This is a genomic window from Pseudomonas sp. S1(2024), assembly GCF_046557535.1.
The window spans coordinates 1-45,806 of record NZ_JBKGFP010000097.1 but is presented as its reverse complement, the minus strand read 5'-3'; the positions used below and the strand labels follow the sequence as shown (position 1 = coordinate 45,806).

42 protein-coding genes are annotated in these 45,806 nt (G+C 63.6%); 18 read left to right on the top strand and 24 right to left on the bottom strand.

Going from position 1 to position 45,806, the window contains the following annotated elements; translation table 11 throughout:
* Positions 1-262: 262 nt before the first annotated feature.
* The gene (locus tag ACLCGK_RS26975; RefSeq protein WP_410953315.1) at positions 263-706 is read left to right on the top strand and encodes an acetyltransferase; all 444 of its coding nucleotides are present in this window, start codon (positions 263-265) and stop codon (positions 704-706) included.
* Between the two features lie 59 nt (positions 707-765).
* Positions 766-1,503 carry a GntR family transcriptional regulator gene (locus ACLCGK_RS26970; RefSeq protein WP_410953314.1) on the top strand — a complete coding sequence of 246 codons (738 nt, stop codon included), beginning with the start codon at positions 766-768 and terminating at the stop codon, positions 1,501-1,503.
* Positions 1,504-1,649: 146 nt separating this feature from the next.
* On the opposite strand, the gene ACLCGK_RS26965 is transcribed toward ACLCGK_RS26970, so the two are convergent.
* A complete protein-coding gene (locus tag ACLCGK_RS26965) occupies positions 1,650-4,730 on the bottom strand; it encodes a MexW/MexI family multidrug efflux RND transporter permease subunit (protein ID WP_410953214.1) in 3,081 nt (1,026 codons plus the stop codon).
* Positions 4,727-5,824 carry an efflux RND transporter periplasmic adaptor subunit gene (locus ACLCGK_RS26960; RefSeq protein WP_410953213.1) on the bottom strand — a complete coding sequence of 366 codons (1,098 nt, stop codon included), beginning with the start codon at positions 5,822-5,824 and terminating at the stop codon, positions 4,727-4,729. The genes ACLCGK_RS26965 and ACLCGK_RS26960 overlap by 4 nt, the downstream gene beginning before the upstream one ends.
* 85 nt (positions 5,825-5,909) lie before the next feature.
* Here ACLCGK_RS26960 and soxR point away from each other — a divergent pair, with 85 nt between their 5' ends.
* Entirely contained in the window at positions 5,910-6,365 is a 456-nt protein-coding gene (gene soxR, locus ACLCGK_RS26955) for a redox-sensitive transcriptional activator SoxR (RefSeq protein WP_039614512.1), read from the top strand.
* A 143-nt stretch (positions 6,366-6,508) separates the two neighbouring features.
* Here the strand turns inward: soxR and ACLCGK_RS26950 are convergent, their stop codons facing one another.
* Positions 6,509-6,805, bottom strand: coding sequence for a DUF3144 domain-containing protein (locus tag ACLCGK_RS26950; RefSeq protein WP_015269483.1), 297 nt, complete (start codon positions 6,803-6,805; stop codon positions 6,509-6,511).
* A 143-nt stretch (positions 6,806-6,948) separates the two neighbouring features.
* Here ACLCGK_RS26950 and ACLCGK_RS26945 point away from each other — a divergent pair, with 143 nt between their 5' ends.
* Entirely contained in the window at positions 6,949-7,809 is an 861-nt protein-coding gene (locus tag ACLCGK_RS26945) for a CAP domain-containing protein (protein WP_410953212.1), read from the top strand.
* A 95-nt stretch (positions 7,810-7,904) separates the two neighbouring features.
* Here the strand turns inward: ACLCGK_RS26945 and ACLCGK_RS26940 are convergent, their stop codons facing one another.
* Genes ACLCGK_RS26940 through ACLCGK_RS26920 form a run of 5 tightly spaced genes read right to left on the bottom strand, consistent with a single transcriptional unit; the run spans position 7,905 to position 13,742 of the window.
* The gene (locus ACLCGK_RS26940; RefSeq protein WP_023663031.1) at positions 7,905-9,089 is read right to left on the bottom strand and encodes an acetyl-CoA C-acyltransferase; all 1,185 of its coding nucleotides are present in this window, start codon (positions 9,087-9,089) and stop codon (positions 7,905-7,907) included.
* Positions 9,086-9,538: an acyl-CoA thioesterase gene (locus tag ACLCGK_RS26935; protein WP_003260181.1), complete on the bottom strand. Its 453-nt coding sequence runs from the start codon at positions 9,536-9,538 to the stop codon at positions 9,086-9,088. Before ACLCGK_RS26935 ends, ACLCGK_RS26940 begins: the two co-directional genes overlap by 4 nt.
* Positions 9,538-10,701 carry an iron-containing alcohol dehydrogenase gene (locus ACLCGK_RS26930; RefSeq protein ID WP_410953211.1) on the bottom strand — a complete coding sequence of 388 codons (1,164 nt, stop codon included), beginning with the start codon at positions 10,699-10,701 and terminating at the stop codon, positions 9,538-9,540. The genes ACLCGK_RS26935 and ACLCGK_RS26930 overlap by 1 nt, the downstream gene beginning before the upstream one ends.
* A gap of 30 nt (positions 10,702-10,731) precedes the next feature.
* A complete protein-coding gene (locus tag ACLCGK_RS26925) occupies positions 10,732-12,507 on the bottom strand; it encodes an acyl-CoA dehydrogenase C-terminal domain-containing protein (protein ID WP_410953210.1) in 1,776 nt (591 codons plus the stop codon).
* Positions 12,504-13,742 carry a 3-hydroxyacyl-CoA dehydrogenase NAD-binding domain-containing protein gene (locus tag ACLCGK_RS26920; RefSeq protein ID WP_410953209.1) on the bottom strand — a complete coding sequence of 413 codons (1,239 nt, stop codon included), beginning with the start codon at positions 13,740-13,742 and terminating at the stop codon, positions 12,504-12,506. The genes ACLCGK_RS26925 and ACLCGK_RS26920 overlap by 4 nt, the downstream gene beginning before the upstream one ends.
* Before the next feature lie 83 nt (positions 13,743-13,825).
* Between ACLCGK_RS26920 and ACLCGK_RS26915 the strand changes: the two genes are divergently transcribed.
* The gene (locus ACLCGK_RS26915; protein ID WP_410953208.1) at positions 13,826-14,749 is read left to right on the top strand and encodes a LysR family transcriptional regulator; all 924 of its coding nucleotides are present in this window, start codon (positions 13,826-13,828) and stop codon (positions 14,747-14,749) included.
* Positions 14,750-14,850: 101 nt separating this feature from the next.
* Positions 14,851-16,812: an alkyl/aryl-sulfatase gene (locus ACLCGK_RS26910; protein WP_023663035.1), complete on the top strand. Its 1,962-nt coding sequence runs from the start codon at positions 14,851-14,853 to the stop codon at positions 16,810-16,812.
* A gap of 82 nt (positions 16,813-16,894) precedes the next feature.
* Here the strand turns inward: ACLCGK_RS26910 and ACLCGK_RS26905 are convergent, their stop codons facing one another.
* Genes ACLCGK_RS26905 through ACLCGK_RS26890 form a run of 4 tightly spaced genes read right to left on the bottom strand, consistent with a single transcriptional unit; the run spans position 16,895 to position 20,753 of the window.
* Complete coding sequence (locus ACLCGK_RS26905; protein WP_410953207.1) at positions 16,895-17,188, bottom strand: DUF202 domain-containing protein; 294 nt, start codon at positions 17,186-17,188, stop codon at positions 16,895-16,897.
* Complete coding sequence (locus ACLCGK_RS26900) at positions 17,181-17,567, bottom strand: YidH family protein (RefSeq protein WP_410953206.1); 387 nt, start codon at positions 17,565-17,567, stop codon at positions 17,181-17,183. The genes ACLCGK_RS26905 and ACLCGK_RS26900 overlap by 8 nt, the downstream gene beginning before the upstream one ends.
* Positions 17,567-18,877: a DUF1329 domain-containing protein gene (locus ACLCGK_RS26895; protein ID WP_410953215.1), complete on the bottom strand. Its 1,311-nt coding sequence runs from the start codon at positions 18,875-18,877 to the stop codon at positions 17,567-17,569. Before ACLCGK_RS26895 ends, ACLCGK_RS26900 begins: the two co-directional genes overlap by 1 nt.
* A 22-nt stretch (positions 18,878-18,899) precedes the next feature.
* Entirely contained in the window at positions 18,900-20,753 is a 1,854-nt protein-coding gene (locus ACLCGK_RS26890; RefSeq protein WP_410953205.1) for a DUF1302 domain-containing protein, read from the bottom strand.
* A 214-nt stretch (positions 20,754-20,967) separates the two neighbouring features.
* Between ACLCGK_RS26890 and ACLCGK_RS26885 the strand changes: the two genes are divergently transcribed.
* Positions 20,968-21,912 carry a LysR family transcriptional regulator gene (locus ACLCGK_RS26885; RefSeq protein WP_410953204.1) on the top strand — a complete coding sequence of 315 codons (945 nt, stop codon included), beginning with the start codon at positions 20,968-20,970 and terminating at the stop codon, positions 21,910-21,912.
* Between the two features lie 12 nt (positions 21,913-21,924).
* Here ACLCGK_RS26885 and ACLCGK_RS26880 read toward each other — a convergent pair whose 3' ends face one another.
* The 3 genes from ACLCGK_RS26880 to ACLCGK_RS26870 form a co-directional block, all read right to left on the bottom strand.
* The gene (locus ACLCGK_RS26880; protein ID WP_100413407.1) at positions 21,925-23,178 is read right to left on the bottom strand and encodes an MFS transporter; all 1,254 of its coding nucleotides are present in this window, start codon (positions 23,176-23,178) and stop codon (positions 21,925-21,927) included.
* Between the two features lie 102 nt (positions 23,179-23,280).
* Complete coding sequence (locus ACLCGK_RS26875) at positions 23,281-24,447, bottom strand: acyl-CoA dehydrogenase family protein (RefSeq protein WP_023663063.1); 1,167 nt, start codon at positions 24,445-24,447, stop codon at positions 23,281-23,283.
* Positions 24,448-24,461: 14 nt separating this feature from the next.
* The gene (locus tag ACLCGK_RS26870) at positions 24,462-26,009 is read right to left on the bottom strand and encodes an AMP-binding protein (protein ID WP_031325722.1); all 1,548 of its coding nucleotides are present in this window, start codon (positions 26,007-26,009) and stop codon (positions 24,462-24,464) included.
* A gap of 236 nt (positions 26,010-26,245) precedes the next feature.
* Here ACLCGK_RS26870 and ACLCGK_RS26865 point away from each other — a divergent pair, with 236 nt between their 5' ends.
* Both ACLCGK_RS26865 and ACLCGK_RS26860 read left to right on the top strand, forming a co-directional pair.
* Positions 26,246-27,028 (top strand): aldolase, encoded by a 783-nt coding sequence (locus ACLCGK_RS26865; RefSeq protein ID WP_085721096.1) that lies wholly within the window; start codon positions 26,246-26,248, stop codon positions 27,026-27,028.
* Between the two features lie 44 nt (positions 27,029-27,072).
* The gene (locus ACLCGK_RS26860) at positions 27,073-27,960 is read left to right on the top strand and encodes a dihydrodipicolinate synthase family protein (RefSeq protein WP_047932983.1); all 888 of its coding nucleotides are present in this window, start codon (positions 27,073-27,075) and stop codon (positions 27,958-27,960) included.
* Between the two features lie 37 nt (positions 27,961-27,997).
* On the opposite strand, the gene ACLCGK_RS26855 is transcribed toward ACLCGK_RS26860, so the two are convergent.
* A complete protein-coding gene (locus ACLCGK_RS26855) occupies positions 27,998-29,509 on the bottom strand; it encodes a PLP-dependent aminotransferase family protein (RefSeq protein WP_410953203.1) in 1,512 nt (503 codons plus the stop codon).
* Between the two features lie 102 nt (positions 29,510-29,611).
* Here ACLCGK_RS26855 and ACLCGK_RS26850 point away from each other — a divergent pair, with 102 nt between their 5' ends.
* Both ACLCGK_RS26850 and ACLCGK_RS26845 read left to right on the top strand, forming a co-directional pair.
* On the top strand, positions 29,612-30,826 hold the full coding sequence (locus tag ACLCGK_RS26850; RefSeq protein WP_410953202.1) for a benzoate/H(+) symporter BenE family transporter: 1,215 nt from the start codon (positions 29,612-29,614) through the stop codon (positions 30,824-30,826).
* Between the two features lie 59 nt (positions 30,827-30,885).
* A complete protein-coding gene (locus ACLCGK_RS26845) occupies positions 30,886-32,082 on the top strand; it encodes an MFS transporter (RefSeq protein ID WP_023663271.1) in 1,197 nt (398 codons plus the stop codon).
* Between the two features lie 88 nt (positions 32,083-32,170).
* On the opposite strand, the gene ACLCGK_RS26840 is transcribed toward ACLCGK_RS26845, so the two are convergent.
* Positions 32,171-33,478: a T6SS phospholipase effector Tle1-like catalytic domain-containing protein gene (locus ACLCGK_RS26840; RefSeq protein WP_023663272.1), complete on the bottom strand. Its 1,308-nt coding sequence runs from the start codon at positions 33,476-33,478 to the stop codon at positions 32,171-32,173.
* Between the two features lie 231 nt (positions 33,479-33,709).
* Between ACLCGK_RS26840 and ACLCGK_RS26835 the strand changes: the two genes are divergently transcribed.
* From ACLCGK_RS26835 to ACLCGK_RS26805, 7 genes are all read left to right on the top strand, one after another.
* The gene (locus tag ACLCGK_RS26835) at positions 33,710-34,669 is read left to right on the top strand and encodes an AAA family ATPase (protein ID WP_013971644.1); all 960 of its coding nucleotides are present in this window, start codon (positions 33,710-33,712) and stop codon (positions 34,667-34,669) included.
* Between the two features lie 4 nt (positions 34,670-34,673).
* Positions 34,674-35,618: a DUF58 domain-containing protein gene (locus ACLCGK_RS26830; protein ID WP_013971643.1), complete on the top strand. Its 945-nt coding sequence runs from the start codon at positions 34,674-34,676 to the stop codon at positions 35,616-35,618.
* A 13-nt stretch (positions 35,619-35,631) separates the two neighbouring features.
* On the top strand, positions 35,632-36,126 hold the full coding sequence (locus tag ACLCGK_RS26825; RefSeq protein WP_015269461.1) for a DUF4381 domain-containing protein: 495 nt from the start codon (positions 35,632-35,634) through the stop codon (positions 36,124-36,126).
* On the top strand, positions 36,119-37,195 hold the full coding sequence (locus ACLCGK_RS26820; RefSeq protein ID WP_015269460.1) for a vWA domain-containing protein: 1,077 nt from the start codon (positions 36,119-36,121) through the stop codon (positions 37,193-37,195). Before ACLCGK_RS26825 ends, ACLCGK_RS26820 begins: the two co-directional genes overlap by 8 nt.
* Complete coding sequence (locus ACLCGK_RS26815) at positions 37,192-38,916, top strand: tetratricopeptide repeat protein (RefSeq protein ID WP_410953201.1); 1,725 nt, start codon at positions 37,192-37,194, stop codon at positions 38,914-38,916. The genes ACLCGK_RS26820 and ACLCGK_RS26815 overlap by 4 nt, the downstream gene beginning before the upstream one ends.
* Positions 38,913-40,547, top strand: a complete 1,635-nt coding sequence (locus tag ACLCGK_RS26810) for a BatD family protein (protein WP_054573349.1) — start codon at positions 38,913-38,915, stop codon at positions 40,545-40,547. Before ACLCGK_RS26815 ends, ACLCGK_RS26810 begins: the two co-directional genes overlap by 4 nt.
* 442 nt (positions 40,548-40,989) lie before the next feature.
* The gene (locus tag ACLCGK_RS26805; RefSeq protein ID WP_253152652.1) at positions 40,990-41,256 is read left to right on the top strand and encodes a hypothetical protein; all 267 of its coding nucleotides are present in this window, start codon (positions 40,990-40,992) and stop codon (positions 41,254-41,256) included.
* Between the two features lie 201 nt (positions 41,257-41,457).
* On the opposite strand, the gene ACLCGK_RS26800 is transcribed toward ACLCGK_RS26805, so the two are convergent.
* From ACLCGK_RS26800 to ACLCGK_RS26770, 7 genes are all read right to left on the bottom strand, one after another.
* Complete coding sequence (locus ACLCGK_RS26800; protein WP_015269456.1) at positions 41,458-41,889, bottom strand: DUF2628 domain-containing protein; 432 nt, start codon at positions 41,887-41,889, stop codon at positions 41,458-41,460.
* A 266-nt stretch (positions 41,890-42,155) separates the two neighbouring features.
* Positions 42,156-42,509, bottom strand: a complete 354-nt coding sequence (locus ACLCGK_RS26795) for a hypothetical protein (RefSeq protein ID WP_023662512.1) — start codon at positions 42,507-42,509, stop codon at positions 42,156-42,158.
* An 82-nt stretch (positions 42,510-42,591) separates the two neighbouring features.
* Positions 42,592-43,266, bottom strand: a complete 675-nt coding sequence (locus ACLCGK_RS26790) for an SMI1/KNR4 family protein (protein ID WP_410953200.1) — start codon at positions 43,264-43,266, stop codon at positions 42,592-42,594.
* Positions 43,267-43,699: 433 nt separating this feature from the next.
* Entirely contained in the window at positions 43,700-44,137 is a 438-nt protein-coding gene (locus tag ACLCGK_RS26785) for a YrhA family protein (protein ID WP_410953199.1), read from the bottom strand.
* A gap of 42 nt (positions 44,138-44,179) precedes the next feature.
* Positions 44,180-44,671 carry an SMI1/KNR4 family protein gene (locus ACLCGK_RS26780; protein WP_410953198.1) on the bottom strand — a complete coding sequence of 164 codons (492 nt, stop codon included), beginning with the start codon at positions 44,669-44,671 and terminating at the stop codon, positions 44,180-44,182.
* Between the two features lie 10 nt (positions 44,672-44,681).
* Positions 44,682-44,999 (bottom strand): HNH endonuclease, encoded by a 318-nt coding sequence (locus ACLCGK_RS26775; protein ID WP_410953197.1) that lies wholly within the window; start codon positions 44,997-44,999, stop codon positions 44,682-44,684.
* A gap of 87 nt (positions 45,000-45,086) precedes the next feature.
* A partial coding sequence (locus ACLCGK_RS26770) for an RHS repeat domain-containing protein (RefSeq protein WP_410953313.1) occupies positions 45,087-45,806 on the bottom strand: 720 nt, incomplete at its 5' end.

Below are 45,806 nucleotides of genomic sequence, written 5' to 3'. Positions count from 1 at the left end.
GCGGCTTTAGCCGCGAAGAATCCAACGCGATGCATGGCACCGGCTACGCCGATGTTCGCGGCTAAAGCCGCTCCCACAGGTACGGCGCCGGGCTCGAGGGCAGTGCCTACTTGTGGGAGCGGGTTTACCCGCGAAAGGGCCGGCCCGGGCAACACATCAGCTGATGCCCTGCCCCACCGTCCATTGCCCTGTCCCACACAATCCGGGTACCCTTTTTCTTCCTCCCGGCCTCCCCGGCCATACACCGCCCAGGCATGACTCCATGATCATTCGCCAAAGCATCGCTGCAGACCACCCGCAACTGCTCGATATCTGGCTGCGCGCCGTGCGCGCCACGCATCACTTTCTGCAAGCGTCCGACATCGACGCGCTGCTGCCGCAATTGCGCGACGTCTACTTCCAGGCCGTCGAGCTCTGGGTCGCGGTTGACACCGAAGACCGCCCGCTGGGCTTCATCGGTTTCAATGGCAACCACGTGGAAATGCTCTTCGTCGCCCCCGAGCACCATGGCCAGGGCATAGGCCGCGCGCTGCTGGATTTCGGCCGCCAGAAGCACAACGTGATGAGCGTCGATGTCAACGAGCAGAACCCGCAGGCAGTGGGGTTCTACCGGCATTACGGCTTCATCCAGACCGGCCGCTCAGCGCTGGATGGCGAAGGCCGACCGTTCCCCTTGCTGCATATGAGCCTGCCTGCCCAGGCTTGATTTTCGGGGCGACTTTGCGCCCCTGCTGCTGATACAAATTCGCGAGACAGACCAAAGGCATGAACCCGACGCGTTATACCACCGTGGCAAAGGACTTGATGGAAGGCATCGCCAGCGGCCGCTACCCGGTGGGCAGCCTGCTGCCGACCGAGTTCGAGCTGTGCGACCTGTACGATGTGAGCCGACACACGGTGCGCGCGGCGATCAACCAGTTGCTCAACCAAGGGCTGGTATCGCGGCGCAAGCGCGTAGGCACCCGGGTGGAGGCCAGCAGCCCGCGCGGTGGCTACTCGCAGTCACTGGCCAGCGTGGCGGACCTGGCGCACCTGGCGGAAACGCAGCAACGGGAAATCCAGGACGTGCGGCACTTCGTCGCCGACCTGAGCGAGGCGGCGCGGCTGGGGCTGGTACCGGGCGAGCACTACTTCTGCGTGTCGAGCATCCGTGTCGACCGCGTGCACAACGCGGCGCCGCTGTGCTGGACCGATGTGTACGCGCAGCGCGACCATGCCGAGGTCATCGAGTTGGCCCGCGAGCACCCCGACCAGCTGATTGCGGGGCTGATCGAGCAGCACTATGGCCGGGCGATCGCGGTGGTCGACCAGCAGGTGCGGGCAGTGTTGCTGACCGCGGAAATGGCCCGAGTGCTGAAGGCCGAGACAGGCTCGCCGGGGCTGAAGATCATTCGCCATTACCGCGAGGAAAACGGCGACCTGATGGCGGTGTCCGAGACGGTGCACCCGGATGATCGCTTTACCCTGGTTAGCCAGATGCGCCGCGACCGGTCGCTGTCCTGATCGGGCAATCGGGGCCGCTATGCGGCCCATCGCCGGCAAGCCAGCTCCCACAGAGATAGCGCATGGCTTGAGGACAATACGATCGAGGTGGGAGCTGGCTTGCCGGCGATGGGCTGCGGAGCAGCCCCAATGGCCCTGTTTCCCCCTCACACGCCCAACACCCGCTCAGCCTCCGCCAACTGCTGCCCCCGCACCGTGGCCACCCGATGGTCTCGCGCCAGCAAGGCATAGATCGTCGGCAGCACGAACAATGTAAACAAGGTCCCCACCAGCATCCCGCACACGATCACCACCCCCAGGCCAAAGCGGCTGTTGGCCCCGGCGCCGCTGGCGAACAGCAGCGGCAGCACGCCGAAGGTCATCGCCGCCGTGGTCATCAGCACCGGCCGCAGGCGTATCTGCGCGGCGCGGACGATGGCGGTGGCACGGTCGAGGTTGTCACGCACCTGGATCTCGTTGGCGAACTCCACCATCAGGATGCCGTGCTTGCTGATCAGGCCGATCAGGGTCACCAGGCCGATCTGCGTGTAGATGTTCAGCGTGGCCCAGCCCAGCGCCAGCGGCAGCAGCGCACCGCAGATCGACAGCGGCACGGTCACCAGGATGATCAGCGGGTCCACCAGGCTTTCGTACTGCGCGGCCAGCACCAGGTAGATCACCACCAGGGCGGCGAGAAACGCCCACATCAGGGCAAAGCCCTCCTGCACGTACTGGCGCGACTCCGATTGCCAGTCATGGCTGAAGCCAGGTGGCAGTTCGGCGGCAAGCTGTTCGAGAAATGCCACGGCATTACCCATCGACACACCGGGCGCCGGGATCGCCTGCAGGGTACTGGCGTTCTGCTGGTCGAACTGCAGCAAGCGGTTGGGCGCCACTTCGATGTCCAGGTGCACCACCGTGGCCAGCGGCACCAGGGTGCCGTTTTCGGCGCGCACGTACTGGCGGTTCAGCGCTGCCGGCGTCAGGCGCTGGTCCTGGATGCTTTGCGGGATCACGTCGTAGGAGCGCCCGAACAGGGCGAAGCGGTTGAGGTACTGTTCACCCACCAGCACACCCAGCGACTCGCCGATGGCCTGCATGCTGATGCCCAGGCTGGCCGCCTTGGCGCGGTCGATGCGCACCTTGACCACCGGGTTGTTGTAGTCGAGGTCGCTGTCCACCACGCTGAACAGGCCGCTGTCGCGGGCGCGCTGCTTGATCATTTCCATGGTCTGGTACAGCTCGGGGTAGTCCTGTGCGCTGCGCAACACCATCTGCACCGGCAAGCCACCGCTGGAACCCGGCAGCGAGGCCACCTGGAAGGCGAAGATGCTGCTGCCCTCGATGTCCGCCACGGCCTGCTGCAACTGCGCCTGCACCTGCGCGGCGGAACGCTCGCGGGCCTGCCAGGCGCTGAGGTTGATGCCGCCGAAACTGGCGGCCGGGCCGTCGGTGCCGTTGATGATCCAGGTGTCGGTGGTTTCGGCGAGGGACTTCATCACCTGGTCCAGCTTCAGGGCAAAGCGCTCCACATAATCCAGGCTGGCATGCTGCGGCGACTTGATGGCCGTCAGCACCGCCGCCTGGTCCTCGGGCGGGGCCAGTTCGCGCTGCGGCAGCAGGTACAGCCAAGGCAGGCTCAGGCACACCACAAGCGCCACACCACCACTGATCCAGCGATGCGACAGGGTGTAGGCGAGTACTCGCCCATAGGCCCCGGTCAGCATGCCGAACAGGCGGTCGGCCATGTTGGCCATGGCGCCATGCTGCTGGCCGGGTTGCAACAACAGCGAACTCATCACCGGCGACAGGGTGAGCGCGACGATGCCGGACACGATCACCGCCCCAGCCAGGGTCAGGGCAAACTCACGGAACAGCGTGCCGGTCAGCCCGCCCATCAAGCCGATCGGCGCGTATACGGCGGCCAGGGTCAGGGTCATGGCGATCACCGGCCCGGCGATTTCCCGCGCCCCGGCCAGCGCCGCGGCAATCGGCGACTTGCCCTCTTCGATATGACGGTGCACGTTCTCCACCACCACGATGGCATCGTCCACCACCAGGCCGATGGCCAGCACCATCGCCAGCAAGGTCAGCAGGTTCAGGCTGAAGCCGAACAGCAGCATCAGGCCCGCCGCACCGAGCATCGACAGCGGGATGGCCACCACCGCGATCACCACGCTACGCAGCGAACCCAGGCACAGCCAGATGACCAGCACCACGATCACCATGGCCTCCACCAGCGTGCGCAGCACCTCGTCGATCGAGGCGTCGATGAAGCGTGCGGTTTCGTAGGCCAGCGCCACCTCCACCCCGGGTGGCAGGGTCTGGCGGATCTGCGGCAGCAGCTGGCGAATACCCTCGACGATCACCAGCGGGTTGCCGGTCGGGGTGGGGAACAGCCCCAGGTGCACGGCGGGCTTGCCGTCCATGGTGGCGCTGGTCTGGGTGGCCGCCGCGCTCAGCTCGACGGTGCCGACATCGCGCAGGCGCACCAGGTCGGTGCCATCGTTGCGGATGATCAGCTCGCGGAAGTCCTCGACCCGGGTCAGGTCGGTGTCCACCTGGATATCGGCCAGCACGTACTGCCCACGCACCTGCCCCGGCGTCGCCTGGTAGTTGTTGGCACGCACCGCCTGTGCCACGTCGGCAGCCGTCACCCCGCGCCCGGCCATCTGTTCGCTGTCCAGCCAAAGGCGCATGGCCAGGCGCTGCCCGCCGAACGACTGCACCTTGGCCACACCGTCGATGCCGGAGAACTGCGGTTCCACCACCCGCGACAGGTAATCGCTCAGTTCGGGTATCGACAAGGTTTCGCTGGCAAAGCCCACGTAGGCCACCGCCGTGGAGTCACCTGCCGACAGCTCCACCACCGGGTCGTAGGCCTTTTCCGGCAGGCGATAGCGCACCTGGTTGACCTTGGCCATGGTCTCGGCAAGCGCCTGGGTCGAATCGCGGTTGAGCACCATGCGCAAGGTGATCAGGCTGCGCCCCTGCTGCGACGACGAGGACAGGTAGTCGATGCCTTCGACCGACGACACCGCCTGGGTGATCGGCTGGGTCACGAAGCCTTGCATCAGCTCGGCAGAGGCGCCCGGGTACTCGGTGCTGATGGTGATGGTGGAAGTTTCCAGCAGCGGGTACTGGCGGATCGGCAGCTTGCCCATGGCAAACAGCCCCAACAGGATGATCAGGCTGCTGACCACCAGCGCCAGCACCGGGCGGCGGACAAAGAGGTCGGTGAACTTCACGATTGCCGCCCTCCCTGGCTGGCCTGCAGGCTGTCCTGAGCCACTGGCTCGACCGGCATGCCGTCGCTCAGTTTCAACTGGCCGGAAACCACCACCTGGTCACCGGGTGCCAGGCCTGAGGTGATCTCCACCCGCCCCTGCCAGCGCTCACCGGTAGTCACCCGCACCCGGCTGACCCGGGTGCCCTGTTCAGGGTCCCGGGTAGCGACGAACACCGTCTGCCCGTAGGCGGTGTAGGTGATCGCGGTTTCCGGCACGGCCAGCACGCTTGACGGCTGCGCGGCATCCAGGCGCACGCCGGCGTACATACCCGGCTGCAACTTCCCGCCCGGGTTCGGCAAGGCCGCCTGCACCTGCACCAGGCGCGCCTTGCTCACCACCGGGTCCACCGCGACCACCCGGGCCTGGAAGTCCTGCCCGCGCACCGCATCCACCGTCAGCGCCAGCAGTTGCCCCACGTGCACTTCGGGGGCGGCTTGTTCGCCCAGGGAAAAATTGACGTGCAGCTGGCTGATGTCGGCCAGGCTGGCGATGGTCTCACCGGCGCTCAGGTACTGGCCCTGATGCACCCGGCGAATGCCGAGCTTGCCGGCAAACGGCGCGCGAATTGCCTTCTGCGCGATCAGCGCCTCGACATGCTGCAGCTCACCGCTGGCCACGTCCACGGCGGTGGCCGCATTGTCGAGCAGCTCCTGTGACACGGCGTTCACCGCGCGCAGCTTGCGGCTGCGCTGCAGCACCACTTCGGCATTGCGCAGCCTGGCGCGCAACTGCACGCGCTGGGCCTGCTCCGGGGCATCGTTCAGCTGTACCAGCAATTGCCCTGCACTCACCAATTGCCCCGACTCGAAGGCGATGCGGGTGATGCGCCCCGCCGTCTCGGCCGCCACCTGTACCTGGTTGACCGCCTCCAGCTCCCCCGAAGCAAAGTTCTGCCGTGCCAGGTGCACTTGCTCGGCCGTGGCCAGCGCCACCTTGGTCGCCGGCCATGCCGCCGCAGCCGGCGGCGCCGAGCCACTTCCGACCAATGCATAGGCAGCGGCCAGCAAACCTGCAACAGCGCCAGCCCAGGCCAGTAACGTCCTTTTGTTCATGCAGTGCTCCGATCATCAGGGAAAGCGGTTGCGGGGAAGGTCGGGCAGGACTATAAGAGCTCGAGTTAACTTGAGGTCAACAGGCATGGCAGCGGACAACACACGGATGCTAACGGTAGGGGAAGTGGCCAAACGCAGCGGCGTGGCGGTTTCTGCGCTGCACTTCTACGAGACCAAGGGGCTGATCGCCAGCGTCCGTACGGCGGGTAACCAGCGCCGCTATCCTTCACTGGTTCTGCGCACGCTGGCCATCATCAAGGTGGCGCAGCGCACGGGTATTCCGCTTGACGAGATAAAGCAGGCCTTCAGCCGCTATGCGCCCAACAGCAAGCTCACGGCAGCGCAATGGGGCGAGATGTCGACCGCCTGGCGCGAGGACCTGAACGCCCGCATCCGCACCCTGGAAGCGTTGCGCGACAGCCTGGACAACTGCATTGGTTGTGGCTGCCTGTCGCTGGAAGATTGCCCACTGCGCAACCCCGAGGATGTGCTGGGCAAGGAAGGTACCGGGCCGCGGATTCTGGAGAAAAAGGCCCGATAGCCCGTCACCGGGTTTATCCACGCATCGCGTACCCTGTAGGAGCGGCCTTGTGTCGCGAAAGGGCTGCAGAGCAGCCCCAGCAATTTATGCATTTGTTCGCGACACAAGGCCGCTCCTACAAGGGACCGCCTGCCCCATAAAGTTCAGTCGCCTTTGCCCAACACATACCGGTCGAAATGCTCGATGTGCTCGTCCAGGTTGTCCTCGAGCATCATCCGGTACTGCTCGCAGAAATACTTCAACAACTCCTCCCGCGCGGCAGCCAGTTCCGCACTGGTCTTGAAACTGCGGGCGCTCATCCAGGCATTGAAGCGCGAGGCGCCGAAGGTCAGTGAGGCGCTGACCTTGCCCAGGTCTTCGATTTTCTCGATCTGCTGGTTCGCCAGTTCGATATGCGCATCCGCGCGGTCATAAAAAGCCTGATCTGTAGCTTGTGTCATTGCGGTTTACCTTGCTGCAGCATTCAAGTTGAGTACCCGCGAAAAATTGTACCCCGTACGCGTGAACCTGTATTGAGCCGCACAGTCTTAGCCGAGCCCTTAATTCGGCCTTGCCGCCGCCATTCACCAGAGCCATTCACCCCATGCGCCACGCAGTCCGTCGCTCCCCCTTTGTCTCGCTCTGCCTCATTCCTTTTTTCCACCTGTTCGCCAACCCCGCCCATGCCAGCGGGGAAAGGCAACTGGTGGCAGCCATCAACGACTATCGCACCCAGCCACAACGCTGCGAGCGGCGCATTATCCGGGGCTCGACGCCGCTGGTGCTGAAGCCGAAACTGGCGTTGCCGGTCGGCTACGGCGGGGCATTGCGGGAAGGATTGAAGGCTGCGGGGTATCAGGCGGTGAAGGTGCGGGCCATCCGTCTGGTCGGCGCACAAGATGCCGAGGAGGCCTTCGACATGCTGCGCAGCGACTACTGCACGGCCCTGCTCGATAGCCAATATGCCGATATCGGCGTCAGTCGCTCACGCAACGAGTGGCGGGTGCTGCTGGCTCGGCCCCTGCTCGATGCCCAGCTCGGCGATGGGCGATCGGCAAGCAAAGCGTTGCTGGCACAGGTGAACGCTGCACGGGCGAAACCACGCCTGTGTGGTCGCAAGCGCTTTGCCGCTGCACGCCCGCTAACCTGGAACACCGCCCTGGGAACGGCGGCGCAGCGACACAGCCGGGCGATGGCCAACGATAATTTCTTCGCGCACCGCGACCTCGACGGTGATCTTCCCGCGGATCGGGCATGGGATGCCGGCTACCGTGGGCGGCAGATCGGCGAGAACATTGCCGCAGGCCAAGGCTCGCCGAGCAAGGCGATGGCAGGCTGGCTGGCCAGCCCCGGGCATTGCGCCAACCTGATGAACCCGATGTTTACCCAGGTGGGTGCGGCCTTTGCCGAGAACTCGCGTAGCGATAACGGCGTGTACTGGACGATGCTGTTCGGCGCGCCTTGACTGACTCAGGCTGCAGACCCCGAACGAGCCGCCGTTCAGACTTGCAGGCCACCCCGCGGCCAGCCGCAGACGCCGGGGCTGGCCTGACGGATGCCCTACAGCACTTCGAACAGCCCTGCCGCGCCCATCCCGCCGCCAACACACATGGTCACCACCACGTACTTCACCCCGCGCCGCCTGCCCTCCAGAAGCGCATGCCCGACCATCCGTGCACCGCTCATGCCGTAGGGGTGGCCGATGGCAATGGCACCGCCATTGACGTTCAGCTTCGCAGGGTCTATCTGCAAACGCTGGGCACAGTACAGTACCTGGCAGGCGAACGCTTCGTTCAGCTCCCACAGACCGATGTCGTCCACGTTCAGGCCGTGCTGGTGCAGCAACCTGGGCACCGCCAGCACCGGGCCAATACCCATTTCCTCAGGAGCCAGACCGGCCACGGCGATACCACGATACAACCCCAGCGGCGCCTTGCCCGACCTTGCGGCCAGTGCGCCTTCCATCAGCACGCAGGCACTGGCGCCATCAGACAGCTGGCTGGCATTGCCGGCCGTCACGCAGCCGCCTTCGACAACTGGCTTCAGCCCTTGCAGGTCTGCCAGGGTGGTCGCCGGCCGGTTTCCTTCGTCCTGGCTGAGGCAGACTTCCTCATGGCTCACCGCACCGGACAGCTTGTCGACAACCTTCCTGCGTGCCGAGACGGGCACGATTTCATCGGCAAACAACCCCGCCGCCTGCGCCGCTGCAGTGCGTTGCTGCGACTGCAAGGCGTAGGCGTCCTGCGCTTCCCGGCTGATGCCATAGCGGCGGGCGACAAACTCGGCGGTTTGCAGCATCGGCATGTAGGCGTGTTCGCTCATTCGCAGCACGGCAGGGTCATAGGCCTCGCTGGCCAGCTGGTTGTGCACCTGCTGGACCAGGCTGATCTGCTCCTGGCCGGCGCCGATGGTCACCTGCATACCATCGACAATGATCTGCTTGGCCGCTGTAGCGATGGCCATCAGGCCCGACGCACACTGGCGGTCGAGGGTCTGCCCGCTGACCGATTGCGGCAAGCCGGCAGCCAGCGCCGACAGTCGGCCAGGGTTGATCGCGGCGGTACCACTCTGCATGGCGGTACCCAGCACCAGATCCTCCACCTGCGCCGGCTCGATACCAGCCCGCTCGACGGCTGCCCGAATGGCGACGGCAGTCATGCTGGGGGTTTTCAGGTCGTTGAAGGCGCCACGCATGGCTTTGCCGATGGGTGTGCGGGCAGTGGCTACGATCACGGCGTCTTTCATGGTCGAAATTCCTCGGGGAGTAAAGGCTGCAGTTCGCTCAACACCTGCCGCAAGCGGGCAGGCACCGGGACCGGGCGTCGGCCCTGCCGGTCGACGAATACATGGACGAAGCGTCCGGTGGCGCAAGCCAGGGATTGGCCCTGGATGAATACGGCCAACTGGTACTGCACCGAGGTGTTGCCCAGCCGGCTTACCGCCAGGCCCACCTCGATGCCCTGCGGAAACGCTACAGGCGACTGGTAGTCGCAGGCCGAACTGACCACCAGCGCAATCACCGCGCCATGGTGGATATCCAGTCCGCCCTGCTCGATCAGCAGGCGGTTCACGGCGCTGTCGAAAAAGCCGTAATAGACCACGTTGTTCACGTGCCCGTAGGCGTCATTGTCATGCCAGCGGGTGGCGATTGGTGTGTAGTGCCGGTAGTAGTCACGTTGCCGATGCACGCTCATCAGTAGGCAGCCTCGTAGATGGCCAGTGCATCGGCCTGGGTGACTTCACGCGGGTTGTTGACCAGCAGGCGCTGCTGTTGCATGGCATCTTCTGCCAGTTGCGGCAGGCGATGGCGCGGAACATCGGCATCACGCAGCCGCCCAGGCAAACCGCAGCGGGCGCCCAGCGCGGCCAGTTCCTCGACGAACTGATCAGCCTGCCGGTACAGGTCGCCAGGCTGCAACCGTGCGCCCAACAGGGGCACCGCCAGCTGGGCATAGTCCGTCACCGTCACGGGCAGGTTGAAACGCAGCACATGCGGCAACACCAATGCATTGGACAGGCCATGGGGAATGTGGAAGTGCCCACCCAACGGGTAAGCCAGCGCGTGCACCGCCGCCACCGGGGCATTGGCAAACGCCTGGCCGGCCAGGCAGGCGCCCAGCAGCATGGCCTGACGCGCATCCAGATTGCCGCCATTGTGCACGGCCTGATCCAGGTTTTCCGCCAGCAGCCGCAGCGCCTCGCGCGCCAGCAGGCTCGACAGCGGGTTGCGCTTGAGACGGCTGGTATAGGCTTCGATGGCATGCACCATGGCATCGATACCGGTTGCGGCGGTTACCGCCGGGGGCAGGCCGAGCGTGCAGACGGCATCGAGTACCGCCAGGTCCGGCAGCAGCAGCGGCGAGACGATGCCCATCTTGCTGGTGGTGCCGGTGGTGACGATGGCGATCGGCGTCACCTCCGAACCGGTGCCGGCCGTGGTCGGCACCTGGATCAACGGCAGGCGTCGGCCCTTGGCCTTGTCCATGCCATAGAGTTCGGCAAGCGGCTGGTTGCAGTCGCGGTGGGCCAGCAGCGCGACCAGCTTGGCAACATCCATCGAACTGCCGCCGCCAAAGCCCACCACCAGGTCGGCACCGATATGCCGGGCCCGCTGGGTAGCTGCCAGTACACAAGCTTCGCTGGGGTCGGCGGTAACCTCGCTGAAGATCCCCACGCCGACCTTGGCCGTCGTGAATCCCGGTAGCAGATCATCGAGCATGCCCAGGCGGGCGATACCGGGGTCACTGACGATCAGCACGCGCCGTGCGCCACGCTCGCGGCACAGAGTGGCAAGGCGCTGCACCGCGCCTGCTTCGCAGAGGATCTGCCCGGTAGTGGCAAAGCTGAAAGGCTGCATCTGGCTCTCCTTGTCGTCGTTGGCCCTGCGTCAGAAGGCGAAGTCACTCGCAGGCAGTGCCATGAGGCAATGTGCACCGCCCAGCAGGGCTTCGCGGTGCGCGGTGGCGCGGGGCAGGACGCGTCGCCAGTAGAACTGCGCCGCGTGCAGCTTGGCCCGGTAGAAATCCGTTTCGGCACTGCCGCCAGCCAGCGCCGTCTCGGCGCGCACGGCTGCCTGCAGCCAAAACGCTGCGAGCAGCACATAGGCCGAGTAGGCCAGGAAGTCCACCGAGACCGCGCCCATTTCCTGAGGGTCACGCTGGCAAGCCTCGACTACATGGCCTGCCAGCACACGCCATTCCTCCAGGCGCTGCCCGACCGCTGTCGCCATGGCATGCAGACCACCACCGACACCAGCCGCCTCGACATGCAGGGCCAGTTCATCGACCAGCAAGTTCAGCTCGGCCCCGCCGTCGCCCAGCAGCTTGCGGCGCACCAGGTCGAGAGCCTGGATGCCGTTGGTGCCTTCATAGAGCTGGGTGATGCGGCTGTCGCGCATCAACTGCTCCATGCCCCACTCGCGGATATAGCCGTGTCCGCCATATAGCTGCACGCCAAGGCTGGCGACCTCCTGCCCGACATCGGTGAAAAACGCCTTGACGATCGGGATCAGCAGTGCCGCCCGCCGGGTTGCGCCCTTGCGTGCCTGATCGCTAGGCGCTGCGTGCTCCAGGTCGAGCTGCCGGGCGGTATAGATGGCCAGCATTCGGCAGCCCTCGGTAAGGGTTTTCTGGGTCAGCAGCATACGTCGCACATCCGGGTGGACGATGATCGGATCGGCCGGCCTGTCCGCCGCCGCCGGGCCGGTCAGCGCGCGCGATTGCAAGCGCTCGCGTGCATAGGCCAGCCCCCCCTGGAAGGCCGCTTCGGCAATGCCCAGCCCCTGCAGGCCGACTTGGAAACGGGCGTCGTTCATCATGGTAAACATGCACGCCAGGCCTTGGTTGGCCTCGCCTACCAGCCATCCCTGGGCACCGTCGAAATTCATCACGCAAGTCGAGGCGCCCTTGATGCCCATCTTGTGCTCCAGCGCGCCACAGCCCAACGCGTTGCGTTCGCCGCCCGGCAGCAGCTTGGGCACCAGGAACAGGCTGATGCCCCGCACCCCGGCCGGCGCATCGGGCAGGCGTGCAAGTACCAGATGAACGATATTGTCGGTCAGGTCCTGTTCGCCGCCACTGATGAAGATCTTGCTGCCTGTGATGCGATAGGAACCGTCGACCTGCGGCTGGGCGCGGGTGCGCAGCAAGGCCAGGTCGGTGCCGGCCTGCGGCTCGGTGAGGCACATGGTGCCGGCCCACTCGCCACTGACCATGCGCGCCAGATAGGACTGCTGCAGCGCCGGGCTGCCATGGCGATGCAGGGCCAGCACGGCACCTTCGGTGAGGCCGGAGTAGATGCGGAACGACAACGACGCGGCCATCAGCATTTCGTGGAAGCTGGCCGAGGCCATTTGCGGCAGGCCCTGCCCGCCGTAAGCCTGCGGCCCGGTCATGCTGGCCCAGCCGTGGGCCACGTATTGCCGGTAGGCGTCGCGGAAACCATCGGGCGTGATGACCTCCCCCTCAGCCAACTGGCAGCCCTGCTCGTCACTGTTGCGGTTGAGCGGAGCGACTACCTCGCCGGTAAAGCGCGCGGCCTCTTCCAGTATGCCGTCGAGTGTGTCGCGGTCCAGTTCGATACCCAGCTGCTGACAATGGGCGGCAACGTCGAACAGTTCGTGCAGCACGAAGCGCATGTCGCGCAAGGGAGCCTGGTAGTTCATGCCTGAACCTCCGCCAGCTGCTCGAAACGCTTGCCGTTTGCCACCAGCGTGCAGAGCAGAGCGGCCGGGCGCCAGTGCTCGCCCAGTACGCTTTGCAGGTATTCCAGCCGAGCCAGGACGAATGCTGCACCCTGGTCATCGGCCCAGCGCATCGGGCCACCTGTGGCCGCAGGGAAGCCATAGCCGTTGAGCCACACCCGGTCGATGTCGGCGCTGCTGGCAGCGATGCCTTCCTGCAGAATCTTCGCGCCCTCGTTGACCAGCGCCAGCAGGCAGCGCTCGACGATTTCCTCGGCGCTGATGCCCCGGCGTCGGTAACCCAGGTCGTTGGAAATCTTGAGCACCAGGGCGTCGACCTCGGGGTCATGCTCGGCCTGGCGGCTGCCAGGTGCATAACGGTAATAGCCCTTCCCTGTCTTCTGACCCAGCCGGCCCAGATCACACAGCGCATTATCCACTTGCACCAGCGGATCGTGCATGCCCTGCCTGGCCAGCTGGCGGGCACGCCATTCCAGGTCGATACCGACCACGTCGTACATGCGGAACGGGCCCATGGCAAAACCGAACTGTTGCAGCACCGCATCCACCTGGTGCGGCAGCGCGCCTTCGAGCAGCAACTTGCGCGCTTCGGCCACATAACTGCGCAGCATGCGGTTGCCGATGAAACCGGGGCAGTTGCCGGCCACTACCGCCACCTTGCCCAGGCGCTCGCCCAGCGCCAGGGCGGTATGGAGCACCGCCTGGCCGGTGTGCGCGCCGCGCACTATCTCAAGCAGCTTCATGACATGCGCGGGGCTGAAGAAATGCAGGCCCAGTACGTGCGACGGTCGCCGGGTCACCGCCGCGATCGCGTCGATGTCCAGCGCCGAGGTATTGCTGGCCAGGATCGCCTCCGGTTTGAGGTGCTGGTCCAGGGCCCGGAAGATTTCCTGTTTGAGTTCAAGGCTTTCATACACTGCCTCGATCACCAGATCGGCCTGGGCCAGCGCGGCGTAGCCATCCACCGCCTGCACTCGCGCCAGGCAGGCTTCAGCCTCGGCCTGGGTGACACGCTGCTTCTCCACCTGCTGGGTCCAGGCCTGGCTGACCATGCTCAGGCCAGCGTCCAGGGCTGATGCGTTGCTGTCGAGCCACAGCACCGACAGCCCGGCACTGGCGAGGCTGATGACAATGCCGCGGCCCATGGTACCTGCGCCTATCACGGCCACCTGGTTGATCGGAAAGGGGGTATTCACGCGCAACGCTCCTGCTTGTTGTAGGTATGAGGACAGGCATCACCCTAAGCAGGCCGCAGGTATTTTTGAAATTTCAATTTCGTATGCCATATATTCTGCCCATGAATATTTCCAACTTCGATCTGAACCTGCTGCGGGTCTTCGACATGTTGCTGCGCGAGCAGAACGTCTCACGGGCGGCTGAACGCCTGGCCCTGACCCAGCCCACTGTCAGCAACGCTCTGGCGCGGTTGCGCGACCAGCTGGGCGACCCGCTGCTGGTTCGTGTGGGCCGGCGCATGCGCCCTACGCCACGGGCGTTGGCGCTGGAAGGGCCGATTCGAGCGGCGCTGCAACAAATCGAGCAGACCCTGGCCACTGGCGATGCCTTCGAGCCACAGCGCAGCCACCGTCAGCTGCGCATCGCCCTCACCGACTTCGTCGAACAGTTGTGCATGCCACCGCTGCTGGCACGCCTGCAGGTACTGGCCCCGCACTTGCGCATCGATGTGGTGCACCTGGCTCCCAACCTGCCGGCCGACGCGCTGGACCGCGGCGACCTCGACCTGGTGCTGGGGCGCTTCGATGAGGTGCCGGCACGTTTCAGCCGCCGCCCCTGGAGGCGTGAAACCCTGCAAGTCGCGCTGCGCCAGAAGCATCCGCAACTGGCGCCGGACCAGGCACTGGATCTTCAGGCGTTTCTTGGTTTGCGGCACATCTGGGTACACGGTGGCCAGACCCGCGGCATGGTCGACCAATGGCTGGCCGAACAAGGCCTGACCCGGAAAATTGCCTACACCACCCCCAACTACCTTCAAGCAGCGCATCTGGCCGCCGCCACCGAGATGTGCGTGGTGCTGCCGCGGCAACTTGCGCAGCAGTTCGCCAAGTTGCTGCCCTTGGCGGTGCACGAACTGCCCTTCGCCCTGGAGCCGTTCGAGCTGGAACTGGTGTACCTGACCCATCGTCGGCACGACCCCGCCCTGGCCTGGCTGGTGGAGCAGATCATGGAGCTTCCGCCTGCCTGAGGCCATCAGCAAATGCGATGGCAACCATGCCGCTCTGGTATTGGCTGGTGCCCGAACCCGTCCCCTACAGTGGTCCGCCACCATAACAACAAGGACACACCATGCGCTTCCCACTGTCGATGCTGGCGCTCGCCCTGCTGGCGCCCCTCCCGAGCCTGGCCACTACGGCGGCAAAGGATGCCACCCCGGCCACCCAGGCCAGCAACCAGCAATGGCTGCAACGCCTGCCTTTCGATGACCACGGGGATTTCGAAGCGGCCCGGCGCGGGCTGCTTGAACGCTTCGACGGGCCGGTCGCGACCGCCGATGGCAAGACTGTGTGGGACCTGGGCCAGTATCGTTTTCTCGACCCGACGCAGGCCCCGGCCACGGTAAACCCGAGCCTGTGGCGCATCGCCCAGCTGAACACCATCGCCGGCCTGTTCAAGGTCACCGAAGGCATCTACCAGGTCCGCGGCCTGGACTTGGCCAACATGACCATCGTTGAAGGCCAGGACGGGCTGATCGTGCTCGATCCGCTGCTGGCCGTCGAAACCGCCAGGGCCGGCCTCGAACTGTATTTTCGGCACCGCCCGCGCAAACCGGTGACCACGCTGATCTACACCCACCCGCACATCGACCATTTCGGCGGCGCGCGCGGGGTGATCGACGAGGCGGACGTAAAGGCCGGCAAGGTCCAGGTCATTGCACCCGAAGGCTTCTTCGAGCATGCCATCGGCGAAAACGTGCTGGCCGGCCCGGCCATGAAGCGCCGCGCCCAGTACATGTACGGTGCCCCGCTGCCCCGCGGGCCACGCGGCCAGGTGGATGCCGGTCTGGGCAAAGGGGTGCCGGCCAACGCCACCGTCAGCCTGATAGCGCCGACGCTGGAAATCAGCCAGCCGCTGCAACGCATGACCCTCAGCGGCGTGGAGGTAGAGTTCCAGTTGACCCCTGGCACCGAAGCGCCAGCGGAGATGAACATCTACTTCCCTGGGCTCAAGGCTCTGTGCATGGCCGAGAACGCCACCCACGTGCAGCACAATGTGCTGACCCTGCGCGGTGCGCTGGTACGCGACCCGAAAGTCTGGGCGCACTACCTGGACCAATCGCTGTTGCGTTACGGCGACCAGGCCGAGGTAGTGTTCGCCCAGCATCACTGGCCGACCTGGGGCGGGCCGGCAATCCGCGAGTACCTGGCCGACCAGCGCGACATGTATGCCTTCATCGATAGCCAGACCTTGCGCCTGATCAACCAGGGCCAGACACCAATGGAAATCGCCCAGAGCCTGGCCAACCTCCCGCCGCGCCTGGCCAGCAAGTGGTACAGCCGCGACTACTATGGCTCGCTCAGCCATAACGTACGTGCGGTCTACCAACGCTACATGGGCTTTTACGATGGCAACCCGGCCAACCTCGACCCACTGCCGCCGCAAGCTGCCGGCAAGCGCTACGTGGCGGCAATGGGTGGCGCCGATCAGGTGCTGGCCCAGGCACGCCAAGCCTTTGCCGAAGGTGACTACCGCTGGGTCGCGCAGCTGGTGAACCATCTGGTATTCGCCGAACCGGGCAATACCGCAGCGCGCGAACTGCAGGCCGATGCGCTGGAACAGCTGGGTTACCAGAGCGAGAACGCTACCTGGCGCAACGCCTACCTCAGCGGCGCCCAGGAGCTGCGCGGCGGAATAGCCGCCGCCACCGGCAGTGGCGGCAATGCCGACGACATGGTGCGGGCACTGACCCCAAGCCTGTTCTTCGATTACCTTGGGGTACGGGTGGATGCCTTCAAGGCGGCGGAGAGCGACCTGAGCATCAACTGGCGCTTCACCGACCTGGGTGAAGACTACGCGCTGACCCTGCGCAACGGCGTGCTCACCCATCGCGACCTGGCTCGTCACGCCCAGGCCGATGTGCAGGTGAGCATGAGCAAACAGACATTGGACCGCATTGCCCTGAAGCAGACCGGGTTCCTAAAGGAGGCCACGCTGGGTGAGATTTCCATCGAAGGTGAGCGGGTGAAGTTTCTGCGTTTCATGGGCGGCCTGGAGAACGCCGATTCCCGCTTCAACATCGTGACCCCTTGAGCGCCGGCATCTTCGCCGGCAAGCCCGCTCTCACAGGTACCGCAATGGCGTCTGGATTCACATCGTATCTGTGGGAGGGGTTTCAGCCCCCGTTCGCCAACCGGTACAACCCTGCCAGCGCCATCAGGCACACCGCGCTGCCCAGTGCCATTACCGGCAGAATCGCAGGCTGACCGCGCTCGGCCCGCAACATCGCCAGCCCCTCGCTGTAGCGCCGCCCCTGGCGGGTCAACAGCGCCAGCGTTGCGAAGCCGACCACTGCGGCCAGCGCCAGGTCGCCCTGGCGCAAAGCCAACCCCGCGACCGCCACCAGCGCCAACCAGGTACGCCGCCAAGACAGTTCGGTACGTTCGGCCTGCAAGCCCGGATCAGGCATACCAGCGCGGCCACAACACGACAGCGGCCATCAACGCCGCGATCAGGCAACCCAGTGCCAACAGCGGCACCAGCGCCGGCAGCGGCAATGGCCGGCGCTGACGCAAGGCACGCTCCACCCGCAGCCAGCGCAGGCAGGCGCCGGCGCTCAGCAACATGCTCAGCAACATCAGGCTGCCGACAAGCCAGAGCCGAAGCGGCGCCTGCAGGGCCTGGCCGGCAAAGGTCTCAATGGCAATGCCACCTCCCAGCAACGCCAGCGCGGTACGGATCCAGGCCAGGAACGTGCGCTCGTTGGCCAAGGTGAAGCGAGGGTCGGGCGCCTCGCCCTGCCCCATCAGACGCCGAGCCCAGTCCGGCCGTGGTTCAAACGCGTCCATCAGCGCACGCCAAAGCTGCGCAGGGCGCCGGGAGAAAAATACGAAAGGCTGGTGCGAACATTGAAGTCGAACGGGCGACGTTGCTCGTTGATCAGCCCCGACGCATGGTAGCGGCCACTCTTGAGGTCATAGGTGACTTCCATTGCGTTGACCGCCACCTCGCCGCCCGGGTGGTAGAAGCTGTGGGCCTGTGATGTACGCCACAGATGGCCGTCAGCATCGTAGCTGTCGGTTTCGAGAATGGCCCAGGTGTCTTCGTCCACATAGAAGCGTCGCTTGGCATAGATGTGCTGTGCGCCGGGCTTCAGCGTCGCCTCCACCACCCACACCCGGTGCAGCTCGTAGCGTGTAGGTGCCGGATTGACATGACCAGGCCTGATCAGCTCGGCATAGCGCAGCTCGGGCGATGCCAGGCGGTAGCTGTTGTACGGCACGTGCAGGGCCTGCTTGCCCAGCAGCTTCCACTGGTAACGGTCGGGGGCGCCATTGAACATGTCGCGGCTGTCGGCAGTACGCAGGCCTGCGGTGCCAGGCCCCGTGGTGTCGTAGGCGATGTTCGGCGCGCGCCGCACACGCCGCTGACTGGCACTGTAGACCCAGGACAAGCGGGGCTCGGCTACCTGGTCAAGGGTTTCGTGAACCACCATGGCATCACCGGCAAGCCGTGATGGTGCCGTCATGCGGTAGGTGAAGTAATACAGCACATTGCTTGCACCCAGCCCACCCAGGCCTTCCGGGCGGGCTACATCCTGGCGCGCGCTCATCAGCACGAAGCGGCCGTTCTTGAACGGTGTGACGCTGTCGGACATCTGAATGTAACTGGCATTGCGGTGCCGGGTCAGATGGTTCCAGATCACTTCCAGCCCGTTGTCCGGCCGGGGAAACGCAATCACTCCATTGAACCCGCGCAGGCCGTTGCCCTGGTCATCCAGCTGCGCCTGCGCTGCATTGCGGGCGGCCGAGGCGGCGACGCCGGCAGGTACCGCGACACTGCGATGCGTGGGGTAGACCGGCAGCTCGAAGGTGTGCGGGAAGCGCTTGAGCAAGGCTACCTGGCCGTCGGAAAGCTGGCCCTCGTAACGCCGATAGTTGGCCGCCGTGATCCGGTACAGCGGCTGCTCGGCGGCATACGGATCCAGCGGCGTGCCGTTGTCACCCAGGCGCTGCTGGGCGACGCTCAACCCGCCTTGCCAGGCCGGGATACGGCCGTCCGGGCTGGCCGCGCGTTCGGCGCCCACAGGGGTGAGGTTGTCTGGCAGGCCTGTCGCAGCCAGCGCGCCGCTGGCCCAGAACAGGCCGATCATCACCATTCGCATATTCATCATCATGCCCTCAGAAGGTGACGCCCAGGCTCAGCGAGACAAAGTCCCGGTCACCACGGGTGCCATAGTCGCCATCGATAAAGTCGGTATACGACAGGCTCAGGCTGTAGGTGCTGGCAAGCGTCGCATCCAGCCCGACGCTCATGGCCTTGGAGCCTTCGCTGAAAGCCGAGCCTTCCACCGGGCCTGTACCGTGCACATCGTGCGACCAGGACAGGTTCGGCCGCAGGTCGAAGCCGGCGATCACGTTGGGGTAGGTCAAGGTCGCGCGTAACCGGTAGCCCCAGGAGAACGGGGTCATGAAGCCTTGGTCGTTGCAGTGCTCTGGCGTCTTGGAAATCGCCCGGCATACGCTGTTGTCCGCCAGCTCGCCACTGTTGAAGGTACCCGAGCGGCCGTAACGCGGGCCTGCGCCGCCCTCCAGCCCGCCGACGTAGGTGGCCCCGGCCTCGCCCACCAGCAGCATCTGGTTGGCCCCCAGCACCTGGCTGAAGGCATGTACGGCGGTCACCTGAAGCTGGGTCACCTCCTTGCGCCGGTAGCCGTCGAACAGGGTGCTGGCGCTTTCTGGCCGCAGCCCGTCGCCCAGCAAAGGCGAACGCCCCTCGACGTTGAGCAGCGACTGGATGATGTCGGTACCGTTGAGTTGCATGGGCATATTCGGCCGGTAACTCAGCTCACCCTGCAGGGCCGTACCGCTGCGCAGGGTGGTGGCGAACGACAACCCGTACATGCGGATGTCCTCGGGGTACTGCACACGGTACTGGGAGGTACCCAGGCGCAATGCACCGACCAGCGACTGACCGGCAGCGGAGCCGAGGAACCCGGCGCAGCCGGCCGGGCCGATGCCCAGGTTGGCGCACAGCTGCGGGGCGAAGCGGTTGTTGTCGAAATAAGGGCTGCTGACCGTCCCCAGATAAGGCGTGCGGCTGTGATAGTTGGCTGCGTAGGCACCGAACTCGGTGTCCAGCGCCGCCACGTACCTGCGCAACGAAACACCCCACTGCCCGCCGTCGCGGGCATCCTGGTCACTGCCCCGGGGTATGCGCACGCCTTCGCTGGTCAGGTTCACGCCAAACGGTGCAAGGCCGGCGACGGCAGCCGGGTTGCCAAGCAACCTGGCCCCCACATCCAAGCCATCGCAACCATCGGGCAGGAAGTCGTTGTTGGAGAAGAACGTGCCACAGTTGTCGAGCTGGGTCTGGTCCCAGTCCAACTGGTAGAAGCCATCGACCGACAACGCCTCGGTCAGGTTCTGCGTGAAGTAGAACAGGTTCACCGGCACCAGTGCGTCCTTCACCTCGGAACCTGGGCGGCGCAGCGCCGCCAGGTTGAAGGGATTGATGACGTTCAGCCCGCCCTGGATGAAGGTGCTCTCGCCCCAGTTCACTACCTGCTTGCCCAGCCTTGCCGAGCCTGGCTGGCCATCGATGTCGTAGAGGTAGTAGCCAAAGGCGTCGAGCAGCTGGGTACCTGCGGTCTTGGCCGAGCGCTTGCGGTTGTTGTCCTCGACCTGCTTGAAGCGCTGGTCATGGTCGCGCAGCGCCGTGTCGTACCAGTAGGTGCCACGCAGGAACACACCCAGGTTGGCATGTTTGAGCTCCAGATCATGGGTACCTTTGAACACTGCCGAAAATACATCCCCCGAGGCAAAGTTCAGGCGGCCGTCATCACTGTTTGCACTATTGTGCAAAGCCGGGTCCGGGTTGGCAGTGGAAATGCTGGTGCCAAACGAAAACGCTGAATCAAACTGTCCTTCAAACTCTCCCAGATTAAATTGAACAGCCAGGGCAGGCACAGAAAAAAGTGCAGACGACGCAAGCAGCGACAACGGTCCCGAAAGACCAGAAGCACGAAATGCCATCACTCTTAACCTCTTATTGTGTTTATTCGAGAGTGAGTTGCGAGTTAGCGCCGAAACACGGCGCAAAGGCTTGTGTAAAAGGGGCTGGGTAAATAAGTGAAAGTTTCTGTTATCCTCGAGCCGGTGTTCCCCGATACTAAGTAGGCCACTAGAGCTGAACAAATAACGTCTCTCGATAGTTGCCATACCACTTCGGCATAGCCTGAGAATTGCCATGACTTTGAAACAGCTGCGTTACCTGATTGCCATTGTCGAAGCCGGCAGCTTCTCCAACGCCGCGCGCCACGCGTTCATTGCCCAGCCAGCATTGAGCCGTCAGATAGGACTGCTGGAAAGCGAGCTGGAAATGCAGTTGCTGGCGCGCCAGCATGACGGCATCGAGCTGACCGATGCAGGGCGCCAGCTGTACGAAGTGGCACGCTCGGTGATACAGAAGCTTGATTCGGTGAAGGACGAACTCAAGTCCAGCCGCGGCAACCCCAAGGGCCACGTGGCCATCTCGATTCCGGCCACGGCTTCGGCGCTGTTGTTGCCAGCCATCATCACCCAGGCGCAGGCGCGCTTTCCTGGTATCAAGCTCACCGTATGGGACGGCCTTAGCCGCGAAGGCGGCCAGGCGATCGAGCTGGGCAAGGTGGATTTCGGTGTGGTGCCAAATGCGGAGGAGCTGGCGCACATTGTCGCCGAGCCCGTGTTCTCCGAAGACCTGTACTGGGTCGGCCTGCCTGCGCATGGTCCGGACGATTCACCGATCACCCTGGCCGAGGCCGCGTCGAGCCGGCTGGTAATGCCGCCGCGCAGCCTGCACCTGCGCAGGCGCATCGAGCAGGCGGCCATGGAAACCGGCGTGGCCCTGGATTCAAGCTATGAACAGCAGTCTGCACCCGGCATAGCCAGCCTGGTACGCGCCGGCCTGGCGGCGACCATCAGCAACTGGCCGCCATTGCTGGACCTGGCCGCCCCGGCCAGCGCGCGGCTGATCGTGGAGCCGCGCATCACCCGTACCATTACCCTGGCCCATTCGCAACACAAGCCATTGTCGTTCGCCGCCGCCTGCATGCGCGACCTGGTGCGCGGGCTGCTCGTGGAGGCGGTGCGCAGCGAGCGCTGGAAAGGCACCCTGATCGAGCGTGCCCCCCTCCCCCAGCAGAGCCTCTGAACGCAGCGCAGGTCAGGCCCGGGCCAGCGCAGTCGTGCCCACCTGCTGCAGCCGTTGGCGGGTTTTCTGAGGGTCCATCCACACCAGCCCGGTCAACCCGGCAATGACCAGCACCGCCCCGCATACCAGGAAGCCCTGGCCATACCCTGCCGGGTGGTCGGCTCCGGCGCCCTGCACCAGAAACCCCGTGACTACGGGTGCCGCCAGCCCGGCCAGCGAAGCGATACCATTGCCGATAGCCAGGATGCCGCCACGCTGCCCGCTGGGCGTGAACTCCGCCAGCATGGCTGGCCCCACCGAGTACATGACCAGCGCCAGCCCGCCACTGAAAGTCAGGCTGATGATTCGCTCGACATTCCCCAGGCCCGGCAGGAACAATGCCGCCGACAACAACCCGCTGGCAATCAGGCACAGGGACACGAAGGCTCCGCGCGACCAGCGTGTCGCCACCCCGGCGCGCATCATGCGCTGCGACAGCCAGGCCATGAACAGGCTCAGCGGCGTGGTCACCACCACGAAAAGCACGAACACCCGACCGGTCATGATCGGGTCGATGCCCAACCCGGTTTCCAGATAACTCGGCACCCACGTCAAGGTCAGGGCCAGCGACCAATTGGCGGCGAAGTGGCACAGGTAATTGCCCAGCACGGTGCGGTCGCCGAGCAGACGGCGGTAGGCGATGTGCGCCTGTTCTTCCCTGGGCTGGCCGGGGCGGATGCGGTCAAGAGTACCCTCGCGCCCCAATGCCCACCACAGCACGCACCATACCGCGCCGATCAAAGCCAGCACGATGAAGTTCATGCGCCAGCCATAGTGCACGCTGATCCATGGAATCATTGCGCCTGCCACCAGCAGCCCAAGTGCACTACCGGTATGCAACAGCGCCACCGGCAGGTTGCGCCGGTCGTTGGGGAACCACTTGTACAAGGCATGGGTTGCCACCGGTGACGCCGGCCCTTCGCCGATGCCCAGCAGCACCCGGCAAGCGACAATCGCCCACAGGGAGGTGACGAACAGCATGGGCAACTGGATCAGCGCCCAGAACGCGCCCATGCCCAACAGCAGGGTGCGGGTCGGCCGGCGGTTGGCCATGAAGCCACCGACCACTGCAGAGATGGCGAAGAACCAGTGCAACGCGCCACCCACCAGGCCGAACTCGGCCGGGGACAAACCCAGTTCCCTGGACATGGGTACCGCTACAAGGCCGATGACCACCTTGTCCAGGAAGTTCACCAGCATAAGCAGTGCCAGCAGTACCGCAATCATCCAGGCCGTGCCTGCACGCGCGCGGGGGTCAGTATGAGTCATGTCGATCTCTCTTATTGTTCTTGTGGGAGAGCCCGGCCACTCGAGGCCGGGCGTGCAGTTTCACTGCTCGGGCATGAGCACGCCCTTGGCAATGGTGTTGCGCTGGATTTCGCTGGTCCCGGTAAGAATGCGCATCATACGGGTCGCACGGAAGATCCACTCCACCGGGTTGCCCCGCAACAGCCCGGCCCCCCCATGAATCTGCACCGCGCGGTCGGCGATACGGAAGGCCGTTTCCGATACGAACAGCTTGCACATCGGCGCCTGGGTGCGGATATCGCCACCGGCGTCATTCACCGCGGCAGTGGCATAGACCATGCTGCGTGCCGCATGCAGTTCGGTGGCCATGTCGGCGATCATGTGATTGATCGACTGGAACATCGCGATCGGCTGGCCAAACTGCTTGCGCGTGCGGGCGTAATCGACCGACAGGTTCAGCGCCAGGCCCGCCAGGCCCAGCATGGTTGGGCAATGCAGCAGACGATTGAGCGTGATGCGCCCCATTGCCAGCTTGAAGCCCTGCCCCTCCTCGCCAATGCGGTTGGCCACCGGCACTCGTACCTCATCGAGAAGGATGTCGCCATGGGCGCCGCCGCCGGACATGACCGAGTAATCGCTTTCCACCCGCACGCCCGGCGCATCCAGCTCGACAAAGAACGCCGAGATCCCCTGGGCGCCACGCCCGGGGCCGGTGACCGCGAGCAGTACCGCGATGTCGGCATAAGGCGCCCCGGAAATGTAGCGCTTGGCCCCGCTCAGCACGTAGTGCTCGCCGTCGCGCCGAGCGGTAGTCCTGATCGCCGTGGCATCGGACCCGGCTTCACTTTCGGTCAGCGCGAAGCACACGGCCTTTTCGGCTCGGCACACCGGCTGCAGGAATGCCTCGATCTGGGCCGGGCTGGCCACCTTGAACAGGTGGCCGACACGCGGCGGCCCGGAAAGCTCGCCGAGAATGTGCGGCGCCAGCATAGAGCCCGTCAGCACCGTGGCCTCCTTCACCGCACACAGGTCGGACACGCTCAATCCTGCCCCACCAATCGTTTCGGGCAGCATGATGTTGTAGAAACCCTGCTCGCAGGAGCGTTGCCACACCTGCTGCAGCACCTCACGCGGGTGCGGTTCGGCCCAGCTGAGGCCGGCGCGTTGTTCCAGGGGCAGGATTTCGTTGCGAACGAAGCCGCCGATGGCCTCGATGATCTGTTTGGCCTTTTCGCTTGGCTGGTACATGGCAATTCCTCAGGTCAGATGCGGCGTTCGCTGTTTTGCCAGTAGGCGTCTCGAATCAGGCGGCGCACCACTTTGCCGTTGGGGTTCTTCGGCAGCTCGCTGACGAAGTCCACCCCACGCGGTTTCTTGAACCCGGCAAGAGCCTGGGCGCAATGCTCGATCACCTCGTGCTCCTGCAACTGCATGCCAGGCTTGAGCACGATCACTGCCCGCACCGCTTCGCCCCACTGCTCGTCGGGCACGCCCACCACGGCAGCCTCGAACACTTGCGGCAGGCTGTAGAGCACCTGCTCGACTTCGCTGGGGTAGATGTTGAAGCCACCGGAAATGATCATTTCCTTCTTGCGGTCGACGATGAACACGTAGCCCTGCTGGTCCACCGTGGCCAGGTCGCCGGTGAGGTAGTAGCCATCACGCATAACCTCGGCGGTGAGATGCGGTGCGCGCCAGTAGCCCTGCATGATGTCCGGTCCCTTGACCACGATCTCGCCCACCTCGCCTGGCTGGACATCGCGGAAATCGTCGTTCACCACACGCAGGTCGGTCTCGAAGTAGCATCGTCCGCACGAGGCCAGCCGGCGGTAGTCGCCGCCTTCACACAGGTGGTCCTGCTCGGTCAGCACCGTCACCAGCGAGCAGGTTTCGCCAGCGCCGTAGCCCTGGGCCAGGATCGGCCCGAACACTTCGATAGCCCGCTTGACCAGCGCTGGCGCCATTGGCGCTGCGCCATACATCACCAGGCGCAGGCTGCTCAGGTCATAGCGCTCGACCCCGGGGAAATTGACCAGACGGTTGATCATGGCCGGCACCAGGAACAACCGGGTCACGCCCTCGCGCTGGATGGTCTCGAGCAGCAACTGGTCATCGTAGCGCTCCAGCAAAAGGCTGCAGGCACCCACCGCCAGCAGCGGCATCAGCTGCATGCCGCTGGCATGGGTGATGGGGCCGACATGGGCCATGATGTCGCCTGGGCCGGCACGCCGGGTGGGGCTGGCGATGCTCTTGCGGATCAGCGCCTTGCGGTTGCCGACGCTGAGCATTGCTGCCTTGAGCACACCGGAGCTGCCCGAGGTGTAGTGCAATACGGCCAGTGCATCGTCAGGCAGATCGCAACTGACCGGCTGGCTGCTGCCTTGGGCCAGCAGTGCGCCGTAGCCGATATCGCCGCCCTGCTCGCCAAGGGTAACGATCAGGCGTAGCGCAGGCACCTCCTGCCTACGCGCCAGCAAGGCCTCGGCAGCTTGCGGGTCGGCGATCAGCGCGACGCTGCAGGCGTCATTCAGTACCTGGATCACTTCATCCAGCGCCAGGCGTGCATTGACCGGGACCTTGACCAGGCCGGCCTTGTAGAAAGCCACCTCAGCCTCCACCAGCTCGACCCGGTTGGGAGCCAGGATCGCGACATGTTCGCCGCTGGCGATGCCATGGGCCAACAAGGCCGAGGCCAACTGATTGGTCCGCTGCTCAAGCTGCGCGAAGGTGAGGCGGGTGTGGCGGTCGATCACCGCCAAGCGCTCAGGCCAGTATCTTGCACTTCGACTGGTTAGGGTTGCGAGGTTCACGTTGTTGTTCTCGTCGCGGTTAAGACCCGGTCGATGCTAAACAGCATGCGGTCGGAGCAAGTAATACCAGTTACGTATGCGGGCCATAACGGTTTGCACTGGACCACATCGCATGAGCGGCAGTGGTGATGACACATCGCTTGCAAATGACACTTTGTGTCATTAATATCGATTTTGTGTCCTGATAGCGCTTCGCGCCAATCAGCCTTTATAGGCCCTTCATGCAGGTACAGCCCATGACGACCACCATGCAGACCCCCAAGGATCAGCTCGTCAAACTCGCCCAGCAGCAGATGCTGACGGCGCTGGCCGACAACACCTACACTCCTCGCCAGAAACTCGCCCTTACCTGCCGCATCCTGTTCGACGGCGGCCACGATTCGGGCCTGGCCGGGCAGATCACCGCCCGCGCCGAGCAGCCTGGCACCTACTACACGCAACAACTCGGCCTGGGCTTCGACGAGATCGCCGCTTCCAACCTGCTGGTGGTCGACGAAGACCTCACCGTGCTGCAAGGCCGCGGCATGGCCAACCCGGCCAACCGCTTCCACAGCTGGCTGTACCGTGCACGCCCCGACGTCAACTGCATCATCCACACCCACCCGCTGCACAGCGCCGCCCTGTCGATGCTGGAAGTGCCACTGGCGATCTCGCACATGGACCTGTGCCCGCTGTTCGACGACTGCGCGTTCCTCAAGGAGTGGCCCGGCGTACCAGTGGGCAACGAAGAAGGTGAAATCATTTCCAGGGCGATCGGCGACAAGCGCGCGATCCTGCTTTCCCACCATGGCCTGCTGATTGCCGGCCGCTCGATCGAGGAAGCCTGCGTGCTCGCCCTGCTGTTCGAGCGCGCAGCCAAGATGCAGCTGCTAGCCATGGGCGCCGGTGAAATTCGCCCCATCCCGGATGCCCTGGGCAAGGAAGCCCACGACTGGATCTCCACCCCCAAACGTCATGGTGCCGCGTTCAGCTATTACGCGCGCCGTGCCTTGCGTGCCCATGGCGACTGCCTGGGCTGACTGAAGCTGTACTCTTTCCCCAACAACGGCAGAGGTGCCTGGTTATGTCTACACCTGTAATTCGCGGCGTTATCGGCTACACCATCACTCCCTTCACGGCAGACGGCGCGCTCGATCTGGATGCCCTGGGCCTGTCCATCGACCGCCTGATAGAGGACGGCGTGCACGCCATCGCACCGCTGGGCAGCACCGGCGAAGGCGCCTACCTGTCCGACAGCGAATGGGAAACGGTGGTGCGCTTCAGCCAGGCACGCATCGCCGGCCGCGTGCCCAGCGTGGTCAGCGTCTCCGACCTGACCACCGCACGCACCGTGCAGCGCGCCCGCCTGGCACAGGCCTGCGGCGCCACGGCGGTGATGGTGCTGCCCATCTCCTACTGGAAGCTCACCGAAGCCGAAGTGGTCGCCCACTACAAGGCGGTGGGCGCGGCCATCGACATTCCGATCATGCTCTACAACAACCCGGGCACCAGCGGCACCGACCTGTCGGTGGAGCTGATCCTGCGCATCCTCGGCGAAGTGCCTAATGTGACCATGGTCAAGGAAAGCACCGGCGACATCCAGCGCATGCACCGCCTGTTCAAGGCCACCGATGGCCAGGTGGCCTTCTACAACGGTTGCAACCCGCTCACCCTGGAAGCCCTGGTGGCCGGTGCCACCGGCTGGTGCACCGCCGCGCCCAACCTGATCCCGGCGCTGAACCTGGCGCTGTGGGACGCGGTGCAGCAAGGCAACCTGGCCGAAGCTCGCGCGTTGTTCTACCGGCAGTATGAACTGCTGGAGTACATCACCCGCCGTGGCCTGCCCACCACCATCAAGGCCGGTTTGAAACTGCTCGGCCAGGATGTCGGCGCTCCACGCCTGCCCCTGCAACCGCTGGATGCGCAAGGCAGCGACTACCTGAAGAGCATGCTGGTAGAACTGGCCGACTGACCGTGACAACTGCCCGGCGGCGTCTTGCTGCCGGGCTTCATCCTGGCAACGTTGCTCGCCCTTGGCCAGACTCGACCTGGCGCAACACCTTCGCCAGTTTTGCCACGGCCATCGCCAGCTCGCCAGGGGTATGCGCCGCAAACCCCATCAGCAATCCCGCCTCCCCTTTCGTCGACGCATAAAGGCCACTTAGCCCCAGCAGGTCGATACCAGCGGCCTGCGCCGCCTTCACGACCTGCTCTTCAGGCATCGGCCTGGTGAAAACACAAGGCATCTGCATGCCGCCTGCGGGCACACGCGCGACAAGAAAGTCCGACAGCTGTGCCTGCACCAATGCCGCCAGGGCATCGCGGCGCTCCGCATAGATCGCCCGCATCAAGCGCACATGGGCGCCGAAGTGCCCGCCTTCGATGAACCTGGCCAAGGTCAGTTGCGCCAGCGAAGCCGTATGCCCGTCCTGCAAGGTTCGCGCAGCGGTCATCGGCTCGACCAGTTGCGGCGGCAAGACCATGTAGGCAATGCGCAAGCCGGCGAACAGAGACTTGGTGAACGTGCCGATGTAAACCGTACGGTCGTGGGCATCCAGGCCTTGCACGCACGCGGTGGGTTTGCCGGCATAGTGAAACTCGCTGTCGTAATCGTCCTCGATGATCCAGGCGCGTTGTTGCCGCGCCCACTCGATCACCGCCAGACGCCGGTCCAGGGACAGGGTCACGCCAGTAGGGAACTGATGCGAAGGGGTCAGGAAAACAGCCCTGGCATGGGGAGCCAGCCGTGTTATCTGCTCGACCTGCATGCCGTCCGTGTCCACGGCCACGGCGATGCAATGCAGGCCAGCAGCACCCAGCGCCTTCCTGACCCCATGGTAGGCCGGGTCTTCGATAACCACTTGGTCGCCCGCGTCGGCCAATACGTGGGCACACAGGCTGAACGCCTGCTGTGAACTGGTAAGGATGAGCACGCGGTCAGCCGTGGCCTGTGCGCCACGTTCAAGATTGACGTAATCGGCAATAGCCCGCCGCAGTGGCTCGGTACCTTGCGCGCTACTGGGCTGCAATGCCTGGGAGCCATGTTCCTTGAACACCTGCCGTTGCAGCTTTTCCCAGGCCTGCAACGGGAAGTTGCGGGTTTCCGCCACCCCCGGCGCAAACGGCCGAGAAACGAAGAAATTGTGCACTCCGCCCTCCTGGCACAGCGCCTGGCCACGACGGCTGATTGCCGGCGGTTCGTCCGGGGCTTTCACCTTGCGACCCCGGGGCTGGGCCGGCAGGTACTGCGCACGGGGTGAAACGAAGCTGCCACTGCCCACCCGGCGCTCGATGAAGCCTTCGGCGTGCAGCTGGCCATATGCAGCCTCGACCGTATCCCGTGACACAGCCAGCGAGGCCGCCAGCGCACGGGAGGCGGGCAACGCCTTGCCCACGGGCAACGCCCCTTCGAGAACAAGCTGGCGTATCGCACGCTGGATTCTTACGTGCAAAGGCAGTGACGCGCGCTCTGGGTCGCCGATCCAGGCTTTCACCGACTCCAGTTGTGCATGCTTGAACATTGGTATGGCCATATGCGGAAAATTGGTGGGGCTATACCGGCCATTCTAGCGCTATAAAAACCAGCCTTTCCAACCCTATGCGCCAGAACGACCGAGGCCTCGATGAACACGCCCGCACACACTGCTCCAACCCCGCTACGGCTGACAGACATCCTTCACCCCGTGGTGGCGGGGATCGTTTCGGTAATAGTCAATTATGGCGGCACCTTCATCCTGGTGTTCCAGGCCGCCAAGCTGGCCGGGCTGAGCCCGGCGCTGACCTCCTCGTGGGTCTGGTCAGTGTCGATCGGCGTCGGGCTCAGTGGCCTGGTCCTGTCCTGGTACAGCCGCGAGCCGGTGATCACCGCCTGGTCCACGCCGGCCGCTGCGTTCCTGGTCACAGCGCTGGCCAGCGTGCCCTACAGCGACGCCATCGGTGCCTACCTGCTGTCGGCAGCCGGCTTCGTGATGCTGGGAGTGACCGGTTACTTCGAGCGCCTGGTGCGGGCCATCCCGGGCGGAATTGCCGCCGGCCTGCTGGCGGGTATCCTGTTGCAATTCGGCATTGGTGCATTCGGCGGCCTGTCGGTCGACCCCGCCCTGGCCGGGCTGTTGATCGCGGCCTATGTAACATTCAAACGCTTTACCGCCCGCTATGCCGTAGTAGGCATTCTGCTGCTGGGCCTGGGCTACCTGCTACTGCAGGGTCAGGTGGACCTGACAGCGCTCAGGCTGGAATTCGCCACGCCGTTGTTCACCGCGCCCACCTTCTCCCTCAACGCCGCCCTGAGCGTGGCCCTGCCGTTGTTCCTGATCACCCTTACCGGTCAGTACATGCCAGGCATGCTGGTGCTGCGCAACGATGGCTTCAAGACCAGCGCCAATCCGATCGTGGCAGTCACTGGCCTGGGGTCGTTGCTGATGGCACCGTTCGGGTCGCACGCCTTCAACATCGCTGCCATCACCGCCGCCATCTGCACTGGCAAGGAAGCCCACGAAGACCCGGGCAAACGCTGGGTCGCGGGCATCGCTGCCGGCGTCTGCTACATCCTCGTAGGGGTATTCGGGGTCACCCTGGCCAGTGTGTTCATGGCCCTGCCGGCCACCTTCATCACCACGCTGGCCGGCCTTGCACTGCTGGGCACCATCGGCGCCAGCCTGGCCAACGCAATGGCAGATGCCCGTTCACGCGAAGCGGCACTGATCACATTCCTGGCCGCGGCAGCCAACATCAACCTGTTTGGCATTGGCGGGGCATTCTGGGGGCTGGTCATTGGCTTGCTGGCCTATGCCGTATTGAACGGCCGCCTACCCGGTTTCTGCCACTTCTCCCGGTAAGCGGGCTTTCCACCATCCTGCCGTGCGCCAGGTGCGCACGCCGTACAACAGGTATCGACATGCCCAAAGCTGGCCCCAAGCTTCTTACCCAAATTGCTGCCGTACACTTCGTCAGCCATGTGCACATCATGCTTATCCCGGCGCTGCTACCCGTGCTCCCCGACTTGCTGGGGGTAGGGTTCGTCGAACTCGGCGCAGCCCTGGCCGTGTTCAATGTCGTCTCCGCCCTGGTGCAGGCACCGCTAGGCTATGCCGTCGACCACTACGGTGCGCGCAAGGTGCTCAAGGCGGGCTTGCTGCTGGGCAGCATCAGTTTCCTGCTGGTTGCTGTCAGCCCCAGCTACATCCTGCTGTTGGTGGCGATGGCCATGGCCGGCCTGGCCAATGGCGTGTACCACCCGGCCGACTACGCGCTGCTGGCCAACGGCATCGAACAAGGCCGCCTGGGGCGGGCGTTCTCGATCCATACCTTTGCCGGCTTCCTCGGCTCGGCGGTAACGCCAGCTATATTTCTCGGCATCGCTGCACTATTCGGCACGCAGGCTGCCCTGATGGCGGGCGCGGCTGCGGGGGTTGCCGCCTTGCTGTTGATATCGGTTCCAGGCAGTGGAATCCACCACGTTGCCAAGCCTGGCAAAGGCGGCTCTGGCCCCACTGCAGCAGGTCGCGCGCGACTGTTCACGCCCATGCTCGGGCTGCTGACGGTCCTGTTCATCTTGCTCAACCTGAGCACCAGTGCCATCGAGAAGTTCTCCGTGGCCGCCCTGGTCCAGGGCCAAGACCTGACCCTGGCCTGGGCCAACACGGCACTCACGGCCTTTCTGCTCAGCAGTGCTGCAGGTGTACTGTGCGGTGGGGCCTTGGCTGACCGGACCCGGCGTCACGGCCTGGTGGCGGCCTCGGCCTTTGCCCTGGCTGCCGCGTTGACAACGCTGGTGGCCCTCGGGCTGCTTCGGGGCTGGGGGTTGGTGGTGGTTCTCGGTGCCATTGGCTTGCTGACCGGGATCATCGCCCCGTCGAGGGACATGCTGGTGAAGGCGGCGGCACCGAGCGGCGCCGAGGGCAAAGCGTTCGGGCTGGTCTCGACCGGCTTCAGCATCGGCGGTGCCCTCGGGCCGGTGGCGTTTGGCTGGATGCTCGACCAACGCCTGCCTCATGGCATCTTCGTGGCATCGATCGTGTTCATGCTGCTGACGGTGCTGCTGACCTTGGCGCAGGAGGCCTACCTGGCCAGGAAGCACCGACAGCCTGTCTAGCCCCAGGGCTGCTTTGCAGCCCTTTCGCAATGCAAGGCAGATCCTGCAGAACAGCACATGGCCATTGATTCATCTGCGCACTGGCTACTCAGGCGACCGGATTGGCATGCACCACCCGCCCACCTGCCCCCGGCCGATTGACGAACAACACATCCAGCACACTGCCGTGCAACCCCTTCAACGCATTCCAGTTCGCTGATGCATGCACGTACCTGTCTCGCAACAATCGCTGCTCATCCTCGGTCAACCCAGGCTGTTCGCATTCACCCAGGGCAAACGCATGCAACTTGCGGCTGATGCCCAGCAGTTCATCCGGCAGCCGGTGCTCGACCTGCCCGCCCAGTTGCGCAAACGGCACACCAGCGCGCACCGCCAGCTCCCGCATGATGCTCAGGTACACCCGCGACAGCTGCCCCGCCACTTCCCGTTCGCGGTACACCGCCGCATATACCTGTTTTTGCGCCTCGCTAGGCAGGCCACCGGCAATCGGAACCTCCCAGGCCAGCACACGCGGCCTGGGCGCACCCATTTCGCCAAACGACGACGCCAGCAACGCACTGACTGTGGCATGCACACGCGTGTGCTCGGCGCGCATTCTCAGCGGCACCCGCTGAGAATGCGGTTTGCACAGCAGCACCTGCTCCTGCGTGGTATCCGGGTAACCACCGCCAATGTTCGAGTGCACGCCTGGCAACACGATGTCATGGCCGCTGCGTACTAGCGGGAAGTTGTGCCGCTGCTCGTCCCCCGCCACCAGCTGCACCATTTGCCGGGCAATGCCCGCGCCCAGGCCCAGGCGCAAGTCACCATGGCGGTCGTCGGCAGGATCGAAGTCGCCCTGCAGCGGCGCGATGATTGCAGCAACCGTGTCGAACAGGCCGATGAAGTTGATCACGATGCCACAGGGCACAGCCAACAGGCTGCTGCCGCCATCATGCAGCAGGTTGGCCAGATGACGCACAGCCGCAGCGCCGCGGCTGAAACCGAACAAGTCGAACTCGACCCGCTCGAGCCTTGCCTTTGGGTGCGCCTGGCGCCAGTCCCGCAGTTGCCCGGCAATCCCCGCCAAGGCCTCGGTGACACGCGCCTCGGCTCCTCTACGCCCACACCCGGTGGCCGAGGCATAGGCATGATCCGCCTCCCCCGCCAGGGTGCCCACGCCCTCGACATAGCGCTTCAGAAACGCCATGGTCTCATCAGCATTGGCCCCCTGCGTCGGGTACAGTGCATGCAACAGGGCCACATTGCTCAAGGCATTGGCATAACTGCCCCCCTTGTTCCCCGGTGCATCCACCGGCATCACATTGCTCAGGTTGTTACCGGTGCCATCGAAGAACACGCCAAAACGCAGGGTGACCGGCGTGATGCGTGCAGTGCTACAGCTGTTCAGGTCCATCGTCGTGCTTCCTGCTTGTACCAAAAGCACAAGCAGGCGCCAGCACGCTGCTGCGGAACATCAGCCAATGGCCAGCGATACACAGGACATTTCCGGACCTGCATGGCCCCCGGCAAGGATAAATTTCCCTACCGCCATTGGTCGCCACCCCCCCGGATGGATTAAAGTATCACCCCTTGCCAGGGCAGCTGCTTCCAGCCGCCTGCGGCCCCATACCAGGAACCGTCACCGATGGAACACCGTGAAGCGCTGATCGCGCTGCGCACCTTTCTTTCTTCCCAGATCCTAGGCCAGGAGAAACTGGTCGAGCGGCTATTGATCGTGCTTCTGGCAGACGGCCACATGCTGGTCGAAGGCGCGCCGGGCCTGGCCAAGACCAAGGCCATCAAAGAGCTCGCCGAAGGCATCGAGGCGCAGTTCCATCGCATCCAGTTCACCCCCGACCTGCTCCCGGCCGACATCACCGGCACCGAAATCTACCGCCCGGAAACCGGCAGCTTCGTGTTCCAGCAGGGGCCGATCTTCCACAACCTGGTGCTGGCCGACGAAATCAACCGCGCCCCGGCCAAGGTGCAGTCCGCACTGCTCGAGGCCATGGCCGAACGCCAGGTCAGCGTGGGCCGCAGCACCTACGACCTGTCGCCGCTGTTCCTGGTCATGGCCACACAGAACCCGATCGAGCAGGAAGGCACCTACCCGCTGCCCGAAGCCCAGCTCGACCGCTTCCTGATGCACGTGAAAATCGGCTTCCCCGACGCTGCGGTAGAGCGGCGCATCCTGTTGCAGGCCCGTGGTGAAGCCCTGGGCGGCGAGACCAAGCCCGAGCGCCGGGTCAGCCAGCAGGCGATCTTCGCCGCCCGCAAGGAAATCCTTGGCCTGTACATGGCCGACGCGGTGGAGGAATACCTGGTGCAACTGGTGATGGCCACCCGCACCCCGGCCAAGTTCGATGCCGAACTGGCCGACTGGATCGCCTACGGCGCCAGCCCGCGTGGTTCCATTTCGCTGGACCGCTGCGCGCGCGCCCACGCCTGGCTGGCCGGGCGCGATTTCGTCAGCCCCGAAGACATCCAGGCGGTGCTGTTCGACGTGCTGCGCCACCGCATCATCCTCTCGTTCGAGGCCGAGGCGGCAGGGATCGACCAGGACCGCGTGGTCCAGCGCATCCTCGACGTCGTCGCCGTTGCCTGAGCCCATGCCCACTGCATCGCTGGCCGAACCCGGCATCCGCATCGGCCTTGCCGAGCTGATCGACATGCGCCACCGCGTGCGCGAAATCCAGCTGTTTTCCCGGCCCGGCCAGCGCAGCCCGCTGGTGGGCCTGCACCACTCCAAGCTGCGCGGGCGCGGCGTGGACTTCGACCAGGTGCGCGTCTACCAGGCTGGCGACGATGTGCGCAACATCGACTGGCGGGTTACCGCGCGTACCCAGGAGCCGCATACCAAGCTGTTCCACGAAGAGCGCGAACGGCCCATCTTCATTCTTGTCGAGCAGAGCCAACGGCTGTTCTTCGGCTCGGGGCTGATGTTCAAGTCGGTGCTGGCCGCCCAGGCTGCAGCGCTGTTCGGCTGGGCCGCGCTGGGCCATAACGACCGCATTGGCGGGTTGGTGTTCGGCGACAACGAGCACCACGAAATCAAGCCCCGGCGCAGCAAGCAGAGCCTGCTGCAACTGCTCAACCGCCTGGCCAAGGTCAACCAGGCGCTGCACACCGAGGCCACGCCCGGTGCCGACAGCCTCGGCCTGGCCCTGCGCCGCGCCCGCGAAGTGCTGCGCCCCGGCAGCCTGGCCATCGTGATCTGCGATGAGCGCTCGCTCACTGCCCAGGTGGAGCAGCACCTGGCCATGCTCTCGCGCCATTGCGACCTGCTGTTGATGCCGGTGTCCGACCCGCTCGATCATGCCCTGCCCGCCGCCGGCCTGCTGCGCTTCGCCCAGCGCAGCGCGCAGCTGGAGCTCGACACCCTGGACGCCAACCTGCGCCAGGCCTACCGCCAGCAGGCCGAAGCGCGTATCGAGCGCTGGGAGCTGATGGCGCAAAAGCTGCGCGTGCTGCTGATGCCACTGAGCACCCAAAGCGACATGATCGAGCAACTGCGCGAGTACCTGAACGCCCAGCGGCCACGGAGCGCGTCATGAAGAGCAGCGGCCAATGAACCCGCTTGATCAACTGCAGCCGCTGATCGCCCCCGCGCCGATCGGCCTTTGGCCACCGGCACCCGGCTGGTGGCTGCTGCTGGCCGTGCTGCCGCTGCTGGCCTGGGGCCTATGGCGGGTGCGCCACTGGCGCCCGGGCAAACGCCGTATCGTGCGTGCCGAACAACCCTTGGACCCGGTACGCGTGGAAGCACTGGCCGAACTGGCCCGCCTGCCGCGCCCCTACGACGGCGCCCCGGCCGGGGCGTGGCTGCAACAGATCAACGCCCTGCTCAAGCGCCTGTGCCGCAGCCACTACCCGGGTGCCAACAGCCATACCCTCAACGGCCGCCAGTGGCTGGCGTTTCTCGACAACCGCTGCCCGGCCGCCGGCCTGACCCGCTGGATGGTACTGGTAGAGGGCGCCTACAAACCCGAGTGCAAGCTCGACGACAAGGCCATCGCCGGGCTCAGCCAAGCCGTCGAAACCTGGATTCGCAAGCATGTTTGAACTGGCCTGGCCGTGGGTCTTCGCCCTGTTGCCGCTGCCGTGGCTGGCGCGCCTGGTGCTGCCGGCCGCCGACAGCGGCGAACCGGTGCTCAAGGTGGGCTTCCTCGACGAACTCGAAGGCCTGGCCGGGCGCCGCGCGCGGCTCAACCTGCCGACCTGGCGCCAGCAGGCGCCCTTTGTCGTCATCTGGCTGTTGCTGCTGTGCGCCGCCGCCCGCCCGCAATGGTTGGGCGAGCCGGTGCCAGTGGCTGCCAGCGGCCGCGACCTGCTGGTGGCGGTGGATGTGTCCGGGTCGATGGACTTCCCCGACATGCAGTGGCAGAACGAAGAGATCAGCCGCCTCGACCTAGTCAAGGCGCTGCTCGGCGACTTTCTGCAGGACCGCGAAGGCGACCGCGTGGGCCTGATCCTGTTCGGCAGCCAGGCCTACCTGCAGGCGCCGCTCACTTTCGACCGGCGCACCGTGCGCACCTTCCTCGACGAGGCGCAGATCGGCATCGCCGGCAAGAACACCGCCATCGGAGACGCCATTGGCCTGGCGGTCAAGCGCCTGCGTCAACGGCCGGCACAAAGCCGGGTGCTGGTGCTGATCACCGACGGTGCCAACAACGGCGGGCAGATCCACCCGCTGACCGCCGCCCGCCTGGCCGCCCAGGAAGGCGTGCGCATCTACACCATCGGCATCGGCGCCAACCCCGAAGCCAGTGGCACCCCCGGCCTGCTCGGCCTGAACCCGAGCCTGGACCTGGACGAAGCCTCGCTCAAGGAAATTGCCGACATCACCCACGGTACCTACTTCCGCGCCCATGACGGCGCCGAACTGGACGCCATCGGCGACACCCTCGACCAGCTCGAACCGGTGGCCCAGCAGCCGACCCAGGCGCGCACGGCCAAGGCCCTGTATGCCTGGCCCCTGGCCCTGGCCCTGCTGCTGAGCGTGCTGCTGGTACTGGCCGTGCAATGGCCCGACAACCTGCTGCACCGCCTGCTGCGCAAGCCGCGCTTCCTGCAACCGCACCCGGAATGGCGCCAGCGCCTGAAGCGCCTGCGCCTGAGGAGGCGGCGATGATCGAACTGTGGCCCGAATGGTTGCGCCCGCTCTGGCTGCTGGCCGTGCCCCTGCTCGCCTGGCTGCTGTACAAACTGTGGCACCGGCGCAAGCGCGCCGGGCGCTGGCAGATGATTCTGCCGCCGGCGTTCCATGGCGTCCTGCTCGGCGGTGGCGGTGGCAGCGGCAGCACCAGCAAGCTGCCGTGGGTGGCGCTGGGCCTGGCCTGGGTGCTGGTGATCCTGGCGCTGCTCGGGCCCAGTTGGCAGCGCGTGGAAGAAAGCCGCCAGCGCCCGGCCGACCCGCTGGTGATCCTGCTCGAACTGACCCCGCAGATGCTCGCCGAGGACAGCCCGCCCAACCGCCTGGAGCAGGCGCGGCGCAAGATCCTCGACCTGCTGGAGCACCGCCGCGACAGCCAGACCGCGCTGGTGGTCTACGCTGGCTCCGCACACACCCTGGTGCCGCTGTCTGATGACCTGGCCACCAGCCGCAACCTGCTCGAGGCGGTCGACCCATCGATCATGCCCAAGCCCGGCCAGCGCGCCGACCTGGCCGTGCAAAAAGGCCTCGCCCTGCTGGCCCAGAGCGGCCTGGGCCAGGGCCGCCTGCTGCTGATCGGCTCGTCGCTCAGCGCCCCGGAGCGCGAAGGCATCGCCCAGGCCCTCGGCCGCCAGGGCCCGAGCCTGCTGATGCTGGGCATCGGCAGCCGCGAAGGCGCACCGGTGCGCCAGGCCAATGGCGAATACCTCAAGGACGACCAGGGCGGCATCCTGTTGCCACGCCTGGACAGCGCCAGCCTCAAGGGCTTCATCAACGGCACCGGCGGGCGCTACCGGAATGCTCGCATCGACGACCTCGACCTGCGAGGCCTGGGCCTGTTCGACAGCCCGCGCACCGGGCGCAATGATGGCCAGACCCTGCAATTGGACAGCTGGGCCGACCAGGGTTACTGGCTGCTGCTGCCGCTGTTGCTGCTGGCCGCCTGTGCCGGCCGACGCGGCTGGCTGTTCTGCCTGCCGCTGCTGCTGGCCCTGCCCCAGCCCAGCCAGGCCTTCGAGTTCAACGACCTGTGGCTGCGTCCCGACCAGCAAGGCCAGCGCCTGCTGGAGCAGAACCGCCCGGCCAGCGCCGCGCGCCAGTTCCAGGACCCGCAATGGCGCGGCATGGCCCTGTACCAGGCCGGCGACTATGCCGGCGCTGCCGAAGCCTTTTCCCAAGGCGACACCGCCGCCGCACACTACAATCGAGGCAACGCCCTGGCCCGCAGCGGTGAGCTGGAAGCTGCGCTGGACGCCTACGAACAAGCCCTGGAACGCCAGCCCGACCTGCAAGCGGCGCTGGACAACCAGGCACTGGTGCAGCAACTGCTACAACAGCGAGAGGCCACTGCCGAGGAACAACCGGCCAGCAGCGATACCCAAGGCACGCCCGGCAGCGAAACCGAAGGCAACAGCAGCTCGGCCAGCAGCCCGGCCCAGGGCACGCCCGGCAACGACGAACAGGCCAGCGCCGAACAGCCCGGCGAAGGCAGCAGCAACAGCCAGGTAACGCCCGGCAACCAAGCGGGCGCGGACGACAGCGTCACCCAGCCGCCGCAGCGCCCGGTATCGACCAGCCTTGATACCGAACAGCGCCAGGCCCTGGAACAATGGCTGCGGGAGATCCCCGACAACCCGGCGGAGCTGCTGCGGCGCAAATTCTGGTATGAACAGCAATTGCATCAGGAAACCTCACGATGAGTCGCTTCGGCGTCTTTCTCCTCTGTCTGCTGTGGGCCGTGCTGGCCCAGGCCGAACCGTTGCTGCGCGCCAGCGTCGACCGTACCCGCCTGGAAGCCGGCGAAAGCCTGGAGCTGACCCTGGAAAGCCAGGACGTCACCCAGTTCGGCAAGCCCGACCTGCGCGCGCTGGAGGGTGACTTCGAAGTGCGCGGCACGCGCCAGCTGAACAGCCTGCACAGCCTCGACGGCGAAACCCGCGCCAGTACCCGCTGGATCATCACCCTGCTGCCGCGGCGCAGCGGCAGCCTGCGCATCCCCGAACTGCAACTGGGCCAGTCGCACAGCCAGGCCATCGAACTGCAAGTGCTGCAGGCCGATGCCAGCCGCCAGGACAGTGCCTCACAGGTGTTCATCGAAGCCACGCTCGACAGCAGCGAGGTCTACGTCCAGGCCCAGGCCGTGCTCACCCTGCGCATCTACCATTCAGTGGCCCTGTACGACGACAGCAGCCTCAGCCCGCTGCAACTGGAAAACGCCAAGGTCGAACCGCTGGGTGAATCGCGCACCTATGAAAAGGAAATCAACGGCGTCCGCCACGGCGTGATCGAAACCCGCTATGCCGTGTATGCCCAACAAAGCGGCACCCTCGACATCCCACCGTTGACTTTCACCGCCACCGCCGCCGCTAGCCAGGACGAGGCCCCGCAAGCCAACGGCACGACCCGGGCCGGCCACCAGGTGCAGGTCAGCTCGTTGCCATTGCGCCTGGCCGTGCGGCCGATTCCGGCGGCCTGGCCTGCTGGCGTGCCCTGGCTACCGGCCCGCAGCCTGACACTTGAAGAGCACTGGAACCCCGACCCTGGCAACCAGCAGGTGCAGATTGGCGACTCGCTGACCCGCAACATCACCCTGCGTGCCGAAGGCTTGTCCAGCACCCAGCTGCCACCGCTGCCAGCCACCGAAATCACCGGCCTGCGCCGGTACCCCGACCAGCCATTGCTGCGCAACGAAATCAGCGAACGAGGGATGATTGCCAACCGCGAAGAGCGCGAAGCCTTGGTGCCGACCCACAGCGGCGCGCTGGCCCTGCCGGCGCTGGAAGTGGCCTGGTGGAATACCCGAGAAGACCACCTGGAGCACAGCAGCCTGCCGGCGCGCACGCTGAATGTGCAGGACAACCCGGCGCTGAGCGCCGACACCCCGGTCGGCGACAACAGCAGTGCCAGCAGCTTGCTGTGGCCCTGGCAGCTGGCCACCCTGGTGTTCGCCCTCACCACCGTGCTGGGCTTTGCCCTGTGGTGGCGCGCCCGCTCGCAGCCAGCGGTGCTGCGCGCCGCGCAGGCCGGGCCGAGCCCGCGTACCTTGCTGGATGATCTCAAGCGCGCGTGCCAGGCCAACGACCCACAGGCAACCCGCCAGGCGCTGGACGCCTGGGCCCGCCAGCAGCCGGAGACCCTGGCCGAGATGGCGGCGCGGTTCGTGCCGTTGTCGGATGCACTGGATGGGTTGAACGGGGCGCTGTATAGCGAGAGCGGGCAGTATTGGCAGGGTGAAGATTTGTGGCGGGCGATCGGTACGATTCCCCCGGCTGAGCAGGTATTGCTGCCGACCGGCGAGAACGGCAGCCTGCCGCCGCTCTATCCCAAGTGATGTGCTGCCTGTGCAGGCCTCTTCGCGGGTAAACCCGCTCCCACAATGACCGCGTACGCCGAGAACCTTGCGCAGTACCTGTGGGAGCGGGCGTGCCCGCGAACACCGGCGCAGCCGGTGCCACCGTAAGATATTTCTGAACCTGCACCCCAATGCTTCAAGATCAACCCGCTTAGGAATTATCCTACGCGCGCTGCCGAACTATCGCTGTTGTCGGGGAAACACCTCACGGATAACGTTTCCGGGTCGCTTCGGTGACCGGGTGTGAGAACCCGACAGAGATTTTACGCAGCACCTCTATGGTGGCCGTACGTGGGCGGGCCTTGGCCTGGCCGAGTCTTTGCGTATTTCTCCTCGGTTTCTCACCCCGCGTACGGCTGCCACCCTCAATCCGTGAGAAAGATTCAGGTGGCAGTTCCCTTCTTCTTCAAAGGAATACGCCATGAAGAAACTCGTCCCCGATCCACCCGTAAAACTAACGGCCCGCCCCTTCTACACCATCAACCAGGACACACCCTCGGTTGACGCCCTGATCCACACCCTCCAGCTGATGGCCGGCATCGAAGACTCGCTGGACGAATACATCTGCGCCAATGCCGGCGAGCCCGGCATCAACATGCTGGTCAACGCGGTGCATCACGTACAGATGACCAAGGCCTTGGCCGAGTTGCTGTTGCACCGGCAAACCGGGGATATCACCCGGCACTGACTACACAGCCCCAAGCCATGCGCGCCCCCTGTAGGAGCGGCCTTGTGTCGCGAAAGGGGTGCGAAGCGCCCCCAGGATCTGCGCATCACCGCAAAATCGCCGGGGCCGCCTTGCGGCCCTTTCGCGACACGAGGCCGCTCCTACAGAGACCGTGATCAGGGCTTCATCAACCTGCGAGCACCGGTTGAACTGGCTGACGGCTCAGATGAACCGCTGCCCCTCGAACGGGTTCCAGCTCTGCTGCCCTTTGGTCTGCTTCAGGTAGTAGGCACGGTTGGTCAGGAAGCTGTACAGAAACGCAAACGCCATGCTGATGCCGTTATCCACCGGGCGCGGGATTTCGCTACCCGTCGCGATCTCGTAGTAGCTCAGGAGAACGCCGATGGCGATCATGATGGCCAGCATGACCAGGTTCTTCTTCCACAGCCCCAGTACGAACCAGTAGATCGGGCCGAAGAAAAAGGCGATGAAGTTGTTGTTGATCAGCAGCTTCTTGCCAAATGGCAAGGCGCGGAAAGCGGCTTTGTAGGGCTCGGAGGTGGGTGCGCCGTACTGATCGAAGAAAGCGAAACGCTCCCGCCATTTTGGCTTGAGGTTATCTGGGGTGGATTGGGTTTGTGGGATGCCTTCCATTGGTGACTCCTGTGATCGTCGTCCGTGAGTGTCGAATAGCCATGATCATGGCCGGTTCGGAGGCTAAATCAGCATGCCTTTGAGGGCAAGCTTGATACCTCCCGCAAAGCGAGAACCAAGTCACGAAACACTCAAGGCTTCCAGATCGGCGCGATCAGAAACTCGTTGTTCACCACACGATTGATGTCGCTCAGGCGACCCAGCGGGTTGTCGTAGTGCAGGTGAACGTGGGTGCCGCTGAGGAACTTCGTATACCCCCTATTAAACTAACTATTGAGCTGTCGCTCCACCTCATCATCAGCCGCACTCAATATACCCTCCACCAGACTTGAATCGATTTTCCAAATGGATAATTTGGGGTTCCCTACATATTGCTGACCATAGGGAATTTCGTAATAAGACGCATCTACTTTTTCCGCGGTTAGCACAGCACAAACTGATCGAATCATTTTTGCATGATCGTGGTAGTCGCCGTCAAAAATTTCCAACTCTAATACTGGCTCATGCGCCAGAATCGTTGATTTCAACTGCAACAATGGGACACCAAGTACACGATGGAGCTTCATAAGGGCTGAAGCTGAGACCCCAGCCCCCTCCATGACAATCGCAATGACAGACATTGTTCTATAGTTAACCTTGGATCATCCCTATAAACCTTCTCGCCACCTGCCCTCATTACTTTACCGCCACTTTGCCACTCTATTATTCATTAGAGTCGGAGTTCTCCAAAAAAATAGACACCCACGAATCCATCACATCCCATAATTCGATTCCTTCTGTCGGGTTTTCTGGTTTTTCATGCCACCAGATAAAAGCCTGGCCCTTGTGTGAGCCATTCCCCAAAGCCAAATAATCACCAGCGCCGCTAGAAAATACCGCCACCATATCAGGGAGTGCTGGGTAATCTTCATCGCACAGTTCCTTGACAGCAACAAAGTCCTCCAACCTCGACAGCCCCATAGTGCAACCAATATAGAATCCAAAACCATTATGCAATCTTGAATAAAACTGCCGGAAGCTCGCAGGAAAACTAGGATAACCATCGAAACCTGACCCTTCAACGCCTAGTGGAGCCCCGCCCATATAGAAGCATAAATCACCACCTTCACTATATGCATACATGAGGTATGGGCGATCACTCACAGCCAAAACCGTTCCTAACACACATTTTTCTAGCCACGCGCTTACCCAAGGCAAAAGTTCGGAAAACTCAGCCCATTCCGCAGGAATATGTTTTTTCCCACTATTTAGAAAGCCAAATCCACGCCACTGCTTGGGAAAATCGATATCCACAGGGACATCGCCAGGTGAAAAATATACATCATAACCTTTTAGCTCGGTTACAATACGCCGCCTCAAAGACTCAGGCCAATTCATTCTCATACACCTCAATACCCCGAAGGCAAACTATTGACCTGCTGCAGTTCCGACCCAATTTAGCAGCCTTATCAATCATGGAGAACGAAACGCTGGATCAACAGGAATATCTCCATCTTGATATAACCCCCACTCGCCAAATGATCTCCCCCCTTTTAGGTATTTACCACCTCACTCAACCCTTGGAAGTTTGACTCATAGTTTAACACCTTTACTTGATCCTCGAAGCCAATCGAGAAAAACCTTCCATTTCTGTATTTTCCTTCATCGGAACAATGTGATCCGCATGTAGAGGCCTCGTAACCTCAAACCCAGGAGGCGCAGGGTTTTTCATGGAGCCAGAGATGCCACGGCAAATTGAGCCCCCATCTTGTAGCAGGTGGAGTTCATGGATCGCACTCTATCAGAAATTGGAAAACTGCCCCTTCAAAACTCACCCGACCGCCATCAAACCAAACATATGACTTGCCATTTCATTAAATGTTGAAAACTCATAGTAAACATTATCGAAGGCCTGGCGATCCCTCACCTGGTATATCTTTGAGGGCACTTCCAGCACATACACATCCATATCACTTTCTCCAAAAACCAAGTAATCCTTCATCCATTCCAAATCACGCCAATTTAAATTCATCCCTATAAAATCATTGGTCTCACCAGCACAATCCGAAAATGGTATTCGGTGAGTTGAATACAAAAATACGCCATTCTCCGCAGCCCCATTACAAACACCTAATAGCTCCAGATACTCCGAGGGCGGCATAGCAAGCAACGCCAACTGACAGCGCTGAACAAATAACTCCAGATCTTCTTCGGATGCACCGGGAATAAGTGCAGGCGTACCAGACAACTTGTCGATCATCATTTTCATTTCAATCATCTAATGACCTAATATGCACGCCCCTCAAGGAATCTACTGATCGACCTCATCCTCACTAACCAAGGAGTCAATAAACACACGAAACGAAGAGGACAACATCTTTTGAGCGTTAATGTTATTTATGCGCATGTCAATATCCGGCTGAAAAACATCAACCGCAAAATAAATAACACTACCTTCTTCTTTATCAAGACAAATAAAATTACCTGCCTCATCAACGGCAAAAGGTACCAAATGTGCTGGCAATACGTTCCTATGCACCATCAAATTGAAGCATCCGCCTATGTATTTAGTCTCGTCTTTGTCAACGGTTTCAGCGCTGGCGATGCTTTTAAAATCTTCAATTCTAATCGGCTCATAATTTTCATCGCCCGCCCAAAACTCCCGATTCGGAGTTCCTCCATTGAAGGACAGGTAAAGCTCCCTGAAGTCTGCTGGAAATTTTATGCCAATTTCAGACTCAAGGTTATCAATATCTAATATCGAGACGGGAGCACCAGAATCAAACAGTTCAAAGTCATCCATTATAGAATCTTCAACAAGTTGTGAATGTTGTTTTCTGTGAGCGGCCTTTTAGCCAACCCTTATCCTGTGAGATAGCTACAGCTTCAGGCGCGCCATAAGATCCAGAAGGCAAACCAAAATGTTTTTCGAATTGCGCGACTGAACCAGTATGCGGCAACGAAGCTTCGTGAGCGGACTGTGTTACTAACTGCATAGTGCCTTTACCCGTTACAGGATCGAAATCGTCCAAATGGTGCCAAGTGTATTTGCCCATCGATTTCATTTGAGCCTTTGTCAATTCTGCCTGTTTGTAAGTCTCGGTAAAGTCTCGCCCCCGAGTTCCTTGCAATTGAATCGATACAATGTTTTTTTGAGCACCTGTTACAGGAAATAGTTCAGGAGGACCTTCAAAATTGACACTTTTGAACGATAGCCCCTAAGGATCAATCCATGCGGTCACATTTGGCGCGTATTGATAAAGATTTATACCGCCGCCTAAACCTACCGGATCTTGCGTAATAAGACGCCCGGCTTCAGGGTCGTAGTATCTGAAGGTGTTGTAGTGCAGCCCTGTTTCACTGTCAACATATTGCCCTTGGAAACGCTGATTCTGCTCGATCTCATTGATGGGCAGACTCTCTATTGCACCCCACGAGCGATACGTCGCCTGCCAGACGATCTTACCGTCACTGTCCGTGACCTCCAGCGGCGCACCAATCTGGTCAGTATGGAAGTAATAATGCTTCTGCTCCTCCCCTTCCGCCTGATCGACCCGCGCCAACGGCGCATAGCTACCCGGTTCATACAGGTACAAGATGCTCTGCCCAGGCGTTTCCTCGCGCAGCATCCTCAGCCCTTGCCAGAGGAAGCGCTTCTGCTCGACCTCGCCGTTGATCTCTGCCTGTTTGGCAACCCGTCGCCCGAGGCTGTCGTAACGATAATGCCCGGTACTCTCCAGCTTGCCATTGACCCAAGTCTCCGCCCGCACCAGCCGGTTTTCACCGTCATAACCGAAGCGCTGCAACCGGTTGCCATATTCCGAGCATTTTTCGATCAGATTGCCCCACGGATCGTAGCGGTACTCTTGGTCCCGCCAGTGTGTGATGCGGTTGTCCCTGGACTTGGCAAATTGCCGGGCATTGAAATCCAGGCGGTT

Coding starts and splice junctions, on each gene's coding strand:
- ACLCGK_RS26890 (WP_410953205.1), bottom strand. CDS start 20,753: ATGGCATTTCGTGCTTCTGGTCTTTCGGGACCGTTGTCGCTGCTTGCG.
- ACLCGK_RS26830 (WP_013971643.1), top strand. CDS start 34,674: ATGCCCACTGCATCGCTGGCCGAACCCGGCATCCGCATCGGCCTTGCC.
- ACLCGK_RS26800 (WP_015269456.1), bottom strand. CDS start 41,889: ATGGAAGGCATCCCACAAACCCAATCCACCCCAGATAACCTCAAGCCA.
- ACLCGK_RS26805 (WP_253152652.1), top strand. CDS start 40,990: ATGAAGAAACTCGTCCCCGATCCACCCGTAAAACTAACGGCCCGCCCC.
- ACLCGK_RS26945 (WP_410953212.1), top strand. CDS start 6,949: ATGCGCCACGCAGTCCGTCGCTCCCCCTTTGTCTCGCTCTGCCTCATT.
- ACLCGK_RS26905 (WP_410953207.1), bottom strand. CDS start 17,188: ATGCCTGATCCGGGCTTGCAGGCCGAACGTACCGAACTGTCTTGGCGG.
- ACLCGK_RS26795 (WP_023662512.1), bottom strand. CDS start 42,509: ATGTCTGTCATTGCGATTGTCATGGAGGGGGCTGGGGTCTCAGCTTCA.
- ACLCGK_RS26930 (WP_410953211.1), bottom strand. CDS start 10,701: ATGCAGCCTTTCAGCTTTGCCACTACCGGGCAGATCCTCTGCGAAGCA.
- soxR (WP_039614512.1), top strand. CDS start 5,910: ATGGCAGCGGACAACACACGGATGCTAACGGTAGGGGAAGTGGCCAAA.
- ACLCGK_RS26935 (WP_003260181.1), bottom strand. CDS start 9,538: ATGAGCGTGCATCGGCAACGTGACTACTACCGGCACTACACACCAATC.
- ACLCGK_RS26880 (WP_100413407.1), bottom strand. CDS start 23,178: ATGATTGCGGTACTGCTGGCACTGCTTATGCTGGTGAACTTCCTGGAC.
- ACLCGK_RS26810 (WP_054573349.1), top strand. CDS start 38,913: ATGAGTCGCTTCGGCGTCTTTCTCCTCTGTCTGCTGTGGGCCGTGCTG.
- ACLCGK_RS26815 (WP_410953201.1), top strand. CDS start 37,192: ATGATCGAACTGTGGCCCGAATGGTTGCGCCCGCTCTGGCTGCTGGCC.
- ACLCGK_RS26850 (WP_410953202.1), top strand. CDS start 29,612: ATGAACACGCCCGCACACACTGCTCCAACCCCGCTACGGCTGACAGAC.
- ACLCGK_RS26855 (WP_410953203.1), bottom strand. CDS start 29,509: ATGTTCAAGCATGCACAACTGGAGTCGGTGAAAGCCTGGATCGGCGAC.
- ACLCGK_RS26910 (WP_023663035.1), top strand. CDS start 14,851: ATGCGCTTCCCACTGTCGATGCTGGCGCTCGCCCTGCTGGCGCCCCTC.
- ACLCGK_RS26790 (WP_410953200.1), bottom strand. CDS start 43,266: ATGAATTGGCCTGAGTCTTTGAGGCGGCGTATTGTAACCGAGCTAAAA.
- ACLCGK_RS26840 (WP_023663272.1), bottom strand. CDS start 33,478: ATGGACCTGAACAGCTGTAGCACTGCACGCATCACGCCGGTCACCCTG.
- ACLCGK_RS26940 (WP_023663031.1), bottom strand. CDS start 9,089: ATGAAAGACGCCGTGATCGTAGCCACTGCCCGCACACCCATCGGCAAA.
- ACLCGK_RS26845 (WP_023663271.1), top strand. CDS start 30,886: ATGCCCAAAGCTGGCCCCAAGCTTCTTACCCAAATTGCTGCCGTACAC.
- ACLCGK_RS26835 (WP_013971644.1), top strand. CDS start 33,710: ATGGAACACCGTGAAGCGCTGATCGCGCTGCGCACCTTTCTTTCTTCC.
- ACLCGK_RS26820 (WP_015269460.1), top strand. CDS start 36,119: ATGTTTGAACTGGCCTGGCCGTGGGTCTTCGCCCTGTTGCCGCTGCCG.
- ACLCGK_RS26925 (WP_410953210.1), bottom strand. CDS start 12,507: ATGAACTACCAGGCTCCCTTGCGCGACATGCGCTTCGTGCTGCACGAA.
- ACLCGK_RS26950 (WP_015269483.1), bottom strand. CDS start 6,805: ATGACACAAGCTACAGATCAGGCTTTTTATGACCGCGCGGATGCGCAT.
- ACLCGK_RS26865 (WP_085721096.1), top strand. CDS start 26,246: ATGACGACCACCATGCAGACCCCCAAGGATCAGCTCGTCAAACTCGCC.
- ACLCGK_RS26860 (WP_047932983.1), top strand. CDS start 27,073: ATGTCTACACCTGTAATTCGCGGCGTTATCGGCTACACCATCACTCCC.
- ACLCGK_RS26825 (WP_015269461.1), top strand. CDS start 35,632: ATGAACCCGCTTGATCAACTGCAGCCGCTGATCGCCCCCGCGCCGATC.
- ACLCGK_RS26915 (WP_410953208.1), top strand. CDS start 13,826: ATGCCATATATTCTGCCCATGAATATTTCCAACTTCGATCTGAACCTG.
- ACLCGK_RS26975 (WP_410953315.1), top strand. CDS start 263: ATGATCATTCGCCAAAGCATCGCTGCAGACCACCCGCAACTGCTCGAT.
- ACLCGK_RS26900 (WP_410953206.1), bottom strand. CDS start 17,567: ATGGACGCGTTTGAACCACGGCCGGACTGGGCTCGGCGTCTGATGGGG.
- ACLCGK_RS26895 (WP_410953215.1), bottom strand. CDS start 18,877: ATGGTGATGATCGGCCTGTTCTGGGCCAGCGGCGCGCTGGCTGCGACA.
- ACLCGK_RS26885 (WP_410953204.1), top strand. CDS start 20,968: ATGACTTTGAAACAGCTGCGTTACCTGATTGCCATTGTCGAAGCCGGC.
- ACLCGK_RS26960 (WP_410953213.1), bottom strand. CDS start 5,824: ATGAACAAAAGGACGTTACTGGCCTGGGCTGGCGCTGTTGCAGGTTTG.
- ACLCGK_RS26875 (WP_023663063.1), bottom strand. CDS start 24,447: ATGTACCAGCCAAGCGAAAAGGCCAAACAGATCATCGAGGCCATCGGC.
- ACLCGK_RS26780 (WP_410953198.1), bottom strand. CDS start 44,671: ATGGATGACTTTGAACTGTTTGATTCTGGTGCTCCCGTCTCGATATTA.
- ACLCGK_RS26785 (WP_410953199.1), bottom strand. CDS start 44,137: ATGAAAATGATGATCGACAAGTTGTCTGGTACGCCTGCACTTATTCCC.
- ACLCGK_RS26970 (WP_410953314.1), top strand. CDS start 766: ATGAACCCGACGCGTTATACCACCGTGGCAAAGGACTTGATGGAAGGC.